Source organism: Aminobacter sp. J41, from assembly GCF_000526635.1.
Classification (GTDB): Bacteria; Pseudomonadota; Alphaproteobacteria; order Rhizobiales; family Rhizobiaceae; genus Aerobium.
Genome location: NZ_JAGL01000003.1, coordinates 112,013 through 168,856, shown reverse-complemented (window position 1 = coordinate 168,856; position 56,844 = coordinate 112,013). Strand labels below are relative to the sequence as shown.

53 protein-coding genes and 1 tRNA gene (2 of these 54 only partly in view) are annotated in these 56,844 nt (G+C 62.5%); 40 read left to right on the top strand and 14 right to left on the bottom strand.

What is annotated here, in order from left to right; all coding sequences use genetic code 11:
• A protein-coding gene (locus L630_RS0103695; protein WP_024846936.1) for an AEC family transporter crosses the window boundary here: on the bottom strand, positions 1–231 show its beginning. Its footprint begins 705 nt before the window's first position; the window shows 231 of its 936 coding nt (coding positions 1–231); its start codon is at positions 229–231; the stop codon falls past the left edge of the window.
• Positions 232–454: 223 nt separating this feature from the next.
• Here L630_RS0103695 and L630_RS0103690 point away from each other — a divergent pair, with 223 nt between their 5' ends.
• On the top strand, positions 455–772 hold the full coding sequence (locus tag L630_RS0103690) for a DUF6105 family protein (protein ID WP_024846935.1): 318 nt from the start codon (positions 455–457) through the stop codon (positions 770–772).
• Here L630_RS0103690 and ruvX read toward each other — a convergent pair.
• On the bottom strand, positions 726–1,196 hold the full coding sequence (gene ruvX / locus L630_RS20960; protein WP_034329267.1) for a Holliday junction resolvase RuvX: 471 nt from the start codon (positions 1,194–1,196) through the stop codon (positions 726–728). The two genes, L630_RS0103690 and ruvX, sit on opposite strands and share 47 nt — an antisense overlap.
• Before the next feature lie 74 nt (positions 1,197–1,270).
• On the opposite strand from ruvX, the gene L630_RS0103680 reads away from it, so the two are divergent.
• From L630_RS0103680 to L630_RS0103665, 4 genes are all read left to right on the top strand, one after another.
• Positions 1,271–1,978 (top strand): metal-dependent hydrolase, encoded by a 708-nt coding sequence (locus L630_RS0103680; RefSeq protein ID WP_024846934.1) that lies wholly within the window; start codon positions 1,271–1,273, stop codon positions 1,976–1,978.
• A 90-nt stretch (positions 1,979–2,068) separates the two neighbouring features.
• On the top strand, positions 2,069–2,356 hold the full coding sequence (gatC, locus tag L630_RS0103675; RefSeq protein ID WP_024846933.1) for an Asp-tRNA(Asn)/Glu-tRNA(Gln) amidotransferase subunit GatC: 288 nt from the start codon (positions 2,069–2,071) through the stop codon (positions 2,354–2,356).
• A gap of 66 nt (positions 2,357–2,422) precedes the next feature.
• Positions 2,423–3,904 (top strand): Asp-tRNA(Asn)/Glu-tRNA(Gln) amidotransferase subunit GatA, encoded by a 1,482-nt coding sequence (gene gatA / locus L630_RS0103670; RefSeq protein ID WP_024846932.1) that lies wholly within the window; start codon positions 2,423–2,425, stop codon positions 3,902–3,904.
• Between the two features lie 134 nt (positions 3,905–4,038).
• Positions 4,039–4,836, top strand: coding sequence for a YdcF family protein (locus tag L630_RS0103665; protein WP_024846931.1), 798 nt, complete (start codon positions 4,039–4,041; stop codon positions 4,834–4,836).
• A gap of 3 nt (positions 4,837–4,839) precedes the next feature.
• Here the strand turns inward: L630_RS0103665 and L630_RS0103660 are convergent, their stop codons facing one another.
• Positions 4,840–5,538, bottom strand: a complete 699-nt coding sequence (locus tag L630_RS0103660) for a DUF599 family protein (protein ID WP_348601505.1) — start codon at positions 5,536–5,538, stop codon at positions 4,840–4,842.
• 275 nt (positions 5,539–5,813) lie between these two features.
• Here L630_RS0103660 and L630_RS23530 point away from each other — a divergent pair, with 275 nt between their 5' ends.
• From L630_RS23530 to L630_RS0103635, 5 genes are all read left to right on the top strand, one after another.
• Positions 5,814–5,942, top strand: coding sequence for a hypothetical protein (locus L630_RS23530; protein ID WP_256366547.1), 129 nt, complete (start codon positions 5,814–5,816; stop codon positions 5,940–5,942).
• 157 nt (positions 5,943–6,099) lie between these two features.
• Positions 6,100–7,506 carry an L-serine ammonia-lyase gene (locus L630_RS0103650; RefSeq protein WP_024846929.1) on the top strand — a complete coding sequence of 469 codons (1,407 nt, stop codon included), beginning with the start codon at positions 6,100–6,102 and terminating at the stop codon, positions 7,504–7,506.
• A gap of 61 nt (positions 7,507–7,567) precedes the next feature.
• Positions 7,568–8,002, top strand: a complete 435-nt coding sequence (locus L630_RS0103645) for a DUF1489 family protein (protein WP_024846928.1) — start codon at positions 7,568–7,570, stop codon at positions 8,000–8,002.
• Positions 8,003–8,045: 43 nt separating this feature from the next.
• The gene (locus L630_RS0103640) at positions 8,046–8,783 is read left to right on the top strand and encodes a hypothetical protein (RefSeq protein WP_024846927.1); all 738 of its coding nucleotides are present in this window, start codon (positions 8,046–8,048) and stop codon (positions 8,781–8,783) included.
• Positions 8,780–9,475 carry a DnaJ domain-containing protein gene (locus L630_RS0103635; RefSeq protein WP_024846926.1) on the top strand — a complete coding sequence of 232 codons (696 nt, stop codon included), beginning with the start codon at positions 8,780–8,782 and terminating at the stop codon, positions 9,473–9,475. The genes L630_RS0103640 and L630_RS0103635 overlap by 4 nt, the downstream gene beginning before the upstream one ends.
• A 53-nt stretch (positions 9,476–9,528) precedes the next feature.
• Here L630_RS0103635 and L630_RS0103630 read toward each other — a convergent pair whose 3' ends face one another.
• A complete protein-coding gene (locus tag L630_RS0103630) occupies positions 9,529–10,794 on the bottom strand; it encodes a D-alanyl-D-alanine carboxypeptidase (RefSeq protein WP_245263648.1) in 1,266 nt (421 codons plus the stop codon).
• A 392-nt stretch (positions 10,795–11,186) separates the two neighbouring features.
• Here L630_RS0103630 and L630_RS0103625 point away from each other — a divergent pair, with 392 nt between their 5' ends.
• From L630_RS0103625 to L630_RS0103610, 4 genes are all read left to right on the top strand, one after another.
• The gene (locus L630_RS0103625) at positions 11,187–11,516 is read left to right on the top strand and encodes a phasin family protein (RefSeq protein ID WP_024846924.1); all 330 of its coding nucleotides are present in this window, start codon (positions 11,187–11,189) and stop codon (positions 11,514–11,516) included.
• Positions 11,517–11,759: 243 nt separating this feature from the next.
• Positions 11,760–12,089 carry an ATP-dependent Clp protease adapter ClpS gene (gene clpS / locus L630_RS0103620; protein WP_024846923.1) on the top strand — a complete coding sequence of 110 codons (330 nt, stop codon included), beginning with the start codon at positions 11,760–11,762 and terminating at the stop codon, positions 12,087–12,089.
• An 8-nt stretch (positions 12,090–12,097) separates the two neighbouring features.
• A complete protein-coding gene (clpA, locus tag L630_RS0103615) occupies positions 12,098–14,542 on the top strand; it encodes an ATP-dependent Clp protease ATP-binding subunit ClpA (RefSeq protein WP_024846922.1) in 2,445 nt (814 codons plus the stop codon).
• Positions 14,543–14,755: 213 nt separating this feature from the next.
• Complete coding sequence (locus L630_RS0103610; RefSeq protein WP_024846921.1) at positions 14,756–15,208, top strand: DUF4168 domain-containing protein; 453 nt, start codon at positions 14,756–14,758, stop codon at positions 15,206–15,208.
• Between the two features lie 54 nt (positions 15,209–15,262).
• Here L630_RS0103610 and L630_RS0103605 read toward each other — a convergent pair whose 3' ends face one another.
• Positions 15,263–15,892, bottom strand: a complete 630-nt coding sequence (locus tag L630_RS0103605) for a MarC family protein (protein WP_024846920.1) — start codon at positions 15,890–15,892, stop codon at positions 15,263–15,265.
• Between the two features lie 282 nt (positions 15,893–16,174).
• Between L630_RS0103605 and gyrA the strand changes: the two genes are divergently transcribed.
• Positions 16,175–18,949 carry a DNA gyrase subunit A gene (gyrA, locus tag L630_RS0103600; protein ID WP_024846919.1) on the top strand — a complete coding sequence of 925 codons (2,775 nt, stop codon included), beginning with the start codon at positions 16,175–16,177 and terminating at the stop codon, positions 18,947–18,949.
• Between the two features lies 1 nt (position 18,950).
• Here the strand turns inward: gyrA and L630_RS23120 are convergent, their stop codons facing one another.
• Positions 18,951–19,088, bottom strand: coding sequence for a hypothetical protein (locus L630_RS23120; protein ID WP_186445265.1), 138 nt, complete (start codon positions 19,086–19,088; stop codon positions 18,951–18,953).
• Between the two features lie 170 nt (positions 19,089–19,258).
• Here L630_RS23120 and coaD point away from each other — a divergent pair, with 170 nt between their 5' ends.
• From coaD to L630_RS0103550, 9 genes are all read left to right on the top strand, one after another.
• The gene (coaD, locus tag L630_RS0103590) at positions 19,259–19,759 is read left to right on the top strand and encodes a pantetheine-phosphate adenylyltransferase (protein ID WP_024846918.1); all 501 of its coding nucleotides are present in this window, start codon (positions 19,259–19,261) and stop codon (positions 19,757–19,759) included.
• Between the two features lie 14 nt (positions 19,760–19,773).
• Positions 19,774–20,355 (top strand): peptidylprolyl isomerase, encoded by a 582-nt coding sequence (locus tag L630_RS0103585; RefSeq protein ID WP_024846917.1) that lies wholly within the window; start codon positions 19,774–19,776, stop codon positions 20,353–20,355.
• A 31-nt stretch (positions 20,356–20,386) separates the two neighbouring features.
• Entirely contained in the window at positions 20,387–20,860 is a 474-nt protein-coding gene (locus tag L630_RS0103580) for a peptidylprolyl isomerase (protein ID WP_024846916.1), read from the top strand.
• Between the two features lie 111 nt (positions 20,861–20,971).
• Complete coding sequence (gene queA, locus L630_RS0103575; RefSeq protein ID WP_024846915.1) at positions 20,972–22,048, top strand: tRNA preQ1(34) S-adenosylmethionine ribosyltransferase-isomerase QueA; 1,077 nt, start codon at positions 20,972–20,974, stop codon at positions 22,046–22,048.
• Entirely contained in the window at positions 22,045–23,175 is a 1,131-nt protein-coding gene (tgt, locus tag L630_RS0103570) for a tRNA guanosine(34) transglycosylase Tgt (protein ID WP_024846914.1), read from the top strand. The genes queA and tgt overlap by 4 nt, the downstream gene beginning before the upstream one ends.
• Before the next feature lie 223 nt (positions 23,176–23,398).
• Positions 23,399–24,811, top strand: a complete 1,413-nt coding sequence (locus tag L630_RS0103565; RefSeq protein ID WP_024846913.1) for a circularly permuted type 2 ATP-grasp protein — start codon at positions 23,399–23,401, stop codon at positions 24,809–24,811.
• A gap of 14 nt (positions 24,812–24,825) precedes the next feature.
• Entirely contained in the window at positions 24,826–25,767 is a 942-nt protein-coding gene (locus L630_RS0103560) for an alpha-E domain-containing protein (protein ID WP_024846912.1), read from the top strand.
• Positions 25,767–26,561 carry a transglutaminase family protein gene (locus tag L630_RS0103555; RefSeq protein WP_024846911.1) on the top strand — a complete coding sequence of 265 codons (795 nt, stop codon included), beginning with the start codon at positions 25,767–25,769 and terminating at the stop codon, positions 26,559–26,561. The genes L630_RS0103560 and L630_RS0103555 overlap by 1 nt, the downstream gene beginning before the upstream one ends.
• Before the next feature lie 29 nt (positions 26,562–26,590).
• Complete coding sequence (locus L630_RS0103550) at positions 26,591–27,325, top strand: proteasome-type protease (protein WP_024846910.1); 735 nt, start codon at positions 26,591–26,593, stop codon at positions 27,323–27,325.
• 63 nt (positions 27,326–27,388) lie between these two features.
• Here the strand turns inward: L630_RS0103550 and L630_RS0103545 are convergent, their stop codons facing one another.
• On the bottom strand, positions 27,389–27,847 hold the full coding sequence (locus tag L630_RS0103545; protein WP_024846909.1) for a BA14K family protein: 459 nt from the start codon (positions 27,845–27,847) through the stop codon (positions 27,389–27,391).
• 172 nt (positions 27,848–28,019) lie between these two features.
• Between L630_RS0103545 and L630_RS0103540 the strand changes: the two genes are divergently transcribed.
• Positions 28,020–28,095: transfer RNA gene (locus L630_RS0103540), tRNA-Lys, on the top strand.
• A gap of 404 nt (positions 28,096–28,499) precedes the next feature.
• Positions 28,500–28,931 (top strand): hypothetical protein, encoded by a 432-nt coding sequence (locus L630_RS0103530; protein WP_024846907.1) that lies wholly within the window; start codon positions 28,500–28,502, stop codon positions 28,929–28,931.
• A 398-nt stretch (positions 28,932–29,329) separates the two neighbouring features.
• Here the strand turns inward: L630_RS0103530 and L630_RS0103520 are convergent, their stop codons facing one another.
• Positions 29,330–30,418, bottom strand: a complete 1,089-nt coding sequence (locus L630_RS0103520; RefSeq protein ID WP_024846906.1) for a helix-turn-helix transcriptional regulator — start codon at positions 30,416–30,418, stop codon at positions 29,330–29,332.
• 149 nt (positions 30,419–30,567) lie between these two features.
• Here L630_RS0103520 and L630_RS0103515 point away from each other — a divergent pair, with 149 nt between their 5' ends.
• The 3 genes from L630_RS0103515 (at position 30,568) to L630_RS0103505 (ending at position 33,534) form a co-directional block, all read left to right on the top strand.
• Positions 30,568–30,873: a hypothetical protein gene (locus tag L630_RS0103515; protein WP_024846905.1), complete on the top strand. Its 306-nt coding sequence runs from the start codon at positions 30,568–30,570 to the stop codon at positions 30,871–30,873.
• Between the two features lie 504 nt (positions 30,874–31,377).
• Positions 31,378–32,640 (top strand): Glu/Leu/Phe/Val dehydrogenase, encoded by a 1,263-nt coding sequence (locus L630_RS0103510; RefSeq protein ID WP_024846904.1) that lies wholly within the window; start codon positions 31,378–31,380, stop codon positions 32,638–32,640.
• A gap of 144 nt (positions 32,641–32,784) precedes the next feature.
• Positions 32,785–33,534 carry a cytochrome c biogenesis CcdA family protein gene (locus L630_RS0103505; RefSeq protein WP_024846903.1) on the top strand — a complete coding sequence of 250 codons (750 nt, stop codon included), beginning with the start codon at positions 32,785–32,787 and terminating at the stop codon, positions 33,532–33,534.
• Positions 33,535–33,537: 3 nt separating this feature from the next.
• On the opposite strand, the gene phaC is transcribed toward L630_RS0103505, so the two are convergent.
• Positions 33,538–35,364: a class I poly(R)-hydroxyalkanoic acid synthase gene (gene phaC / locus L630_RS0103500; RefSeq protein ID WP_024846902.1), complete on the bottom strand. Its 1,827-nt coding sequence runs from the start codon at positions 35,362–35,364 to the stop codon at positions 33,538–33,540.
• A 113-nt stretch (positions 35,365–35,477) separates the two neighbouring features.
• Here phaC and L630_RS0103495 point away from each other — a divergent pair, with 113 nt between their 5' ends.
• The 7 genes from L630_RS0103495 (at position 35,478) to glmS (ending at position 44,783) form a co-directional block, all read left to right on the top strand.
• Entirely contained in the window at positions 35,478–35,831 is a 354-nt protein-coding gene (locus L630_RS0103495) for a hypothetical protein (protein ID WP_144708673.1), read from the top strand.
• 74 nt (positions 35,832–35,905) lie between these two features.
• A complete protein-coding gene (locus L630_RS0103490; protein ID WP_024846900.1) occupies positions 35,906–37,123 on the top strand; it encodes an LL-diaminopimelate aminotransferase in 1,218 nt (405 codons plus the stop codon).
• A gap of 39 nt (positions 37,124–37,162) precedes the next feature.
• Positions 37,163–38,476 (top strand): homoserine dehydrogenase, encoded by a 1,314-nt coding sequence (locus tag L630_RS0103485; protein ID WP_024846899.1) that lies wholly within the window; start codon positions 37,163–37,165, stop codon positions 38,474–38,476.
• 131 nt (positions 38,477–38,607) lie between these two features.
• Positions 38,608–39,588, top strand: a complete 981-nt coding sequence (gene glpX / locus L630_RS0103480; RefSeq protein ID WP_024846898.1) for a class II fructose-bisphosphatase — start codon at positions 38,608–38,610, stop codon at positions 39,586–39,588.
• A 54-nt stretch (positions 39,589–39,642) separates the two neighbouring features.
• A complete protein-coding gene (gene recJ, locus L630_RS0103475) occupies positions 39,643–41,424 on the top strand; it encodes a single-stranded-DNA-specific exonuclease RecJ (protein ID WP_024846897.1) in 1,782 nt (593 codons plus the stop codon).
• A 73-nt stretch (positions 41,425–41,497) separates the two neighbouring features.
• Positions 41,498–42,838: a bifunctional UDP-N-acetylglucosamine diphosphorylase/glucosamine-1-phosphate N-acetyltransferase GlmU gene (glmU, locus tag L630_RS0103470; RefSeq protein WP_024846896.1), complete on the top strand. Its 1,341-nt coding sequence runs from the start codon at positions 41,498–41,500 to the stop codon at positions 42,836–42,838.
• A 121-nt stretch (positions 42,839–42,959) separates the two neighbouring features.
• On the top strand, positions 42,960–44,783 hold the full coding sequence (gene glmS / locus L630_RS0103465; RefSeq protein WP_024846895.1) for a glutamine--fructose-6-phosphate transaminase (isomerizing): 1,824 nt from the start codon (positions 42,960–42,962) through the stop codon (positions 44,781–44,783).
• A gap of 6 nt (positions 44,784–44,789) precedes the next feature.
• Here the strand turns inward: glmS and recG are convergent, their stop codons facing one another.
• Positions 44,790–46,898, bottom strand: a complete 2,109-nt coding sequence (recG, locus tag L630_RS0103460; protein WP_024846894.1) for an ATP-dependent DNA helicase RecG — start codon at positions 46,896–46,898, stop codon at positions 44,790–44,792.
• A 113-nt stretch (positions 46,899–47,011) separates the two neighbouring features.
• Here recG and L630_RS0103455 point away from each other — a divergent pair, with 113 nt between their 5' ends.
• Positions 47,012–47,299 carry a succinate dehydrogenase assembly factor 2 gene (locus L630_RS0103455; protein ID WP_024846893.1) on the top strand — a complete coding sequence of 96 codons (288 nt, stop codon included), beginning with the start codon at positions 47,012–47,014 and terminating at the stop codon, positions 47,297–47,299.
• Positions 47,300–47,308: 9 nt separating this feature from the next.
• On the top strand, positions 47,309–50,791 hold the full coding sequence (gene mfd, locus L630_RS0103450; protein ID WP_024846892.1) for a transcription-repair coupling factor: 3,483 nt from the start codon (positions 47,309–47,311) through the stop codon (positions 50,789–50,791).
• Between the two features lie 54 nt (positions 50,792–50,845).
• Here mfd and L630_RS0103445 read toward each other — a convergent pair whose 3' ends face one another.
• Complete coding sequence (locus L630_RS0103445) at positions 50,846–51,532, bottom strand: DsbA family oxidoreductase (RefSeq protein ID WP_024846891.1); 687 nt, start codon at positions 51,530–51,532, stop codon at positions 50,846–50,848.
• 12 nt (positions 51,533–51,544) lie between these two features.
• Positions 51,545–53,341 (bottom strand): extracellular solute-binding protein, encoded by a 1,797-nt coding sequence (locus L630_RS0103440; RefSeq protein ID WP_024846890.1) that lies wholly within the window; start codon positions 53,339–53,341, stop codon positions 51,545–51,547.
• A gap of 228 nt (positions 53,342–53,569) precedes the next feature.
• Between L630_RS0103440 and L630_RS0103435 the strand changes: the two genes are divergently transcribed.
• Positions 53,570–54,196 (top strand): invasion associated locus B family protein, encoded by a 627-nt coding sequence (locus tag L630_RS0103435; protein WP_024846889.1) that lies wholly within the window; start codon positions 53,570–53,572, stop codon positions 54,194–54,196.
• Between the two features lie 70 nt (positions 54,197–54,266).
• Here the strand turns inward: L630_RS0103435 and hspQ are convergent, their stop codons facing one another.
• On the bottom strand, positions 54,267–54,596 hold the full coding sequence (gene hspQ, locus L630_RS0103430; RefSeq protein ID WP_024846888.1) for a heat shock protein HspQ: 330 nt from the start codon (positions 54,594–54,596) through the stop codon (positions 54,267–54,269).
• A 116-nt stretch (positions 54,597–54,712) separates the two neighbouring features.
• Here hspQ and L630_RS0103425 point away from each other — a divergent pair, with 116 nt between their 5' ends.
• Entirely contained in the window at positions 54,713–55,672 is a 960-nt protein-coding gene (locus tag L630_RS0103425) for an AEC family transporter (RefSeq protein WP_024846887.1), read from the top strand.
• On the opposite strand, the gene L630_RS0103420 is transcribed toward L630_RS0103425, so the two are convergent.
• Positions 55,632–56,844, bottom strand: the 3' portion of a protein-coding gene (locus L630_RS0103420; RefSeq protein WP_024846886.1) for a UbiH/UbiF family hydroxylase. It continues 2 nt past the right edge of the window; only the last 1,213 of its 1,215 coding nucleotides appear in the window; the start codon is cut by the window's right edge — 1 of its three bases falls inside, at position 56,844; it ends in the stop codon at positions 55,632–55,634. The genes L630_RS0103425 and L630_RS0103420 overlap by 41 nt on opposite strands.

Sequence of the window (56,844 nt, the reverse complement as noted above, 5' to 3'; positions counted from 1 at the left end):
GCACATGGCGGCGACAGCGAGAAGCAGCGACAGGAGCAGGGCATCGAGGCGCAGCGGCGAGAAGTCCGCGTCGTAGATCGTGACGAACAGCAGAGCCGGATAAAGGAACCAATAGGTCAGCTGCTCAATCCCCGGCCAGACATCCTTCGAGATGATCGGAAGGCGGCGCAGGACGACGCCAGCTCCGATCAGCAGAAAGACCGGAAGGATGCTCTCGAAGATCGTCAGCATGAGTGGCCGCTGGCTGATGAATACCCCCGGGCTCTAAGGCGGAGGAGGGCGGCCAGTAAAGCAGCTAGCGCTGGGCCAGTGGAGCTCAGTGGTAAAAATTAACCTTAATAAATGGTTTAAATTGCCGTTAAGCTTAACCCGTTCCACAGTGGCGGAGTTGCAATTTCCGAATCCAGACCAATGCGCCCGTCGGATCAGCTGGACGGCGCCGGACCAAAGGCCGATGCGATACATCCTTATCTTCTGGGGACTGCCGATGGCCTTCTTTTGGGGCTGGTATTTCCTCTCCTACAACGACATCAACTTCGGCCTGCTGTTCTTCTCCCGCGTGCTGCACGACTTCGCGTTCGAGTTCTACGGCAATCTGCTCGGAATCGACCCGGCACAGATCGGCCCGATGGTCGCGCGGGCCTGTTTCGTTGATACGCTCGTGATCTTCTCGATCTACGCGTTCCGCCGCCGGCGAGATATTCTGGCGTGGTGGAGGAGGCGTTCTATGAACGCAGCGACCGAACCCGGTCCAGTGCACCCTGCAGAATGAAGGCCGCGGCGGCCGAATCGATGCGGTCTTCGCGCTTGCGGCGCGACACATCCATCTCGATCAGCGTCCGCTCAGCGGCGACCGTCGACAGCCGCTCGTCCCAGTAGACGAAGGGGATCGCCGTCAGCTTCTCCATGTTGCGCACGAAAGCGCGGGTGGCCTGCACGCGCGGACCCTCGCTTCCATCCATGTTGACGGGCAAGCCGATGACGATGGCGACGACGTTTTCCTTCTCGACGACCGAGAGCAACGCCTGGGCGTCGAGCGTGAACTTCTTGCGCAGGATGACGGGGCGCGGGTGCGCGAAGGAAAGACCCGCATCGGAAATTGCAAGGCCAATGGTTTTCGTGCCGAGATCGATCCCGGCCAGCTTGCTGCCGGGTGTTGCCAGTTCGGCCACCTCTGCTATGTCGATCACAGGCACGTTTCGTCCAATCCGCAGGCGTTGATCTGCGCGGGTTCTAACCCGAACATCATGATAAAGCGAGGAGGCTGAAGATGAAGCTCACCTGGTACGGTCATTCCGCGTTTCGCGTCGAAGTCGGTGACGCCGCCATCCTGATCGACCCGTTCCTGTCGGGCAATCCGTCCTGGGGCAGGGGCTGGGAGGAAGTGGCCGAAGGCGTGACGCACGTGCTGCTGACGCACGGCCACAGCGACCACATCGGCGACTCGGTCGCGATCCTGAAGAAGACTGGCGCGATGGTCGTGTCGAACTTCGAAATCTGCCGCTATCTCGTTGGTCAGGGCGTCGACCAGAGCAAGATTAATCCGGGCAACAGCGGCGGCACCGTCGACTGCGGCGGCTTCACTGTCACCTTTACCAAGGCGCTGCATTCGTCGTCGATGCCGGGCGAGGGCGGCAACAACGTTTATCTTGGCAACCCGCACGGCCTTGTCTTGCACTTCCCGAACGGCGAGTCGCTCTATCACATGGGCGATACCGACATTTTCTCGGACATGGCGCTGATCAACGAGCTGCATCAGCCTGCCGTCGGCATCGTGCCGATCGGCGACCGCTTCACCATGGGTGGCGCCGTGGCAGCCCTCGCATGCCGACGTTTCTTCAAGTTCAGCAAGGTGATACCCTGCCACTACGCCACCTTCCCGCTGGTCGACCCGACCGCCGACAAGTTCGTGGAAGGCATGGAGGGATCCGGAACCGAGGTCGTGGTTCCCGAAGTCGGAAAACCTTTCGAGGTGTGACACCACAACAGGCCGTTCAATGTTGCGCCGCGCGAGCGGCGCGGCTATAGCGCCTTCAAAGGTTTTCCCTGCAACTGGCCGGAGCATCGCATGTCCGTCGACATCGACACCGTCAAGCGTGTGGCGCGACTCGCCCGCATCGCCGTGACCGAGGAAGAAGCCAACCGGATGACCGGTGAGCTGAACGCCATCCTGGGTTTCGTGGAACAACTTGGTGAAGTCGATGTCGAGGGCGTCGAGCCCATGACCTCGGTCATCCCTCAGGCGATGCGCAAGCGCCAGGACGAAGTGACCGACGGCAACATCGCCGACATCATCGTCGCAAATGCGCCGGCGTCCGAGGAGAACTTCTTCCTCGTGCCCAAGGTGGTCGAGTAACCGACCGCCCTGGTCCATCCGCGACCGGAACCCGAGCCGCACGCAGGCCTACCCAACGGACGTTTCATGACCGACCTGACGCAACTCACAATCGCCGAAGCCCGCGCCAAGCTGCAGGCCAAGGAGATCACCGCAACAGAACTCACGGAAGCCTATCTGGCTGCCATCGACGCCTACAACGAGACGTTCAACGCCTACGTTGCAGTGACGCACGATCAGGCGCGCGAGATGGCCAAGGCCTCGGACGAACGCCTTGCCGCGGGCAAGGGCGGTGCGCTCGAGGGCATTCCCCTCGGCATCAAGGATCTGTTCGCGACCAAGGGTGTGCACACGCAGGCGGCCAGCCACATCCTCGACGGCTTCCAACCGACGTATGAGTCGACTGTCACGGCAAACCTCTGGGCCGACGGCGCCGTGATGCTCGGCAAGCTCAACATGGACGAGTTCGCGATGGGCTCGTCGAACGAGACCAGCTACTACGGCCCGGTGAAGAACCCGTGGCGCGCCAAGGGCTCGAGCGCCGACCTCGTTCCGGGCGGCTCGTCGGGCGGCTCGGCTGCCGCAGTTGCCGCCCGCCTGTGCGCCGGCGCCACCGCGACCGACACCGGCGGCTCGATCCGCCAGCCGGCGGCGTTCACCGGTACCGTCGGCATCAAGCCGACTTATGGCCGCTGCTCGCGCTGGGGCACCGTTGCCTTCGCCTCGTCGCTGGACCAGGCCGGCCCGATCGCCCGCGATGTCCGTGATGCCGCGATCCTGCTGAAGTCGATGGCTTCGGTCGATCCCAAGGACACGACTTCCGTCGACCTGCCGGTTCCGGACTACGAGGCCGCCATCGGCCAGTCGGTCAAGGGCCTCAAGATCGGCATCCCTGCGGAGTACCGCGTTGACGGCATGCCGGAGGAGATCGAGAAGCTTTGGCAGCAGGGCATTGCCTATCTGCGTGATGCGGGTGCGGAGATCGTCGACATCTCGCTGCCGCACACCAAATATGCGCTGCCGGCATACTACATCGTGGCTCCCGCCGAGGCTTCCTCGAACCTCGCCCGCTATGACGGCGTCCGCTACGGTCTGCGCGTGCCGGGCAAGGACATCATCGAGATGTACGAAAACACCCGCGCTGCCGGCTTCGGCCGCGAGGTAAAGCGCCGCATCATGATCGGCACCTACGTGCTGTCGGCCGGCTACTACGACGCCTATTATGTCCGCGCTCAGAAGGTCCGCACGCTCATCAAGCGCGACTTCGAGCAGGCGTTCGATGCGGGTGTCGACGCGATCCTGACCCCGGCGACCCCATCGGCCGCGTTCGGCATCGCCGACCAGGACCTCGCCAGCGACCCGGTGAAGATGTACCTCAACGACATCTTCACCGTGACCGTGAACATGGCGGGCCTGCCGGGCATCGCCGTGCCTGCGGGCCTCGACAGCAAGGGCCTTCCGCTCGGCCTGCAGCTGATCGGCCAGCCGTTCGGCGAAGAGACGCTGTTCCGCACCGCCCATGTCATCGAGGAAGCCGCAGGCCGCTTCGAGCCGGAGAAGTGGTGGTAAGCACCGCGTTCCGCTGTCGGACGTATCGAATTCAGGGGAGCCTCCGGGCTCCCCTTTTCGTTTTCGGGGGCGCCTTGCTCCGCTGCTGGATTCTTGCGAGGACATAGCGACTGCGACCTGACGCGGGGGCGACGATGTTCTTCACCTTCTCCAAGATTTTCTGGATCCTGGCGACGCCGATCAACCTGATCGGGATTCTCCTGATCGCGGCCATTGCGTCTCGGCTTCTGAAGCTGCGGCGGCTGTCGATGTTCTGCAGCGTAACGGCGCTGGTGGTGCTGGGGCTTGGAGCCTGGACGACGACCGGCGCGCTGCTGCTGCATCCGCTGGAGGATTATTTTGAGCGTCCCACCCCGCCGCCGGACGATGTGACCGGCATCATCGTGCTGGGCGGAGGCTTTGAGGGCGCGGTCAACCTCGCGCGGGGCGGCTACGAACTAAACGCCAGCGGCGACCGCTTTGTCGAGGCCGCGGTCCTGGCGCGGCTCTATCCGGAGGCAAAGATCGTCGTGACCGGGGGCGCCGGCACGCTGCTACTCGACGGGGAAGGCGATGGCGATACCGCGCCGCGCCTCCTGACGGCCCTCGGTGTCGAGCCGGAGCGGCTGGTCCTCGAAAGGGAGTCACGCGACACCTATGAGAACGCAGTCAAGACGCGGGAGTTGCTGCAGCCGCAGCCGGGCGACGTCTGGCTGCTGGTCACCTCTGCCTTCCACATGCCGCGTTCTGTGGGCTTGTTCCGCAAGGCGGGATTTGACGTCGTGCCCTGGCCAGTCGACTACCGGACCGCGGGAACGGAGACATTTGGTCTGGCGGAAGACAATGTCGCGGATTCGATGCAGAACCTCGCGCTCGGAGTGCGCGAATGGATCGGCCTGTTCGCCTACCGGCTCACCGGCCGCATCGACGGCATGTTCCCGCCGAAGCCCTGACGGCTACTCAGCCACCGCGTCGCGTGCGGCTGAGAAGAACTGGCGGCGGATCTCGACGAAGATGATGAAGACGGTCGTGGCGATCAACATCCACGCGCCGATGAACCAGCCGAGATAGGCGAGCGCGAAGAAGATGGCGCGCAGCCCCTCATTGAAGTGGCGGCCGGCAAGCACATTCATGCGGGTTGCCCGCCGTACGGCCACGTCCAGCTCAGGCTGAAGAGCTGGATCGTCGCGATAGGATGGCACGGCACCCATCAGGATCGAGCAGTAGTTGAACAGCCGGTAGGACCAGCCGAACTTGAAGAAGCCGTAGGAGAGAATGCCAATGAGGCCAAACACCTTGGCCTCGAAGGCCCTGCGTGACGCAATCTGCGGCGCAGGTATCTCGCTCAGCACTTCCAGAAACGCATCCGTCGATCCGAACAGGGCAAAGCACCCGCCGATCGCCAGAAGGCAGCTCGAGGCGAAGAACGCCGTGCCCTGCTGCAAGCCGCTCATGATGCCGGTGTCGACCATGCGCAGCTCGCGCCGCGCCATGGTCCGCATCCAGTTCGCCCGCTGCCCGTCCATCATCGACGTCAACGTCGGCCGCGAGATGATGCGCCCGATGACACCGGGAGAGAACACGCCCCAGCACAACAGGAAGAATGCCAGGGCGACGAGATCGAGGCGGGTGAGGAACTGGGAATCGGACAACATGGGCTCAGAGTGCCGCAATTTGCGCACATTCGCCACGCGCACATGGACACAATTTCGCCCTGCGAGGTAACTTCCCATTAAGCATGTGGATTGCGCAAATTATTGAAAAGTTTGAGAGAAATTTTGGCCAGTTAACGTTTAAGCGGTGCACTGACACCGTTTTGCCCTTTTGTGCATTGCGAAGAGATTCGAGACGGGCTATGTAGCGGCCAGACGGAAGGGGCCGTCCCGGCGAACGAGAGCCGAAAAAAGTTCAATCAGCTAACAGGAAGAACATGGACGATAGCGTTCACAAATCCTGCTGGAGCGTCACCGCGAAGGCAGTGATTGGTTTCGCCGGTATTTTCATGCTGGCCTGGCTTCTTGGCGGCCCCGAGGCCGCAACCATGCTTGCGGCAGGCTGAATCCGAAGCCTACTGACCTAGAGAATTCTTTTGGCGCGGCTCGGTCCGCGCCTTTTTCTTTTCGGGGATGTCGCATCGGGGGCAGGTAGCGTCGGTTCGCTGGTTGCAATGCGTATCGCAACAGGGGCAACATCGGCGCAGCATTGGAGTCTTTCGCATGTTCCTTTCCGTATTCGATCTGTTCAAGATCGGAATTGGACCCTCGTCCTCCCACACCATGGGTCCGATGACCGCTGCGTCGCGGTTTCTCGATGAGCTTCTCGGCAAGGACTGGCCACGGCCGGTCGGAGTGAAGGTGAGGCGGCTTGCCGCCAGCCTGCATGGCTCGCTGGCATTTACCGGCGTCGGCCACGGCACCGACCGCGCCGTCATCCTCGGCCTGACCGGCCTCACGCCGACAACCGTCGATCCGGATCAGGTCGATGAGGTGCTTGCCGAGGTGGTGCAGACGAAAAGCATTACGCCACCCGGCCATCCCACTTACGATTTCGATCCGGCAACGGATCTCGTGCTCGACAAGAAGCAGCCGCTGCCGGGGCATGCCAACGGCATGGCCTTCTCGGCATTCGCTGCTGATGGCCGCCTGCTGCTGCGCCGCGTCTACTATTCGATCGGCGGCGGCTTCGTCGTTTCGGAGGAAGAGTTGCAGCGGATGAAGGCTGAGGGTCCGTTGCGCAAGGGCGGCAGCAAAGGTTTCCCTTATCCGTTCGAGAATGCCAAGCAGATGCTGGCGATGGCGGCGAAGAGCGGCCTGTCGATCGCGCAGATGAAGCGCGCGAACGAGGAGCGCCTGATGTCGCGCGAGGAGCTTGATGCGGGGCTCGATGCCATCTGGGGCGCCATGTCCGCTTGCATCGACCGTGGCCTTGCCCAGGAAGGCATCATGCCGGGCGGCTTGAAGGTGCGTCGTCGCGCAAGGCAACTGCATGACAAGCTGCAGGAAGATTGGCGCAGCAACCGTCCGAACCCGCTGCTCGCCAACGACTGGCTCTCCGTCTACGCGATGGCGGTGAACGAGGAGAACGCAGCCGGCGGCCGCGTCGTCACCGCACCGACCAATGGTGCGGCCGGCGTCGTGCCCGCCGTACTTCGCTACTGGCTGCACTTCCATGTTGAAGCCGATCAGGAGTCCATCCGCGACTTTCTGCTCACGGCAGCGGCGATCGGCGGCATCATCAAGCACAACGCCTCGATTTCAGGCGCCGAGGTCGGCTGCCAGGGCGAGGTTGGTTCCGCGTCGGCAATGGCGGCTGCGGGGCTTTGTGCCGTGATGGGCGGCACGCCGGAGCAGGTCGAGAACGCGGCCGAAATTGCGCTCGAGCATCATCTCGGCATGACCTGCGACCCGGTTGGCGGACTGGTGCAGGTGCCCTGCATCGAGCGCAATGCGCTGGGTGCCGTAAAGGCGGTGACGGCGGCGTCGCTCGCGATCAAGGGCGATGGCAAGCATTTCGTGCCGCTCGACGCCGCGGTCGAGACGATGCGCCAGACCGGTCTCGACATGAACGAGCGCTACAAGGAGACTAGCCTCGGCGGTCTTGCCGTGAACGTGGTGGAGTGCTGAGCGCTGTGGACAGCATCGCCATGGCCTTCATCCTGACACCCGCCGCGATTAGATAGGGACCATGGCACTCCACCTCATCAAACTGTGCGTCGGCTGCGAGAGCGTCGAGGACCTCGAAGACTGGATCGCGCTCAAGCTGGACGAAAAGCGCCGTGCGGGCATGCCGGTCGAGCAGTTCCACACGACGCGCATGGTTCCGAAGCGGGTAGAGGAACTGCTGGATGGCGGCTCGCTCTACTGGATCATCAAGGGCGGCGTGCAGTGCCGCCAGCGGCTCATCGACGTCCGCCCGTTCACGGACGCAGAGGGCGTCGGCCGCTGCCGCCTGGTGCTCGATCCGGAGGTAGTGCGCACCGAATGGCAGCCGCGCCGGCCATTCCAGGGCTGGCGCTACCTGGATCCAAAGGACGTGCCGGCCGACCTTTCCGGTGCCGGAACCGACGACGAATTGCCGCTCGAGCTTCGCCGCGAACTCACCGAACTCGGCCTTCTCTGAACGAGGGCTTGCAAGGAGGCTAGGGGCGGCACATCTTCAAGCTATGAGCGAGAAGAAACCGCTGACTCCCACCAGGAAGGATGCGGGCCCGGTCGTCAAACGCTCGGGTCCGTCAGAGATCGACGCGTTTATCCGTCAGGTGCAGACGATGGCTCCGGTCACCTCCGGAACCGGTCGGCTGATCCTCGCGCTCGATGCCACGATGAGCCGTCAGCCGACGTGGGACCTCGCCTGCAAGCTCCAGGCGGAGATGTTCGACGCGGTCGGCAAGGCAGGCAGCCTTGCCGTGCAGCTCGTCTACTTCCGCGGCTTCGACGAATGCCGGGCCTCGCGCTTCGTCGCCGATACGACGTCCCTCAAGGACCTGATGACGAAGATCGACTGCCGCGGTGGGGCGACGCAGATCGGCAAGGTCTTCTCGCATGCGCTGAAGGAAACCGAGAAGGGCAAGGTCAACGCCCTCGTCTATATCGGCGACGCGATGGAGGAGAATGTCGACCTGCTCGCCCAGAAAGCCGGTCAGCTCGGCCTGCGCGGGGTGCCGATTTTCGCTTTCCAGGAAGGTCACGATCCGGCGACCGAGACGGCGTTTCGCGAGTTCGCGCGGCTGTCGAAGGGCGCATGGTTCCGGTTCAATTCAAGTTCGGCGGATACACTCGCAAAGCTGCTCTCGGCCGTGGCGGTTTATGCAACGGGCGGTCTGAAAGCTCTCGAAGCTCGGGGCAGGCCTGAGGACCGGCTGCTGATCGCCCACCTCGGATCTTCGGGTGGAGGAGGATGACGATACTATTCTATGTCACGGCGGTCGTTGCCGTGGTCATTGGCTTGCTGATGCTGTTCCTGAAGGCAGATGCCCGGAAACTATCGCAAGCGCTACGTTTTATAGGACCCGGCCTGTTAGGGGTCCTGGGAGCGGGACTGCTGCTAACGGGACGGGCAGCCGCAGGCGGTATGCTGATGTCGGCCGCTTTTGCCTGGCATCTGCGCGGCCGGCGCCGGGAGGCTGCGAAGCCGTCGCCCGGCATGCGTTCATCGGTCAGGACCGCCGCGCTCGAGATGGAACTCGATCATGACAGCGGCATGCTGGAAGGGCATATCCTTGCCGGGAGCCGGGAAGGGCAAGCCTTGGCCTCCCTTGACCTCGATGACCTCATCGAACTGGGCAAGGAGCTCTCGTCGGATCCGGAAAGTCTCCAGTTACTGGAGGCGTACCTTGACCGCCGATTTCCCGTCTGGCGTGAACACCGCAAGGCGGATGGTGGCGAGCGGAAGAGTAGCGCGCCAGCTTCTGGCTCCATGAGCAAGGAGGAGGCCTACGAGATCCTTGGTCTTGAAGCGGGAGCCAGTGCGGCGGACATTCGGAAGGCCCATCGCCGTCTGATGCAGCGGGTGCATCCCGACCTCGGGGGCAGCTCCTTCCTTGCGGCGAGGATCAATGAAGCCAAGGAAACTCTGCTGTCTTCTCAAAGGTAAGTCTCCCTTCGACACATTACTAACCGGGAAACGCGGGTTCATTTCAGCAACTCTCAGAGCGCCGCCGTGAAGCAGTCGATCTTCTTCTTCTTCAGTGCGTTGCAGGCGTTGACGGCCTGGTTCTTCGAGTTGAAGCCGAAGCGGGCGCGATAGTAGAGCGTGCCCTTGTTCTGGAATTCCTCGATGAAGGCGTTGGCATCGGAGACGATGCCGGAGGCGTCCTTCCCGGCACGCACGAGCGCGGCGAGGGCTTCCTTCTGCGAGGTCGATGAGGCGATCTGAACCGCCCAGCCCGAGTTCTGGATAGACGCGGTGCTCATGGCATCGACCGGGAAACGATCCTCCGGGGCAGGTGCCGCGACCGGAACCGGAACTTCCGCAGGTGGGGTAATACGCTCCGCTGCCGGTGCCTTAGGCATGGCGGCAGCGACGGCCGCGACCGCCGGAGCCGTTTCCGGCTCTGCGTATGCAGCGACCTGCATCTCGCCGGTAATGTCCGGACGGCCGTATGGGGTCGGGATGTCACGCTTCGGCAGCGTCAAGCTGGCGACCGCAGGGGCCTCGCCCTTGCCAGGACGCGGAGCGCTCACAAGGCCGCCACCGCCCTTGCGCGACGCTTTAGGGAAATACTCGCGAACCAGGGCAGCGACGTGCTGGTCGCGGCTTGCGGCGCTCGAGCCGCCCATAACGACCACTACGATCGAACGGCCATCACGCTGCACCGAGGTGGCGATGTTGAAGCCGGAGGCGCGGGTGTAACCGGTCTTGATGCCGTCAGAGCCCTCAAGCTTGCCGAGCAGGCGGTTGTGCGAGTGAATCGACTGCTTTCCGAACTGGAAGGAGCGGACGGAGAAATAGCGATAGTACTGCGGGAAATGCTCGCGCAGCGCGATGCCGAGGATCGCCTGGTCGCGCGCGGTCGACCAGTGGTTCGGGTTGGGGAGGCCGTGGGCATTGCGGTACTGGGTGCCGGTCATGCCAAGCTGGCGCGCCTTGTTGGTCATCATGCGCGCAAAGCCATCCTCGGAGCCACCGAGGTATTCCGCGACTGCCGTGGCAATGTCGTTCGCGCTGCGGGTCACGAGCGACTTGATTGCGGTGTCGACACTGACCGAACCGCCAGCGCGAACGCCGAGCTTGGTCGGCGGCTCTGCAGCGGCACGCGCGCTGACCGGGATCTGCGTCTGCGGCGAAACGCGGCCCGTCTTCATCGCCTCGAACAGGAGGTAGATGGTCATCATCTTGGTCAGGGACGCCGGAAAGCGGCGCTTGTCCGCGTTCTTCGCGAAGAGCACCTGGCCTGTCTTAGCGTCGATCACGTAGGCCGCGTAGCGAGAATCGCTGGCGGCAGCCGAGGCAGCGAGCGAGGAGGCTATGATGAAAAAGGTGGCGAATACGAGGGTTGCAGCTCTGCGGAGATTCGCGAACGAATGGAAAAACTCAGCGGACGCCGTACGCACAAACATAGCAAAAACGCTCTTTGACGGTCTTCTTGGGGGGGCACTGCCTTGGGAGGCGACACTGCTTGACCGACGATAGCGGCGAGAGTCTTACCAGTAGGTTTATGGTAACCGGCATGTTCACCAATTCGCTCAACTTCTAGGTAACCCCTGCGTCAATCCGGCTTCAGGACCACTGAGGTTGAAAAATGCTGCAGCGCAAAATATGTATGTGCACTGCGTCGCGCGGGGCGTTCATAGAAGGAACAGGAATGGATCAGTCGTTTGCAAGCGTCGGCAAGTTTGGCCAGGAGCTGATCGACACTGGCCTGAAAAGCGTCGCTTCCGTTGCGCAGAATGCGCAGGCCATTGCCCTGGAAGTTGCCGAATATTCGAAGCGGGTCTTCGAGACCAACACGGTCGCTGCCGAGAAACTCGTGTCGGCCAAGTCGTTCGACAAGGTGGTTGATCTTCAGGCCGAGTTCGCCAACGAGGCGTACAAGGAGTTCGTCTCCGAGATGACGAAATTCAGCGAGCTTTATGCTGAGTCCGCGAAGAGCGCGTACCTGCCATTTGAATCGCTAATTGCCAGAGCGCGGTAAAGTCTGGCAAAACCGCATTACTGGAATGTTGGGACCCGGCCGCGTTCACGCTGCCGGGTTTTTCGTCTGGGGACCTTCACTTGCGAGTTTTCGCAGACACGTGAGTGCCGCGCATATTGTCAGCGCGCGATTAGGTCTTAAAATTCGTTTATAAGTGCCTACATGTCGTGTCGCTGGGCACGGCTCAAGCAGGGAATTTGAGCGGTGAAGGCAGGGGAAGCAAGGACTGGACTTATGTTCAGGATGCAGGGTGAAGAGGATCGTGGCAACGGGACCGGGCGCGGGACTGCAGTCATAACCCGCACCAAGCCGAAGATTAAGAAGCCGTCGCTCTACAGGGTGCTTATCCTGAATGACGACTATACGCCCATGGAGTTCGTCGTCCACATTTTGGAGCGCTTCTTCCAGAAGGATCGGGAGTCCGCGACCCGTATCATGCTCCACGTGCACAATCATGGGGTGGGGGAATGCGGGGTCTATACATATGAGGTGGCTGAGACCAAAGTGACTCAGGTCATGGACTTCGCCAGACAGCACCAACATCCGCTACAGTGCGTGATGGAAAAGAAATGAGGTTCTGAATGCCGGCTTTCACCCCAGGCCTGGAACAGGCACTGCACAGGGCATTGACACTGGCGAACGAGCGCCATCACGAATATGCCACGCTTGAGCATTTGCTGATGGCGCTCATCGATGACCCTGACGCGGCAGCCGTGATGCGGGCCTGCAACGTCAACCTCGATGAGTTGAGGCAGACCGTCCTCAACTACATCGATACCGAGCTGGACAATCTGATCACCGGGTATGACGAGGATTCGAAGCCCACGGCCGGGTTTCAGCGCGTCATCCAGCGGGCGGTCATTCACGTCCAGTCGTCGGGGCGTGAAGAGGTGTCCGGCGCAAACGTCCTTGTAGCCATCTTTGCTGAGCGCGAGAGCCACGCCGCGTACTTCCTGCAGGAACAGCAGATGACGCGCTACGATGCCGTGAACTACATCAGCCACGGCATTGCCAAGCGTCCCGGCGCTTCCGAGACCCGTACGCCACGCGGCGCCAACGAGGACGAGTCTCCCAACACGCATGGCGAGGGCGACGAAGGCGGCAAGAAGAAGCAGCAAGATGCACTTACTGCATATTGCGTGAACCTCAACCAGAAGGCGCGGGCGGGCAAGATCGACCCGCTGATCGGCCGCGAGAGCGAAATCAACCGCACGATCCAGGTGCTGTGCCGCCGTTCCAAGAACAACCCGCTCTATGTGGGTGATCCTGGCGTCGGCAAGACGGCGATCGCCGAGGGCCTCGCCAAGCGCATCGTCGACGGCGATGTGCCGGAGGTCTTGCGCGACGCGACCATCTTTGCGCTCGACATGGGCACGCTGCTTGCGGGTACCCGTTACCGCGGCGACTTCGAGGAGCGTCTGAAGCAGGTCGTCAAGGAGCTCGAGGAGTATCCCGGCGCGGTCCTGTTCATCGACGAGATCCACACCGTCATCGGTGCGGGCGCTACCTCGGGCGGCGCGATGGATGCGTCTAACCTGCTCAAGCCGGCCCTGTCGTCGGGTGCGATCCGCTGCATCGGCTCCACCACCTACAAGGAGTTTCGGCAGTTCTTCGAGAAGGATCGTGCGCTCGTGCGCCGCTTCCAGAAGATCGACGTCAACGAGCCGACCGTCGAGGATGCCATCGAGATCATGAAGGGCCTCAAGCCCTATTTCGAGGATTTTCACAAGGTCAAGTACACCAACGACGCCATCAAGGCGGCGGTGGAGTTGTCGTCGCGCTACATCAACGACCGCAAGCTGCCTGACAAGGCCATCGACGTGATCGACGAGACCGGCGCGTCGCAAATGCTGCTGCCGGAAAACAAGCGCAAGAAGACGATCACGGTGAAGGAGATCGAGGCGACCGTCGCCACCATGGCACGCATCCCGCCGAAGACCGTGTCCGCTGACGACGAGAAGGTTCTCGCCTCGCTCGAGGACGAGCTCAAGCGCGTCGTCTACGGGCAGGACACGGCAATCACGGCGCTTTCTTCCGCGATCAAGCTGGCACGTGCCGGCCTGCGCGAACCGGACAAGCCGATCGGCTCGTACCTGTTCTCCGGCCCGACCGGCGTCGGCAAGACCGAGGTTGCCAAGCAACTGGCGAAGTCGCTCGGCGTCGAACTCCTCCGCTTCGACATGTCGGAGTACATGGAGCGCCACACCGTGTCGCGCCTGATCGGTGCGCCTCCCGGCTACGTGGGCTTCGACCAGGGCGGCTTGCTGACCGACGGCGTCGACCAGCATCCGCACTGCGTGCTGCTGCTCGACGAGATCGAGAAGGCGCATCCGGACCTGTTCAACATCCTGTTGCAGGTCATGGACCACGGCAAGCTGACCGACCATAACGGCAAGCAGGTCGACTTCCGCAACGTGATCCTGATCATGACCACGAATGCGGGCGCGGCGGACCTTGCCAAGGCTGCTATCGGCTTTGGCTCGTCGAAGCGCGAGGGTGACGACATGGAGGCGATCAACCGCCTGTTCACGCCCGAGTTCCGCAACCGTCTCGACGCGATCATCCCGTTCGGTTCGCTGCCGGTGCCGGTCATCCATCAGGTGGTGCAGAAGTTCGTCATGCAGCTGGAGGCCCAGCTGGCCGAGCGCCGCGTCACCTTCGACCTCACGCCGGAGGCAATCGCGTGGCTGGCCGACAAGGGCTACGACGAGCGCATGGGCGCTCGCCCGCTCGCCCGCGTCATCCAGGAGCACATCAAGAAGCCGCTGGCGGACGAAGTGCTGTTCGGCAAGCTGCGTAACGGTGGCACGGTTCGCGTTTCGGTGGAGAAGGACGATCTCGGCCTCGACATCCTGAAGCTCGATGCGATTGCCGACGAGATGCCGGTGAAGCCGAAGAAGGAAGTGCCGGAAGCTCAGCCGCCCAAGCGCAAGGCAGCGAAGAAGGCTGCTGCTGCGGCGGCGGGCGATGACAAGGACAAGAACACGCCCAAGCGGTCGATTGTTCCGCAGTTGCCACGCAAGTAAGACTTCAGGCAGAGTCACGAATTGAGCGGGCGAGATAAATCTTTATCTCGCCCGTTTCGCATATGTGAGGCAAATTCATCTTTTGGCGCGGGTTGCGCCACATTCAAATCGGCTTCTGGCGGTTTGCTTCGTACACGGCTTTCGCATGCGGGGCAGGGGACTTCTGCGATCGCCTTTTCCGTCCGCTCGCGGACCCAGAAGAGGATTAAGTGCATGAAACTGAACCGTACCCTCCTTGCCGGCGTGACCGCTGTCGCCTTCGGAATCGCCGGATCGCTGGGCGTGGCAACTGCACAGGAGGCCTCGCCTGCGGCGCCCGCGCCCGAAGCGCAGGCACCTGCCGCCACCGCCCCCCAGATCGATGACCAGAAGCTGCAGTCATTCGCCACGGCGTTCCTTGAGGTCAGCGAGGTCACCCAGGAATACCAGCCGCAGATCGCTGCCGCGGGATCCGTTGAGGCCCAGCAGAAGCTGCAGCAGGAAGCGGGGCAGAAGATGGTTGACGCCGTCAACTCAACCGACGGGATCACCGTCGAGGAATACAACATGATCATTCAGGCTGCGCAGGCCGATCCGGAACTGGCGCAGCGGATCAACGGCGAGATCACCAAGGCTGCCGCCGCAGGCGGTGCGCCCGCCGCCCAGCAGCCCGCACAACAGCAGTGAGGCTCGCCTCCCAAGCGAACCGAGCTTGCCTGGGCCGGACAGTCTTTCACCGGCTCAGGCGGCCATCAGTGCCTTTATCCCATCCGCCACGAATTGAACCGCCAGTGCCGCGAGGATCACCCCGAGCAGGCGCGTCAGGATCGAGCGGCCGGTTTCACCCAGGAAGCGCTCGATGCGCTCCGCTGCTGCGAATGTCAGCCAGGTGATGCCGATACAGGCGGCAAGGATCAACACCAGCCAGAAGCCGCCACTCGCGCCCGGAAACCTTCCAGACAGAAGTACCGTCGCCGAAATCGCGCCCGGACCGGCCATCAGCGGGATGGCGAGGGGGAATGCGGCGATGTTATGGATGTGATCCTTCGTTATCGCGGTTTCCGCGCTGCGCTCCTTCCGCTCCTGGCGCCGCTCGAAGATCATTTCGAAAGCGATCCAGAACAGCAGCAGGCCGCCAGCCACGCGAAATGCGGGAAGGGTGATCCCGAACACGTTGAGGATCACCGTTCCGGCGATCGCGAACAGCGTCAGCACCCCGAAACCGATGATGCAAGCGCGTGTCGCCACCTGCATTCTTTGGCCGCGATGCATGCCTGGAGTGAGTGCCAGGAACAGCGGCGCGAGGCCGGGTGGGTCAATCGTCACAAGGATCGTCACGAAGGCGTTGAATATGACGTCGATGCTCGGCATGCGGCAAGTTCCCCCTAATTCTTCCGACGGTCGGCGCAATTTCGGCGGCGGATTTTGCCCAGTCTGGCAGAAAAATCCCGCATAAGCGATTCGCTCTGAGGCCCCCGTTTTGGCGGTTTGCCGGGAGGGTGCGGCGCATTTCATGAACAGCTTTCCCGGGTGCTTTGTAAGCCATTGGCGCGCAACGAAAATTTGACTTTGGAAATCCGCTCTCCGATTTGGAAAAATTGCTCCAATTCCTATATAAGGGGAGGGTGTTTTCCAGCATGATCGTGATCTCCATTGACTGACCAGACCACGCCGCGCGAGCCTCAGGACTTGCCTGAAGGTGTCGAGCCGATCTCCATCATAGAGGAGATGCAGCGAAGCTATCTCGATTACGCCATGAGCGTGATCGTTTCGCGTGCGCTGCCGGATGTGCGAGATGGCCTCAAGCCCGTACATCGCCGCATCCTCTATGCGTCGCATGAGAGCGGCTACCACTGGAACAGAAAATACGTGAAGTCGGCTCGTCCGGTCTCGGACGTGATGGGTAAATATCACCCGCATGGCGACGCCTCAATTTATGACGCCTTGGTCCGCATGGCGCAGGACTGGTCGATGCGAGTGCCGCTCATCGACGGGCAGGGCAATTTCGGCTCGATCGACGGCGACCCTCCGGCGGCGATGCGTTACACCGAAGCGCGCCTGACCAAGGTCGCCCACGAGATCCTCGAGGACATCGACAAGGACACTGTCGACTTCCAGGACAACTATGACGGTTCGCAGGTCGAGCCGAAGGTGCTGCCTGCGCGCTTCCCGAACCTGCTCGCCAACGGCTCGGGCGGTATTGCCGTCGGCATGGCGACCAACATTCCGCCGCACAATCTGGGCGAGCTGGTCAACGGCTGCATTGCGCTCATCGACAATCCAGAGATCGAGCTGCCGGAGCTGATGGAGCACATCCCGGGTCCGGACTTCCCTACCGGCGGCATCATCCTTGGCCGTGCCGGCATCTATTCGTCGTACCAGACGGGCCGCGGCTCGATCATCATGCGCGGCAAGGTGCATATCGAGGAGATGCGCAACGACCGCGAGGCGATCATCATCACTGAGGTTCCCTATCAGGTGAACAAGGCGACGATGATCGAGAAGATGGCCGAGCTGGTGCGCGACAAGCGCATCGAGGGCATCTCCGACATTCGCGACGAAAGCGACCGTCAGGGTTATCGCGTCGTCGTCGAGCTGAAGCGCGACGCAAACGCCGAGGTGATCCTCAACCAGCTTTATCGCTACACGCCGCTACAGACGTCGTTCGGCGCCAACATGGTCGCGCTGAACGGCGGCAAGCCCGAGCAGATGTCGCTGCTCGACATGCTGAGGGCCTTCGTCAGCTTCCGCGAGGAAGTTGTCAGCCGCCGCACGAAGTACCTGCTGCGCAAGGCGCGTGAACGCGCCCACGTCCTCGTCGGCCTGGCGATTGCCGTGGCCAACATCGACGAGGTCATCAAGCTGATCCGCCAGGCGCCTGATCCGCAGACCGCGCGCGACCAGCTGATGACGCGCCGCTGGCCGGCCGCTGACGTTGAGTCGCTGATCCGCCTGATCGACGACCCGCGCCACAAGATCAACGAGGACGGCACCTACAACCTCTCGGAAGAGCAGGCCCGCGCCATCCTCGATTTGCGCCTGCAGCGCCTCACGGCTCTTGGCCGCGACGAAATCGCGGACGAGTTGAACACGATCGGCGCCGAGATTTCCGACTATCTCGACATCCTCTCCTCACGCCCGCGCATCCTGCAGATCGTCAAGGACGAGCTCATCGCCGTGCGCGACGAGTTCGGCACCCCGCGCCGCACGGAAATCGCCGAAGGCGGTGCGGACATGGATGACGAAGACCTCATCCAGCGCGAGGACATGGTCGTTACGGTCACGCACGAAGGCTACATCAAGCGCGTGCCGCTCTCGATCTACCGGGCGCAGGCTCGCGGCGGCAAAGGTCGCTCCGGCATGTCAACGAAGGACACGGACTACGTCACGCGTCTGTTCGTCGCCAGCACCCACACGCCGGTCCTGTTCTTCACCTCACGCGGCATTGTCTTCAAGGAGAAGGTCTGGCGCCTGCCAATTGGCACGCCGCAGTCCCGTGGCAAGGCGCTCGTCAACCTGCTCAACATCGAGGCAGGCGATCGCATCACGGCGATCCTGCCGCTGCCCGAGGACGAGAGCAGCTGGTCGAACCTCGACGTGATGTTTGCGACGACGCGCGGTACCGTGCGCCGGAACAAGCTGAGCGACTTCGTCCAGGTGAACCGGAACGGCAAGATCGCGATGAAGTTCGACGAGGAAGGCGATGCCATCCTTGCGGTCGAAACCTGCACCGAGCATGACGACGTGCTGCTGATCGCCAACTCGGGCCAGTGCATCCGCTTCCCGGTCACGGAAGTCCGTGTCTTTAAGGGCCGCGACTCCCAGGGCGTGCGCGGCATCGCACTCGGCGAGAACGAGCAGGCGATCTCCATGACGATCCTGCATGGCGTCGACGCAAGCCCGGCAGAGCGTGCGGCATATCTGCGGCAAGCAGCTGCGGAGCGTCGCCTGGCGAATGGAGAGACCGAGGGTGAGGAGATCAGCCTCACCAACGAGGATGTTGGCGAGGAGACCGCGCTGTCGCCGGAGCGCTTCGACGAGCTTAGGGCGCGTGAGCAGTTCGTGCTCACCGTCACCGAGTACGGCTATGGCAAGCGCTCGTCGTCCTACGACTTCCGCGTCACCGGACGCGGCGGCAAGGGCATCCGCGCCACCGATGTTTCTAAGGTCGCCGAAATTGGTCGTCTTGTTGCGGGCTTCCCGGTCGAGAACGAAGACCAGATCATGCTGGTCTCCGATGGCGGCCAGGTGATCCGTGTGCCGGTCAACGGCATACGTCTCGCCAGCCGCGCAACCAAGGGCGTGACCATCTTCGATCTGGCTGAGGGTGAGAAGGTTGTCTCCGTGGAGCGCATCTCCGAACCGGAAGACAATGAAGAAAGTGCGGATGGCGCGCAGGATGCACCACCCGCACCACTGGAGGACTAAGTTAGCCGAAGGTGATGTGGCGACGAGCAGCCTTACGCTGCGCTTCCAGCTTGACGCTCTGGGCTTCGTTGTGGAGACCCAGGGCAGTTGCAATCAGCATGGCCAGGGTCATGGTGGCAGCAAGCAGGTAGATCATCATCGCGCATCTCCTTCGTGCTCAGCTAACGGTTGAAGCGGCCTTTCGTTTCATGCTGAATGCGTTTTGAAGGATTCAGCTTGAACCGTTACTGAGGGAGCCGTTCATCCGGCATTCATCTGCTGCCGGATGCCCGGTTGCCTTGGGCTGTTCGTCCAGATAGAAGCCAGACCATGAAAAGCCGCATCGCATTCTATGCCGGGTCGTTCGACCCGCTGACCAACGGCCACCTCGATGTGCTCAAGGGCGCGATGGTTTTCGCCGACGAGGTGATTGTCGGGATTGGTATCCAGGCGTCCAAGCAGCCGCTGTTCACCTTCGAGGAGCGCGTGGAACTCATCGAGGGGTGGGCGAAGCAGGAACCGGGCGTGGACGCTGCAAAATTGAAGATCGTCTCGTTCAAGGGTCTGCTCGTTGATGCCGCGCGCGAGCACGGCGCGTCCATGCTGATCCGCGGCCTGCGTGACGGCACCGACCTCGACTATGAGATGCAGATGGCGGGCATGAACGGGATCATGGCGCCGGAACTGCAGACGGTATTCCTGCCGGCAAGCCCGTCGGTGCGCACGATTACTGCCACACTCGTCCGGCAGATTGCAGCGATGGGCGGCAACATCCGCCCTTTCGTCCCGTCCAATGTTGTCGAGGCGCTTGAACGCAAGTTCAAGGCCTGAACACGGAGCCACTCATGCAGTTTCTGAAATTCGTCTCGTCGGCCCTTGTCGCGGCCAGCCTGTTCGCTGGCTCTGCAGCACTCGCGGCAGATCCCGAGAATACGATGATCATCAAGCTCAAGGACGGCGAGGTGGTGATCGCGCTGCGTGAGGATCTGGCGCCGAAGCATGTTGCACAGATCAAGAAGTTGGTTCGCGACGGTGAATACGACAATGTGGCCTTCCACCGCGTGATCGAGGGCTTCATGGCCCAGACCGGCGACGTGCAGTTTGGCGACCTCGAGAACGGCTACAACAGCCAGCGGGTCGGCATGGGCGGCTCGTCGCTTCCGAACATCGAGGCCGAGTTCTCCAACGAGACGTTTGCTCGCGGCACGGTCGGTATGGCCCGTTCGCAGGATCCGAACTCAGCCAACTCGCAGTTCTTCATCATGTTCGCTCCGGGCTCGTTCCTCGATGGCTCCTACACCATCGTCGGCAACGTCGAGAGCGGCATGGAATTCGTCGACAACATCAAGCGCGGACAGGGCCCCAACGGCGAAGTCACTGATCCGGACCGCATGATCTCCGTCCGCATTGCCGCGGACGCCAAGTAAAACAGAAACTCCAGATCAGGAAGGACGCCACATGGCCGAGATCAAGGACCCCGAAAACACGATCATCATGGAAACGACCAAGGGCAAGGTCGTCATCCAGCTGCTGCCGGATGTGGCTCCGAACCATGTCGCCCGTATCAAGGAACTCGCCCGCGAGAACTTCTACGACGGCATCGTCTTCCACCGCGTGATCGACGGCTTCATGGCCCAGACCGGCGACCCGACCGGCACCGGCATGGGCGGCTCGGACAAGCCGGACCTCAAGGCCGAGTTCTCGAACATGGCGCACGTGCGCGGCACGTGCTCGATGGCGCGTTCGCAGAACCCGAATTCGGCCAACTCGCAGTTCTTCATCTGCTTCGAGGACGCTCCGTGGCTGAACCGCCAGTATTCGGTTTGGGGCCAGGTCATCGAGGGTATGGAAAACGTCGACAAGATCAAGCGCGGCGAGCCTGTGCGCGATCCCGACAGCATCGTCTCGATGCGCGTTGCCGCCGACCTGTAATTGCCTTTCGGGACGTGGCCGGCTGAACGCGTCCGCGTCCTTCTCTCCAGTTTTCTTCAAGCGCGTTGCCGGCATTCATTGGGGTGACGTCACCTTGTATGGTCGTGCCTGATGCGAGTGGACCTTTTCGACTTCGACCTGCCCGATGAACGGATCGCGCTGCGGCCCGCGGATCCGAAGGATTCGGCGCGTATGCTGGTCGTGCGCCAAGGTGAGCCGTTCGAGGACCGGATCGTGCGCGACCTGCCGTCGCTGCTGCGCAAGGGCGATGCGCTCGTCTTCAACGACACCCGTGTCATTCCTGCCCAGCTGACCGGCCTGCGCCGCCGCGACGGTTCGGTTGCGCAGATCGACGCCACGCTGCACATGCGCGTGGCGGCCGACCGCTGGAAGGCGTTCGCGCGTCCGGCCAAGCGGCTGATCGTCGGCGACCGCATCAATTTCGGCCACGGCGGTAACACCTGCCTGATCGGCTCGCTCGACGCCACAGTCGTCGAGAAGGGCGAGGCGGGAGAGGTCACACTAGCCTTCGACCTTTCGGGCCCCGCGCTCGACGAAGCACTGCATGCGGTCGGACATATTCCGTTGCCGCCCTATATCGCCACGCGCCGCATGGACGATGAGCGCGACCGGATCGACTACCAGACGATCTATGCCCGTGAGGAGGGTGCCGTTGCCGCGCCGACCGCCGGGCTTCACTTCACACCGCAACTGTTCGAGGCGCTGGATGCCGCCGGCATCGAGCGGCACTTCGTGACGCTGCATGTCGGCGCTGGCACCTTCCTGCCGGTGAAGGCCGACGATACCGCCGACCACAAGATGCATTCCGAGATCGGCCACGTCTCCGCACGTACGGCTGAGGCGCTCAATGCCGTGAAGGCGCGCGGCGGGCGCATCATTTCGGTTGGGACTACCTCGCTGCGGCTGATGGAAAGCGCCGTCGGCTCCGATGGTCTTCTGAAGGAATGGTCGGGCGCTACCGACATCTTCATTACGCCTGGCTACAGGTTCCGCACCGCGGATGTCCTGATGACCAATTTCCACCTGCCGCGTTCGACGCTGTTCATGTTGGTGTCGGCATTCTGCGGCCTTGAGACGATGCAGGCGGCCTACGCCCACGCGATCGCCAGCGGCTACCGCTTCTATTCCTACGGCGACTCCAGCCTGCTTTTCCGGAGTGACACGTGACCGAACAGTTCTCGTTCAAGGTTCTCGCTACTGACGGCAAGGCGCGGCGGGGCGAGATCACGATGCCGCGCGGCACCATCCGAACGCCGGCCTTCATGCCTGTCGGGACCGGCGGCACCGTCAAGGCCATGTACATGGATCAGGTGCGCGATCTGGGCGCCGACATCATCCTCGGCAACACCTACCACCTGATGCTGCGTCCGGGCGCAGAGCGTGTTGCGAGGCTCGGCGGCCTGCACGAGTTCGCCCGCTGGCCGTACCCGATCCTGACCGATTCCGGCGGCTTCCAGGTGATGTCGCTAGCGCAGCTGCGCAAGCTGAACGAGCAGGGCGTGACCTTCCAGTCGCACATCGACGGCCGCCGCTACGAGATGTCGCCGGAGCGGTCGATCGAGATCCAGGGCCTCCTCGACTCCGACATCCAGATGCAGCTCGACGAGTGTGTCGCGCTGCCTGCCTCGGAGAAGGAAATCGAGCGGGCGATGGAGCTTTCGCTGCGCTGGGCGGAGCGCTGCAAGGTCGCCTTCGGCGACCAGCCCGGCAAGGCGATGTTCGGCATTGTTCAGGGCGGCGATGTTCCGCGCTTGCGCGAGCGGTCGGCGGAAGCCCTGAAGGCCATGGACCTGAAAGGCTACGCGGTTGGCGGCCTTGCCGTCGGCGAGCCGCAGGAAGTGATGCTCGACATGCTGGACATCACCTGTCCGGTCCTGCCGGCCGACAAGCCCCGCTACCTGATGGGCGTGGGAACGCCCGACGACATTCTCAAGTCCGTCGCGCGCGGTATCGATATGTTCGACTGCGTGATGCCGACGCGGGCAGGGCGCCATGGCCTCGCCTTCACCCGCCGCGGTAAGGTGAACCTGCGCAACGCGCGCCACGCCGACGATCCGCGTCCTCTCGATGAGGAAAGCCCTTGCCCGGCCGCGCGTGACTATTCGCGTGCCTACCTGCACCACCTGGTGAAGTCGGGCGAGGCTCTGGGCGCGATGCTGCTGACCTGGAACAACCTCTCTTACTACCAGCAGCTCATGGCTGACATCCGCGCGGCGATCGAGTCCGGGCGCTTCGTCGAGCGCGCTGCCGAAATTACCGCTGGCTGGGCTGCGGGCGACATCGCCCCACTCTAGGAAAAGATTCGCAGGGCTTGCTTGCTTCTACAGCTGCGGGTCATGAAGTTCTGTTCGTTTAACTTCATGGCTTAAGCTGCTCATTCGCTAGACGTAATTCGTCGCGCCGCTGCCTCAGCCTTAATCATCGTGCCCAGCTGAAAGGCTTTGCTGCGAGGCCTGCGAAAAGTTCTTGCTTTCATTCAAGATGCCCATTGATATGGGTGCGAATGGAGGTGTCCGTTTGGCAGCGTTCGATGAAATGCGTCCAGGTGACGCCGGAGTAAGGCAGCCATATGCAGGCTATGACGCCTGGCTGCAGTCGCAGGATCCTTCCCGCCTCAAAGAAAAGATGCTCGATGCGGAAACCGTCTTTCGCCGAACGGGCATCACCTTCGCGGTCTACGGTGAACAGGAAGCCGCGGAGCGCATCATCCCGTTCGACATCATCCCGCGAATTCTTTCGGGAAGCGAGTGGCGGCGGCTCACCCAGGGAATCGAGCAGCGCGTCCAGGCGCTGAATGCATTCCTGGACGACATCTACCACCGCCAGGAAATCCTGCGCTCGGGCCGCATCCCGAGGCACCTGATTGCCGGCAACGATGCCTTCCTGCCGGAAATGATCGGCGTTCGCCCACCCGCCGGCGTCTACACCCACATCATCGGCGTCGACATCGTCCGCACCGGCGAGAACGAGTTTTTCGTCCTCGAAGACAATGCCCGCACACCCTCCGGCGTTTCCTACATGCTGGAGAACCGAGAGACGATGATGCAGCTCTTTCCGGAGCTGTTTCAGAAGGTGAAGGTGCGGCCCGTCGAGGACTATCCGCAGCTGTTGCGCCAGTCATTGTCTGCGGTCGCGCCGAAAGGCGTGAACGGACGTCCGACCGTCGCGGTGCTCACACCCGGCATGTACAACTCGGCCTATTTCGAGCACGCCTTCCTTGCCGACCAGATGGGCGTCGAACTCGTCGAGGGGCATGATCTGCGCGTCATTGACGGCCATGTCGCGATGCGCACGACGCAGGGCTACAAGCAGATCGATGTGCTCTACCGCCGTGTGGATGATGCCTACCTTGACCCGCTGACCTTCCGCCCGGATTCGACCCTGGGCGTGCCCGGCATCATGGACGTCTACCGCGCAGGCAACATCACGATTGCCAATGCCCCCGGCACCGGCATCGCTGACGATAAGGCGATCTATTCGTACATGCCGGAGATCGTCGAGTTCTACACCGGTCGCAAGCCCCTGCTCGGCAACATCCCGACGTGGCGCTGCTCGGAGCCGGATAGCCTGAAATACGTGCTCGAGCATCTCGAAGAGCTGGTGGTCAAGGAAGTGCACGGCTCCGGCGGCTACGGCATGCTTGTTGGCCCGACAGCTTCGAAAAAGGAGCGCGAGGCATTCGCCGCCAAGCTCAGGGCCAAGCCTGGCAACTACATCGCCCAGCCGACGCTTGCGCTCTCAACCTGTCCGATCCTCACCGAGGCGGGGCTTGCACCGCGCCATGTCGACCTTCGCCCCTTCGTCCTGGTGTCCGACCGTATCCGCATTGTTCCGGGCGGGCTCACCCGCGTCGCGCTCAAGGAAGGTTCGCTGGTGGTGAACTCTTCGCAGGGTGGCGGAACCAAGGACACATGGGTGCTCGATGACTAGCGGGGCCAACTGACATGCTGCTTGGACGCACGGCAAACGGCCTCTACTGGATGGGCCGCTACATTGAGCGAGCCGAGAACATGGCGCGTCTCGTCGACGCCGGCCTTCGCCTCGCTTTGACCCGCACCGAAGCCGCCTCGGACGAATGGGCGTCGGTGGTCCTCAGCGCCGGCGCGAAATATGCGTTCGACGCGCGCCACCCCGAATACACAGCCGAGACGGTCGGCGATTTTCTCCTGCGCGATCCCGGCAACCCGTCGAGCGTGCTTTCATGCATTGAAATGGGCCGCGCCAACGCGCGCATGGTTCGCACTGCTCTGACACGCGACACGTGGGAAAGCATCAACGAGACTTGGATGCTTCTGAAGAAGCTGCTGGCCCCGGAAATCGACCAGCGCGAGCTTCCGTCGATCCTCGACAAGATCAAGCGTCAAACCGCGCTCATCCGCGGCGCCTTCCACGGTACGATGCTTCGTAACGAGATTTTCGATTTCGCCCAGCTCGGCATCTATGTCGAGCGTGCCGACAACACGGCCCGCATCCTCGACGTTAAGTACTACGTGCTGCTGCCGTCGATTTCCTGGGTGGGCTCGTCACTCGACAACTATCAGTGGGAATCGATCCTGCGTTCGGTTTCGGCTCATCGCTCCTACAGCTGGGTCTATGAGGGCGATTACAAGCCGCGCAACATCGCGGACTTCCTGATCCTCAACCGCCGCATGCCGCGCTCACTGGCGTTCTGCTACCGCATGATTGCCGAAAGCCTCGAACTTCTGGCCGACGATTATGGCGAGCGCCACACCTGCCACGACACGCTGGACGAGATCCGCGCCAAGCTGCAGCCCAACACGATCGATCGTATCTTCGAGGACGGTCTGCACGAATATCTGACGGAATTCATTCGTTGCAACAACAGGTTGGGCGACGAAGTTGCAGCAGATTACAGGTTCTTCTGATGCGGCTGAAGATTTCTCATTCCACGCAGTACTCCTATGATGCTCCGGTGCCTTACGCGTTGCAGCGGATCAGGCTTTGCCCGCCGCCGGCTCAGACGCAGGAGATCATTTCGTGGCAGCTAGACGTGTTGGGTGCCGACGAAGAGGTCCGGTTCTTCGACCAGTTCGGCAATGACACGCGGCTTTACAGCGTTCCGTCGGGCTCAACCCTTATCTCCATCACCGCGCGTGGCGAAATCGAGGTCCGGGACACGGCTGGCGTCACTGGCCCGCATTCGGGCTACGCGCCGCTGTGGCTGTTCAAGCAAGCGACCCCACTGACCCAGCCCGGCGCACTGACGGCGGAAATTGCTGCACCGTTCACCTCGGGCAATGACATCGAGCGGCTGCACGGCCTGTCCAACGCCATCCGCGATCGCGTTGCCTACCGCGTCGGCACGACAGACGCGGCCACAACGGCGGAAGAAGCGCTGGAGCGGGGCGAGGGGGTCTGTCAGGACCATTCGCACATCTTCATTGCCAGTGCGCGCGAACTAGGCTTCCCCGCCCGCTATGTCAGCGGCTACCTGATGCTGAACGAGACCACCGAGCAAGCCGCGACTCACGCTTGGGCGGAGGCACATATTGCCGGTCTCGGTTGGGTCGGCTTCGACGTGTCGAACGGAATTTCGCCCGACGGGCGCTATGTCAGGCTGGCAACGGGCCGCGATTACCGCGATGCGATGCCGATTTCCGGCATTCGCCTGGGGCAGGCGCAGGAACTGCTTGAAGTTCACATTACGGTCGAGCAGTAATCCGTGATCGGTACCAGGGCAGCACTGAGATGACCTACTGCGTCGGCTTGAAGTTCAATCGCGGCATCGCCTTCATGTCGGACACGCGCACCAATGCCGGCGTGGATTCGATCTCGGTCTTCCGCAAGATGTACACGTGGGAAGTGCCCGGGGAGCGCATCTTCGTGCTGCTGTCGGCCGGCAATCTGGCAACCACGCAGTCGGTTGTGAGCCTGCTGGACGAGCGGTCAAAGGCTGTGGCGGAGCGTTCTCCATCGCTCCTGAAGACGCCATCAATGTTCCAGGCCGCCCGCATGATCGGCGATACAGTGAAAGAGGTGATCGCCACCTCCGCTTCGGGCGGCCAAAACGCCGACGCCTTCAGTGCCTCCTTCATTTTCGGCGGCCAGATCAAGGGCGGCGAGCCGCGCCTGTTCCTGATCTATCCCGAGGGCAATTTCATCGAGAGCGGCGACGACACTCCGTTCTTCCAGATTGGAGAGACCAAGTACGGCAAGCCGATCCTGATCCGTGCCTACGATCCTGAGATGAGCTTTTCTCAGGCAGCAAAGCTGCTGGCGATCTCGTTCGATTCGACCATCCGCGCGAATCTTTCGGTCGGCATGCCGCTCGACCTGCTGTTCTATGAGCGCGATTCTTTCGAGATCACCTACAAGTCCCGGCTCGAACAGGACGATCCGTATTACCGCGAGGTGTCGGAAGGCTGGTCCGACGCGTTGCGCGCGGCTTTCAACCAGCTGCCGGATTTTCCCTTCAACCCCTGAAATCCGGTCAAAGAAAAAGGAGGAAGCGGATGCTCCCTCCCTCGCTTGCCTTGATTTGGGCGATCAGCCGTAGGGCGACGTGCACTGACGGCGCGGGCCGTTGTACGGCTGGAAGGTGTTGTCGGCCGGGCGGTAGGACCGGTAGCGGTTCAGACACCATTCGACGTGCGCATTGTTACCGCGATAGACGCGCGTCGGCGGTGCGACGTAGCGCGGCTGCCGGTTGGCGATCGCGCCGCTGACGATGGCGCCGGCTATGAAAGCTGCTGCCGGGAACCAGAATTCGCCATGGCGGCGGTAGCCCGGGCGGTATTCGCGGGAGCCGCGATGACCGCGCCAATAGACGTCACGACCGCGACGCTCAAACCGGTCGTTATGCCGGTGGTCACGGTACTGAATTTGCGTTACATTCGATGTCTGATCGACAACAGGCGAGCCAAGTGGCATCGCCACGGCCGGGGCCGCCATAGGCACGGATACTGCCATCGCGGCCGCACACAGGGTAGACACTATCTTCAACATGCCATTTCCTCGCTAGCGTTTCGGGGCGGGAACGTTCGCGTCCCTTGATGGCAAAACGGCTCGTCTGTTGAAACGTTCCCCAAAAGAGGATGCACCAACGAGATTGGTGTTGACCAGTGTGCTTCTGCTACCTATGTTCCGGCCCACTTCCGGGCGCCGTTTCGACGCTGTTGATCGCGTAGCTCAGCCGGTAGAGCAACTGACTTTTAATCAGTAGGTCCTGGGTTCGAGCCCCAGCGCGATCACCAAAATCAATGACTTAGCACCCGTCGGCAAAAAAGCCGTTTTACGATCCGACAGCATTTTACATTTTTACCCCCGCTTTCGTTCCGGCGCGCATGGCTTCAATGTCGCCTGCACCGGCAAGGTAGGGCTTTCTGGTTGTGGCCTCGCACACACTCTCTGAGTGCTCCAAGATTTCGGCGATTCGCTCATGTCGACGCCCGCGGTAAGCGTAGGTGATGGCCGGCCCACGCAACTCGTGCCTCGCGGTCACGCGCCACCTCACCTGATGGTGGTAAGACTACGGGGCAGACAGAGGGGAAGTTTCTGCTACCATGGGTGGTCTTGCGGACCTGTTCCGCAATCGCCCCGCAATTTCGAGCGACAGATCAAAGTCATCTGGAAGAAGTCGAAAGAAGGAGGACCCCCCATGATTAAAGTTCGTGCGATCATCGCCGCGGCTACACTGGCAGCGTCCATTGCAGTACCCCTGCAGGCGTTCGCGCAGCAGGGACTACTGACGCGAGCCGAGAGACTTGAGCCTTCGCTCAAACTTTCGGCGAGCGCTCCTCTTGCGGAGAAGCCGTATGAACTGGAATCGGGCAAGCACTACCGCCTGACGATCGAGGCGGACGGAACGGCGGAACTTGCGATCTCCGGCGCCGAATTCTTCCGCAATGTTTGGATCAACGAGGTCGTCATCAACGACATCGAAGTGCGCCCCCTAGGCCTCGACTCACTGGAATTTGACGCAGCCGGCGAAGCAGAAATCACCTTCGTCACCATCCGGCCGGGAACCTTCACAGTACGCATTCCAGGCTCGAGCGGCGAAGGCCAGGCCGCGACTTTCGTGGTCAAATAGGAGTTGGTGTGGCCGAAAATGCGCTGCGCCTCGGCCGGTATTTCTCCCGAGAGGGTTAGGTAGTACTCAACTGGTCCCGTGACATTCGGTTGCGGGGCCCGCGATTCTCGCCCTCTCAGGGAGCACCGTTCTGCCTGCTGCAGAGGCTTGATCGCCACTACACCTTCATGAACCATCTATGCTGGGCCTGGGCGATTGCCCTCGGCTATGCGGCGAGCATCCTGCCCCCCCTTGTGGATCAATGCGGAGTTCATGTGAGCGCAGGGCAGGGGGCGAGGTCCGTGCCGCGAAGTTCTATGCCGCTCAGCGTGCTAAGATGCGATGACTGCGTCTGTAACAACGTGTCCATCATTCCTTCCTCGGCCTTCATTGCGTGGTTCTGCGGCTGACCGGAACGTCTAGCGCTCAATCGTGCGGATGCTGGCAATGGCGGCGACGAAATCGGCCTGGCGGCTCATGCCCGACTTGGCCAGGATTGCCTTGACGTGCGACCGGACAGTCTCGCGACTGATCGTGAGTTGCGCCGCGACGGCGTCGATCGTGCTGCCGGCAACAAGCTGGCGCGCGACCTTGGCTTCGCCGGGGGTAAGGTCAAACAGGCCCTGGATCGTCTCGGTCGCCGGTATGCGCTGACGCTCAATTGGCGTAACAATCAGAAACGCGGCGACGTTGCTGAATATGTCGCGTGCAGTGCCCTCGATCGGCACGAAGTGGACGATCGCGGCCGGGTTATCTTCATACATCGGCAGCGGGAACGACTTGCTCGCCTGGCTGCCGAGCACGCGAAGCTGCTCGAGCGTCTCGGCAAGAAGCGTGTTCGCCTTTGCATGCCGGAAGCGGATGCGCCCGTGCGCGGCGGTCGTCACTTGCGGCGCCATGCGCTCGAGCAGCGGGTTGACGGCAAGCACCCGCCCGTCGCTGCGCAGGACCGCCGAGGGCAGGCCGCTGATCTGCAGCGCCTCGATCGCCGCGTTGACCCGTTCGAAGGCGAGCCGGCTCGACATCATTGCCGCCCGGGCGAGATGTGGCCTCAGCTGGTTGAGATAGGAAATCGCGTCCGGCGTTACGGGTCCTCTCGCCTTCTTCTTCTCGACAGCAAAGATGATCTGGTCTTCGCTTGGCGTGCAGATGCGGGTCGAAGTGCCAAAGCCGTAGCCTAACGGCTTCATTACCTCGATGAAGATCGGCATCGTCTCATAGTCTTCTTCCGAAAAATATTCCGACTCGTCGATGAAGCCGTCATGTTCAATCGTCATCAGGCGCGCGGCGCGGGTGTTGCGGGCAATCCCGCCCTCGCCGATCATCTTTTGCGCAAGATCCTCCAGTGAAGTGGACGCGAGTGCCCGCGTCGCAGTCGCGGTTGCGTTGAACAGCGCGGTACCGTGCGCATCCGCGCCCCGCGCCATCACATCCAGAACTTCAAGCCAGCGCTCCGGTACGAACGCCGCCTCATAGATCAGGTCCAGGACCTTGATCGTGTCGGCCATGTTGCCCCCACTGATACTTCCCCGGCGGCAGGATGGCACAGGTACTCAAGAGTCGGCCGGATTTCTCCCCAAATCGGGGGATGTATGCGCACAGAATTCAGTCAGTATCGGGAAGAGTTTGCTGCGTAACCTGGCGGAGGATTGTCCTGATGAAACAGATTTTTGTCGCCGCAACTGCGGGGTTCTTACTGGCCGCGGCGTCGGGCTCTGCTTCCGCTGTGACGTTGCCGGACGGCGTCTGCGCCGGGGCGGGGATGCAGGTCACGGTGAAGGGTGGCAAGATCGTCGCCTACAGCTATCAGGGCACGCCCTATCCCGTACGGTCGATTAGTGCCTCGGCCTACGAGATCGGCACCGCCGGGGCCTTGCGGGTGAAGAACCCCAAGCCAAAGAGTTTTCAGGGAACGTTCGCCATGCATGGTCGCGAAACACCTGCGACCTTCAAGTGCAACTAGCACCGCAAGGCGAACAGCGGCACGCAAGGGTCCGGCTCATGTGGGCGCGGACGGGATGAGCCGGCTTTTGCGTGCCGATTTTCTTTTCGTCGAGGGGCTGCACAGGGATGCGGCCCGCTTCCTTTGCGCGCGGCAGGATAGCTGCGGTTCTTAGCTACACGGTAGCCAACTGCTGAGTCGCGGGGCTGCGCCGTTCAGGCGTTCTTCCGCGATCTCCTTGCGCTTTTTCATACGGCAGTCGACCCCGTAGGGCGGCGTCAAAGCGTTCCCCTATGCCAAGAACGTTCCTGCCTTCAAAATAATCACCGTGATGAGGATGCAGGCGCGGCCTTCGCAAGAATTTCCCGCATCGGAAGGCGCGTGCGTCATAATTGCGCGGCGCGAATAAAAAATGAGCAAAAATTACAAAAATTAGGTCAGCATCGCTGACAGAGCTTGCGTGCGACATGCCCATCGCGTAAGCAGCAGCTACCAATTTTTGTGCACTGGCCCATAGGAAGAATGATGTCGGAAGAAAGCCTTCTCGATCACGCCCTCGTTCGTCTCGACGCAGCGGCGGCCCACCTGACCTTGGATCCGGATGTCATCGAGAAGCTGAAATATGCTCGCGAAACCACCCAGGTTCGCTTGATGATCCGCATGGATGATGGCTCGCGCAAGTCGTTCCTCGCATGGCGCTGCCGCTATGATGACACCCGCGGCCCGACCAAAGGCGGCATCCGCTACCACCCGGATTCCAACGCCGACGAAGTCCAGACGCTCGCCTTCTGGATGACCTTCAAGTGCGCCGTGATGAACCTGCCGTATGGTGGCGGAAAGGGGGCGGTGCAGGTTGACCCGCGCAAGCTGTCGAAGGCTGAGCTCGAGCGCCTGTCGCGCGCCTACATCCAGGCTTTCGCGCGCACCATCGGTCCGGATCGTGATATTCCGGCTCCGGACGTCTACACCAACTCTATGGTGATGGGCTGGATGGCAGACGAGTATGCGCAGATCGTTGGCCGTTCCGAGCCGGCGGTCATCACCGGCAAGCCAATCGCCCTCGGTGGTTCGCTCGGCCGTGGCGACGCGACCGCACGCGGGGGCTATTACCTCGTCCGTCACCTTGCTGGCGACCTCGGCCTGCAGCAGCTGCGTATCGCGGTGCAGGGCTTCGGCAATGCTGGCCAGCACATCGCCCGCCTGTTCGCAGCTGACGGCCACAAGATCGTCGCTGTTTCGGACTCCCAGGGCGCGGTCAAGTGCGAGGGCGGCCTGAACATCGAGGCATTGCTCGCCGCGAAGGACAATGGCGGCTCGGTCGTCTCGACCGTTGGCCAGCATGGACACGAGCTGATGAGCGCGGATGAGCTGGTCGGCGCAGACTGCGATATCCTCGTCCCATCGGCTCTCGAGAACATGATCCACAAGGACAACGTCGAGTCCGTCAAGGCGAAGGTGATCCTCGAGCTGGCCAACGGCCCGGTCACCACCGATGCCGACGAGATCCTCGAGAAGAAGGGCGTCGTCGTCCTTCCCGACATTCTTGCCAACGCGGGCGGCGTGACCGTCTCGTACTTCGAGTGGGTCCAGAACAAGCAGGGCTACTACTGGACCGTGGAAGAGATCCACGACCGCCTGCGCACCATCATGGAACGCGAGGGCCGCGCGATCTGGAACCTTGCGCGCGAGAAGCGGATCACCGTCCGCACCGCGGCCTACGTCCACGCGCTTTCCCGCATCGCTGAGGCGATCGAAGCGCACGGCACTCAGAACTACTTCGCAAACTGATCATTCGTCATTTTGCCCCAACTCCCGCCGGTCTCCCGGCGGGAATTTTTTTCTGTTTAGCGACCCTTTGCCACGTCTTGGTGATTGGTGCGCGCGCGACCGAGCGGCTATATCGGTTGCCCGATCAGACGGGTGAGCTTGGATATGGCCATTGATGTCGGATATGTGAGCGCAGTCGGGGCAGGGGCTCTCTCTTTCCTCTCTCCCTGCGTCCTGCCGCTGGTTCCGCCCTACCTCTGCTACATGGCGGGTGTTTCCATCGACGATTTTCGTGCGGGTGACGGGAAGGCCACCGCGACCACCCCTGCGCGCAAGGCACTCGTAGGCGCCTCCGTGGCGTTCGTTCTTGGCTTCTCGACCGTCTTCGTCGCGCTCGGCGCGGGCGCTTCCTCGATCGGCAGCTTCCTGCGCGCCTGGCAGCAGGAGCTGGCGATTGCCGCAGGCCTACTCATCATCGCGATGGGTCTCAATTTCCTCGGTATCATCCGCATTCCGCTGCTATCGCGGGAAATCCGCTTCCAGGGTGGCGGCAAGCCGGCGAGCGCCCTAGGCGCCTATGTGATGGGCCTGGCCTTCGCATTTGGCTGGACGCCCTGCATCGGCCCGGTGCTTGGGCCGATCCTGACGCTTGCGGGCGGTCGCGAAACCGTCAGCGAAGGCGCCTTGCTGCTCTTCGCCTATTCGTTGGGGCTCGGAATTCCTTTCCTTGTCGCCGCGCTGTTCTCCGGCGCGTTCATGCGATTCCTTGGCCGGTTCCGTGTGCATCTCGGCCGGGTCGAAAAGGTGATGGGCGGGCTGCTGGTAGTCGCCGGCGTGCTGTTCCTCACCGGCGGCATCCAGACCGCGTCGTTCTGGCTGCTCGAGACTTTCCCCATCCTCGGAACGCTGGGCTAGAGCTTAGACGCGCACCCGCACATATTCTCCGGGGGCATCGCCAAGCGAAGGCCGGCCGCTTGCGAGCGGCACGCGCGCGGCAACGCGCTCGCTGTCCTGCTGCTCGATCCACGCGTGCCAGTGCGGCCACCAAGAGCCTACTGTTTCCTTGGCATTTGCGACCCATGTTTCGAAATCGTCGAGCGCGCCGCCGTCGCTCCAGTACTGGTACTTGCCTGAAGATGGCGGGTTGACCACGCCGGCGATGTGGCCGGAGCCAGCCAGGACATAGGTAACGTCGCTGCCGAAGAAGCTGCAGCCAAGAAACACCGAGCGGGCAGGGGCGATGTGGTCCTCGCGCGTGGCGAGGTTGTAGACCGGGACGGTGACGTCCTTGAGCGAGATGGTGCGGTTGGCCAGCACCATCCGGCCCTGCGACAGGTTGTTGTCTAGATAGCAGTTGCGCAGGTAGTAGGAGTGGTTGGCCGCGCTCATGCGGGTCGAATCCGAGTTCCAGTAGAGCAGGTCGAACGGAACCGGCGCCGTGCCGCGCATGTAGTTGTTGACGACGTAGGGCCAGATGAGGTCGCCGGCCCGCAGCATGTTGAAGGCCATCGCCATGCGTGTGCCCTCAAGATAGCCCTTGCCGGACATGGCGCGCTCGAGGGCCGCCACCTGGTCCTCGTCGACGAATACCTTCAGGTCGCCCGCATGGGTGAAGTCGACCTGCGTCGTGAAGAACGTGGCCGACTTGATGCGGTCTTCGCCTTCCTGTGCGAAGAGGGCGAGTGCTGCGGCAAGCAGCGTTCCGCCAACGCAATAACCGATTGCGTTGACTTCTCGCTCGCCGGTCTCTTCCTCGATCGTGTCGAGTGCGAACTGCAGACCCTCGCGGATATAGGCTTCCCAGTCCTTGTTGCCATGTCGCTCGTCCGGGTTCACCCAGGAGATGACGAACACCGAATGACCCTGCTCGACCGCCCAGCGGATGAAGGATTTCTGCGGGTTGAGATCGAGAATGTAGAACTTGTTGATCCAGGGCGGGCAAATGAGCAGCGGCCGCTTCAGCACGGTGTCGGTTGTCGGTTCGTACTGGATGATCTCCGCGAGTTCGCTGCGCGCCACCACCTTTCCGGGCGTCAATGCAAGGTGCTTGCCGATCTGAAAGTGGTCCGGTTCGGCCTGCCGCAGCTTGAGCTCGCCGTGCCCGGCGTTGATATCCTGGGCCAGCATCTCCATGCCGCGGACGAGGTTCTCGCCATTCGTCGCCATCGTTTCGCGGAACAGCTCGGGATTGGTGAGCAGGAAATTCGACGGCGAGATCGCATGGCTGATCTGGTTGACGTAGAACTGCGCCTTGTGGCGCGTGCGCTCATCGAGATCCTCTGCGTGTTCGACCAGTTCGGTCGCCCAGCGCGTGGTAACGAGATAGACCTGCTTCAGGAAGTCGAAGAACGCGTTCTCCGCCCATTCGGGGTCCTGGAAGCGCTTGTCTCCCTTCTCCGGTTCGACGACCGCCTGCAGTTCGGGATGAGACATGCGCTGGATGGAGTTCGACCACACGTCGAGATAGGATGCGAACAGGCGTGTCTGTGCCTCGAGGGCACGCGAAGGGTCCTTCAGCCAGTATTCTGTGAGCCGGGAGAACGTCTTGACCATGTCGGTGACTGGTTCGGCAGCCGCGTCATGTATTTCACCGGTTTCGCGCGCAGCCGCCCACGCCGCCGCCGCCTTGCCGGCCTGCTCGACCGCGCGTGCGATGTTCAGCGCAAAGCGCTCCGGATCCTTGACCAGATATTTTTCGACATTTGGGGGCAGGGGATGGTCACCGCGATCCTCGCGTATGGTCATGCTAAATCGCGTCCTCCGTTGCTTCCTTTTCAGAAAGCGTGTGTTGGCATATTACCATGTGACGTGAAGTCCGGTCCAACAGCGATCATCTATTTGTGATAGGCGGTGAAACAATGACAATGCGGCGCATCGCCCTCCTGATGGCAATTCTGTTCCCGGCGCTTCAGGGCTGCGGAACCGCGACAATCGAAGACGCCGTGCCGGCGGGCGCAGTGCAGACCTCTGCGCAGGAGCCTTCCTCCGTCGCATTTGCTAGCCCGGGCCAGTATCCGAATCTCAACATCGTTCCTACGCCCGCCACCGAGCACCTGACGCCGGAGGAAGTGGCCGCGAAGTCCGAAGAGCTGCGCCAGAGGCGCGATACTCTGTCTGCCGGAGGGGGAGGTGTCGCCGATGAAACGGCAACCTTGCGCCGGCTTGGAAACAGCCATGCAGACGAGGCTTTGAAGGCAATAGAAGGCCGCTGAACTATCGACCACCAGAAGGTTTAGGTGTATAGCGCGCGTCAATTGCCCCAATCCCCTCGCGATCGGATTCTCCAATGGAAGAGTTTCACAAGGTCCGCCGGCTTCCGCCATACGTTTTCGAACAGGTCAACAAGCTGAAGGCCGCGGCGCGAGCGGGTGGTGCAGACATCATTGACCTCGGCATGGGCAACCCTGACCTGCCGACTCCGCAGAACATCGTCGAAAAGCTGGTAGAGGTCGTTCGCGACCCGCGCACCCACCGCTATTCCTCGTCGAAGGGCATCCCGGGCCTGCGCAAGGCGCAGGCGAACTACTATGCCCGCCGGTTCGGCGTGAAGCTTAATCCCGATACCCAGATCGTCGCGACTTTGGGGTCGAAGGAAGGTTTCGCCAACATGGCGCAGGCAATCACCGCGCCGGGCGACGTGATCCTGTGCCCCAATCCGACCTATCCAATTCATGCCTTCGGCTTCCTGATGGCCGGCGGCGTTATCCGCTCGATGCAGTCCGAGCCGGATGACAAGTTCATCCCGGCGCTGGAGCGCGCGATACGCCACTCGACGCCGAAGCCGCTCGCGCTGATCCTCAACTACCCGTCGAATCCGACGGCGCTGGTCGCCTCGCTCGACTTCTACCGCGACGTTGTCGCGTTCGCGAAAAAGAACGAGCTTATCATCCTCTCCGACCTCGCCTACGCCGAGATCTACTTCGACGGCAATCCGCCTCCGTCGGTGCTGCAGGTGCCGGGAGCGATCGACTGTACGGTCGAGTTCACCTCGATGTCGAAGACGTTTTCGATGCCGGGCTGGCGCATGGGCTTTGCGGTTGGCAACGAGCGTCTGATCGCCGCGCTGACCCGCGTGAAGTCCTACCTCGACTACGGCGCGTTCACGCCGATCCAGGTTGCGGCCACGGCTGCGCTGAACGGCGACGGCTCCGACATTGCTGAAGTGCGCGAAGTCTACCACCGCCGTCGCGAGGTTATGGTCGACTCCTTCTTGCGCGCTGGCTGGGAGATTCCCGCTCCCGCAGCGACCATGTTCGCGTGGGCGCCCATCCCCGAACAGTTCCGCCACCTCGGCTCGCTGGAGTTCTCGAAGCTCCTCGTCGAGAAGGCCGATGTTGCGGTGGCGCCGGGCGTCGGCTTCGGCGAACACGGTGACGATTATGTCCGTCTCGCTCTCGTCGAGAACGAGCACCGCATCCGGCAGGCAGCGCGCAACATCAAGCGCTTCCTGAGCTCCGTGGGCTCGACTCCGGACAATGTCGTTGCGCTGAACGCCCGCAGATAGTTCCTCAATTAAAGACTGACAGAAAAGGATGCCCGCGGCATGAGCGAAGCATTGCGTGTTGGAATTGCCGGTCTGGGCACCGTTGGTGCCTCGGTGGCGCGCGTTCTGGCTGAGAAGGCGGATGAACTAACCCGCCAGTGCGGCCGGGCGATCACCGTCACCGCGGTCTCCGCACGCGACCGCACTCGTGACCGCGGCGTCGACCTTTCCGGCGTCCAATGGTTCGATGATCCCGTCGCGCTTGCACGTGAGGCCGACATCGACGTCTTCGTCGAGCTGATGGGTGGCGAGGACGGTCCGGCAAAGGCGAGTGTCCAGGCAGCCCTCGAGCGCGGCAAGCATGTCGTCACCGCGAACAAGGCCCTGCTGTCGCGCTCTGGCGTCTCACTCGCAGCGATCGCGGAAAAGAACGGCGTGCTGCTCAACTACGAAGCGGCAGTCGCCGGCGGCATTCCGGTCATCAAGACCATGCGCGAGTCGCTCGCCGGCAACTCGGTTTCGCGCGTGTTCGGCATCCTCAACGGCACCTGCAACTACATCCTGACCCGGATGGAAGCGGAAGGTATCTCGTTCGAAGAGTGCCTCGCTGACGCGCAGCGTCTCGGCTACGCCGAGGCCGATCCGACCTTCGACATCGAGGGCAACGATACCGCGCACAAGCTGTCGATCCTGACGAGCCTTGCCTTCGGCACGAAGATCTCGCCGGACGACATCTACCTCGAAGGCATCTCCAACATCACCCAGGCCGACATCAAGGCCGCGGCTGAGCTCGGCTACCGCATCAAGCTCCTGGGCGTTGCCCAGCGCAGTGAAAGCGGCATCGAACAGCGCGTCCACCCGACGATGGTGCCCACGTCGTCGGTTATTGCGCAGGTCCACGGCGTCACCAACGCAGTTGCCATCGAAACGGACATTCTAGGTGAGTTGCTGCTGTCCGGTCCGGGCGCCGGCGGCAACGCGACCGCTTCGGCCGTCATCGGCGACATCGCCGACATTGCCAAGAGCCGTCCCGGCTTCCAGCACGGCCCGGTCTTCGGCCGTCCGGCGAAGGAGCTCGCGCCCTACAAGAAGGCAGCGATGCGCAAGCACGAGGGCGGCTATTTCATCCGCCTGACCGTCCATGACCGGACGGGAGTGTTTGCAGCGATTGCAAAGCGCATGGCCGAAAACGATATCTCGCTGGAGTCGATCGTCCAGCGCGCCGCCGACCCGCAGATCGGCGACCACAAGACCGTCATTCTCGTCACCCATTCGACCAGCGAGGCGTCCATCCGCAAGGCCGTCGAGGCCATCACCAAGGATGGTCATCTGGTCGACAAGCCGCAGGTCATCCGGATTGAACGTCCGGCCTGAAAAAAGCCGGATCAATTCAATCGATTGATGTCGGGACGGACCGTGAATCGCTCTTGCTAGGGGTGGGTCTCTTTGACAAAAGAGGCCAACCCTATCCGGCAAATGCCTGATCTCACAGAAGGTTCGTCATGATGGCCAAGCCTGCCACATCCGGTCTCGACCGCATTCTCACCCTTGAACTGGTTCGTGTCACGGAGCGCGCAGCGGTTGCCGCCGCACGTCTTCGCGGCAGGGGCGACGAGAAGGCCGCCGACCAGGTGGCAGTCGACGCCATGCGCGCCGAACTGAACCGCCTGCCGATCAAAGGCACCGTCGTCATCGGCGAAGGTGAGCGCGACGAGGCTCCGATGCTCTACATCGGCGAGGAAGTGGGCACGGGCGAGGGCCCGGGAGTCGACATCGCGCTCGATCCGCTGGAAGGCACCACGATCTGCGCCAAGAACCTGCCGAACTCGCTGGCCGTCATCGCGATTGCCGAGAAGGGCAGCCTGCTCTACGCGCCGGACGTCTACATGGACAAGATCGCGGTCGGTCCGGGCTACCCGGCCGGTATCGTCAATCTTGACGCCTCGCCGCAGGAGAACATTGAAAACCTCGCCAAGGCGAAGGGCGTTCCGGTTCAGGAGATCACGGCCTGCATTCTCGACCGTCCTCGCCATGCCCGGCTGATCGAGGCTGTCCGTGCGACGGGCGCCGCAATCCGCCTGATCGGCGACGGCGACGTGGCTGGCGTGATTCACACGACCAATCCGGACGAGACTGGCATCGACATCTACATGGGCACCGGCGGCGCTCCTGAGGGTGTCCTGGCCGCCGCAGCACTTCGCTGCATCGGTGGCCAGATGCAGGGTCGCCTGCAGCTCAACACCGAGGAGAAGATCGAGCGCGCCGCCAAGATGGGAATCTCCGATCCCAACAAGGTGTACTCGATGGAAGAGATGGCTCGCGGCGACGTGCTCTTCGCTGCAACCGGCGTGACCGACGGCAATCTCCTGTCCGGCGTCAAGTTCGGCCGCGACTCGATCCAGACGCATACGATCGTCATGCGATCGTCCTCGCGCACCGTTCGCGAGATCAAGGCGCACCATCAGGATATGGAAAAGTTCGGCTGAGCTTTGGCAAAACAGCGCCGAGCCTCTATGTTCGCGGCCTGATTGGGGTCGGATATGGCGGATCGGCGCTACTTTCTTGATGTACATAAGTCGGTGAACGGCCTTGCGTGGGTTCACCGGCTGGGTCTTCGCGAGGAAAACACGGCACTTGCCATGGCACAGGCGCATGGCGTGCCGGACATCGTGGCCAGGGTGCTAGCGGGCCGCGGCGTGTCGCAGGAGGACGCGCTGCGCTTTCTCGATCCGACGGTTCGGGATCTCCTGCCCAATCCTCGCTCATTCACCGACATGGATGCTGCCGCCGGGCGCATTGCCGATGCGATCGCGCGACAGGAGAAGGTGGCGATCTTCGGCGACTATGATGTCGACGGCGCGGCTTCCTCCGCGCTGCTGAAGCGCTTTCTCGCTCACTACGGCATCGACGCCGAGATTTACATTCCTGACCGGATTTTTGAAGGGTATGGCCCCAATCCGGATGCGATGCGCGAACTGGTGGCACGCGGCGCGAGGCTGATCATCACCGTCGACTGCGGTACCAACAGCGCCCTTGCGATCGATGCGGCCAACGAAGCCGGTGCGCAGGTGGTCGTGCTCGACCACCATCAGGTCGGTGGTCCGCTGCCAAATGCCATCGCGGTCGTCAATCCGAACCGCGAGGACGACATTTCGGGGCAGGGACATCTCTGCGCTGCCGGCGTCGTCTTCGTCACGCTGGTGCGAACGGTGGCGATGTTGCGCGAGCGGGGCAGCCGCACCTCTCCGCCCGATCTTCTTTCCTTCCTAGACCTTGTCGCACTCGCGACCGTATGCGACGTCGTTCCGCTCATCGGCGTCAACCGTGCTTTCGTGGTGAAGGGGCTGATCGCGATGCGCCGGCTGGGCAATGCCGGCCTAACGGCGCTTGCGCGTGTTTCCCGCATCGGTGAGCCGCTCAACACCTTCCATCTCGGCTTCCTGCTGGGTCCCCGCATCAATGCAGGCGGACGCATCGGCGATGCGGCACTAGGCAGCCGCTTGCTCGCCACCGATGATCCGACTGATGCCCGCACCATTTCCGAGACGCTCGACCGCCTCAACAGTGAGCGGCAGGCGATGGAGCAGGTCATGCTAGCCGAGGCAAAGAACGAGGCAGATGCGGAGCTGGCAGCCGGTAACGGCCCCGCTGTCCTGGTGACCGCGAGCGATCGCTGGCATGCCGGTATCGTTGGCCTGATCGCCGCGCGCCTGAAGGAACACGCCAAGCGTCCGGCCTTCGCGATCAATTTCAACCCGAATGGCATCGGTACCGGGTCTGGCCGTTCGATTCCCGGCTTCGATCTGGGCCGTATGGTCCGCGAGGCAGTCGAGCGCGGCCTGCTCGTCAAGGGCGGCGGACATGCGATGGCAGCCGGCATTACCGTAGAGCGCGAAAAACTGGGGGCGCTGCGGGCCTTCTTCGAGGAATGGGCCGCTGACGACGTGATCCGCCTGCGCGATGCGGCAGTGCTGGAGATCGACGCGGCGCTTTCAGCCGACGGTGCGAACTTCGACCTGGTCGACCGTTTGGAAAGCGCGGGGCCGTACGGATCAGGCCATCCGCAGCCGCTGCTGGCCATGCCGCGGCACACGATCGCGGATGCACGTGTCGTTGGCGAGAATCATCTGCGGGTCGACCTGCGCTCCCAGACCGGTGCGCGGCTGCAGGCCATGGCGTTCCGCACGATAGGAACGGACCTCGGCAACTTCCTGCTCGCGAACCGGGGGAGTGCCGTCCACGTGGCAGGGACGATCTCATCCAATTGGTGGAATGGTCAGCGTTCAGTCCAATTTCGGATAGAGGACGCCGTCGTGGCATGACGTTTTGCAGGGATTGGAGCAATTCGATCCCGATGCTACACAAGCCGCGAGTCAGACATCATTGGATTCCCGCATGAGCCAGAGAAGCTGCCTTTCGATCATTCTCGCTGCCGGGGAGGGTACGCGCATGAAGAGTGCGCTGCCCAAGGTGCTGCATCCGGTAGCGGACCTACCGATGGTGGCGCATGTGGTAAACGCGGCGCGCGGTGCCGACATCGCCGTCGTTGTCGGGCGGGAAGCCGAGTTGGTGCGCCAGGCAGTTGCCCCGTTTGCTCCGGAGGCGGAGGTGTTCCTGCAGAGCGAGCGGCTGGGCACAGCGCATGCGGTTCTTGCGGCCCGCGAAAAGATCGGCCGCGGCTACGATGATATCCTGGTCCTGTTCGGCGACACACCGCTCGTCGAGGCTGACGCCTTGTCAGCGCTCCGTGCGGAACTTGCGAAGGGCGCTGCTGTGGTCGCCATGGGATTCCGGACCCCCAATCCGCATGGATATGGGCGGCTGATCGAGAAGGACGGCGCGCTGGTTGCCATTCGCGAGGAACGCGACGCCAACGATGAGGAGCGCCGCATCACCTTCTGCAACGGTGGCCTGATGGCAATTGCGGGCGAGCACGCACTTAGCCTGCTCGATGCCGTCCGCAACGAGAATGCCAAGGGCGAGTATTACCTCACCGATATCGTCGAGATTGCGACCTCACGCGGGCTCAGGGTCGTTGCGACCGAGGCCGCCTACGAGAATGTTCTCGGCATCAACACGCGCGCGGAGCTTGCTGAGGCGGAAGCCGTCTGGCAACAGCGCCGCCGCCGGCATTTCATGCTCGCAGGCGTAACAATGCTGGCACCGGAGACCGTGCGGCTGTCGCATGACACCGAACTCGAAGCCGATGTGATGCTGGAGCCGAACGTGTTTTTCGGCCCGGGAGTGAAGGTCGCCGCCGGGGCACGCATCCGTGCCTTCTCCCACCTTGAGGGTGCAATTGTGGAGGCCAATGCCGAGATTGGCCCGTTCGCGCGTCTTCGCCCCGGCACGCGCGTCTCCCCGACCGCCAAGGTCGGCAACTTCTGCGAGGTCAAGAACGCAGTCCTCGACGAAGGCGCGAAGGTCAACCACCTGACCTACATTGGCGATGCGCATGTTGGCTCAAAGGCCAACATTGGTGCGGGCACGATTACCTGCAACTATGATGGCTTCGGCAAGCATCGCACCGAGATCGGCGCAGGGGCTTTCATTGGCTCGAATTCGTCGCTCGTCGCACCGGTACGCGTCGGCGAAGGAGGCTATGTGGCTTCGGGCAGCGTGATTACGCAGGACGTTCCGACAGACGCGCTGGCGTTCGGCCGGGCTCGGCAAGAGAATAAGCCGGACCTTGGCCGGCAGTTGCGTGAAAGACTGAAGGCAAAAGCCGGAAAATAGACGAGAATCTCCGGAGGCGGCCTGCCTTCGGCTGCAATACTTTCTGAAAACTATTGTGATTTTTCCCGTAGCAGTTGGCCTCCTATGACGGTTGCAACGCGGGCAGGAAAGGGTCTTCGGCATGTGCGGTATCGTGGGGATTTTGGGGCGCACGGACGTGGCTCCCCTCATTGTCGATGCATTGAAGCGGCTCGAATACCGCGGCTATGACTCGGCCGGCGTCGCGACCATTTCGAACGGCCAGCTCGGCCGCCGCCGCGCCGAGGGCAAGCTCGTCAATCTCGAGCGCCGGCTGAAAGAAGAGCCGCTCGCCGGCACGATCGGCATTGGTCACACCCGCTGGGCCACGCACGGCGTGCCGAACGAGACCAATGCGCATCCTCATTTCTCGGGTGATGTCGCAGTCGTACATAACGGAATTATCGAGAATTTTGCCGAGTTGCGCGCCTCGCTGATGGCCGACGGCTACAACTTCGTCTCGCAGACGGACACAGAGGTGGTCGCGCACCTGGTCACTCGTGAACTAAAATCCGGGAAGGAACCGGTCGCCGCCGCCCACGCTGCACTGAAGCAGCTGCGCGGCGCCTTCGCGCTCGCGATCATGTTCCGCGGCGACGAAAACCTCATCGTTGGTGCGCGCAACGGCCCGCCGCTTGCGGTCGGCCATGGCGATGGCGAGATGTATCTCGGGTCCGACGCGATCGCGCTCGCGCCCTTCACCAATTCGGTGACCTACCTTGAGGATGGCGACTGGGCGGTCGTTCGCCGGAGCGGTGTTGAGGTATTCGACATTGATGGCGCGCCGGTTACGCGCCGCAAGCAGCAGTCGCTTGGCTCCGCCTATATGGTGGACAAGGGCAACTACCGGCACTTCATGGAGAAGGAGATCTATGAGCAGCCGGAAGTCGTCTCGCACACGCTTGCGAACTACCTCGACTTCGCCAACGGTAAGGTCAAGGACTTCCAGCTGCCATTCGACTTCGCAAAACTCGACCGGCTTTACATTTCGGCCTGCGGCACGGCGTATCTCGCCGGCCTGATCGGCAAATACTGGATCGAGCGCTACGCGCGCCTGCCGGTCGACATCGATATCGCGTCCGAGTTCCGCTACCGCGAACTACCGATCACGAAGAACAGCGCCGCGCTGTTTATCTCGCAGTCGGGCGAGACGGCCGATACGCTCGCATCGCTGCGCTACTGCCGCAGTGAAGGCTTGCCGATCGGCGCGATCGTCAACGTGCGCGAATCAACGATCGCCCGAGAATCCGACATCGTCTTCCCGACCCTGGCAGGCCCCGAGGTGGGCGTCGCATCGACCAAGGCGTTTACCTGCCAGCTGTCGGTCCTCGCATCGCTCGCACTGCGGGCCGCGGTTGCGAGGGGCACTATTGACGCCGCCCAGGAGGCGCAGCTTGTGCGGCAGCTGTCCGAAGCGCCTGGAATGGCGCATCAGGTGCTGAAGCTGGCGAGCCAGATCGAGCGGCTGTCGCGCGATCTCTCGCACTACAAGCACGTCCTCTATCTCGGGCGCGACACCAATTTCCCGCTGGCGATGGAAGGCGCGCTGAAGCTCAAGGAAATTTCCTACATCCACGCTGAAGGCTATGCCGCTGGAGAGCTGAAGCACGGGCCGATCGCGCTGATCGACGAGAAAATGCCGGTCATCGTCATCGCGCCGCATGACCGCATCTTCGAGAAGACCGTCTCGAACATGCAGGAAGTGGCGGCACGCGGCGGCAAGATCATCCTGATCACCGACGCCAAGGGCGCTGCCGAGGCGACCGTCGAGACGCTTTCCACCATCGTGGTGCCGGACGTTCCCGAGATCATTTCGCCGATCGTCTACGCGCTGCCGATCCAGCTGCTGGCTTACTACACGGCGGTGTTCATTGGCACGGATGTCGACCAGCCGCGCAACCTCGCCAAGTCCGTGACGGTGGAGTAGGGCGGCTTACCCCGCCCGTAGCAGCCGCACCGCATCGTCGCGGCCGTAGAGGTAGAGAAGCACTTTCAGCGCTTCACCCCGGGGCGAGACCAGTTCCGGGTCTCGCTCCAGGATGAGGCGTGCGTCGTTGCGGGCGATTTCAAGCAGGTCCGAGTGGCGCTCGATCCGCGCAACGCGGAAACCCGGGGTGCCTGATTGCTTGGTGCCCAGCAATTCGCCTTCGCCGCGCAGCTTGAGGTCCTCCTCGGAAATGCGGAAGCCGTCTTCCGTCTCCCGCATGACCGACAGGCGCTGCTTGGCGATCAGCCCGAGAGGTTCTTTGTAAAGCAGCACGCAGCTTGACGGCCGGTCGCCACGCCCAACGCGGCCGCGCAGCTGGTGCAGCTGGGCAAGGCCGAAGCGCTCGGCATGTTCAATGACGATGATGGTCGCGTCGGGCACGTCGACGCCGACCTCGATGACCGTGGTGCCGACCAGAATGCGCGTCTCGCCGTTCTTGAAGGCGAGCATTGCTGCATCCTTTTCCGCACCGCTCATGCGGCCGTGGATCAGGCCTATCTGGTTGCCGAAGACGGGCTTGAGCGCCGCGAAGCGGTCTTCGGCCGACATCAGCTTGATTTCCTCCGACTCCTCGACCAGCGGGCAGATCCAGTAGACCTTCTGGCCCTCGGCAATCGCCGACTGCATGCGGCGGATGAGATCGGGAAGGCGCTCGAGCGGCAGGGTGACGGTCTGGATCGGTTTGCGACCCGCCGGCTTTTCGGTCAGGCGCGAGACATCCATGTCGCCGAAGGCGGTGAGCACCAGTGTGCGCGGAATCGGGGTTGCCGTCATCACCAGCATGTCGACGGCCTCTCCCTTGGCAGAGATCGCGAGGCGCTGGTGGACGCCGAAGCGGTGCTGCTCGTCGATGACGGCGAGCACGAGGTTCTTGAACTCCACCGTATCCTGGAAGATGGCATGGGTGCCGATGACGATGTCTACCTCGCCGGAAGCGATCGCCTTCAGCGTCTCGGTGCGTTCCCGGCCCTTTTCGCGGCCGGTCAGAATTGCTGTCCGCAGTCCAGCCTTGGCGGCAAGATTGCTGATGGTGGTAAAGTGCTGCCGCGCGAGGATTTCGGTCGGTGCCATCAGCGCAGACTGGCCGCCGGCTTCCGCCGCGCGTGCCATAGACATCAGCGCCACAACCGTCTTGCCCGAGCCGACGTCGCCCTGCAGCAGGCGCAGCATCCGCTCGGATGAGGCAAGGTCGGCATGAATGTCCTCGATGGCCTTTTCCTGCGCTCCTGTGAGCGAATAGGGCAGTGCCGCCCTGATCTTCTGCTCGATAGAGCCGTCGCCGATGAGCGGCCGTCCGCTCGCCTTGCGCAGGCGCTTGCGCACCAGAGCCAGCGCAAGCTGGCCAGCCAGGAACTCGTCAAAGGCGAGCCGGCGCCATGGCGGGCTATCCGGGTTTGTGTCGAGCGGGTCGGACGGCTGGTGCAGACGGTGCAGGGCCATGCGCAGGCTCGGGAAGCTTTGGCGCTTTGCCAGCTCAGGATCCAGCCATTCCGGAAGGTCCGGCAGCCGGTCGAGGCTGGCGAGGATTGCGCGGCGCAGCACCTTCCCCGAAAGTCCGGCGGTCAGCGGATAGACGTTTTCGAGCAGGGGCAGCTCTTCTGCCCGCGAAACCGGCACCATGTGGTCGGGATGCACCATTGCGGCGCGGCCGTTGAAGCGCTCGATTTTGCCGGAGACAATTACATCCATGCCTTCCGGCAAAGCCTTGAGCAGCCACTCGCCCTTGGCATGGAAGAAAGTCAGCGCGATGTCGTCGGATGAGTCGTGGCCGAAGACGCGGTACGGCAACTTGCCCTTTCCGGATGGCGGCGGCTGGTGATGATCGATGGTGATCCTGATCGTGACCACCACGCCTTCCGGCGCCTCGCTGATCCGAAACGTCTTGCGCCTGTCGATGATCGAGTACGGCAGCACGAAGAGTAGATCACCGACGCGGACCTCGCGGCCACTCGTGTCGTGCGGCACGACATTCGCGAGCAGGCCCGCAAGCCTAGGCCCAATTCCATCGAGGGTAGTGGCCGGCGCAAAGATCGGATCAAGCAGGGTAGGTCGCATGCGCGAACCTTATGACGGTCATGTGTGACCGCAAAGGCTGACATTGGCAATTTCAGACGCTATATCCGCCCATCATCCATGGCTTTCCACAGCCCAGAGGAATTTCGTCCGACATGACCGGAACAACGCGCACAAGCGCCGACCTTGATACACGCCGCCGCAGGATCCTGTATCGCTCATGGCATCGCGGAATGCGCGAGGTCGACCTCATCCTGGGCTCCTTCGCCGATGGCGAGATCGACAAGCTGACGGAGGAGGAGCTGAATATCTACGAACGTCTCATGTCCGAGGACGACGGAGACATCCTGAAGTGGGTGCTCGGCGAAAAGCCCGTGCCGGCGGAGCACGACACGCCCGTCTTCGCCAAGATCCTCAGCTATCGCGACTCCGCTCTGGTCTAGTATTTGCCGATGAGCATTCTTCCCGCTATCCACCTGCCCGAGCGCGGGGCAACCATCGTCGACGGCATTGCTGACGGCTACGAGGCGTTTGCACTCGCCTCGATCGCCGGCCAGTTGGGGGAGAAGCCGCTCATCTTCGTCGCGCGCGACGGCCAGCGCATTCCGGCGCTTGCCGAAGTGCTTGCATTCGCGGCGCCCGGCATTCCCCTCCTCGAACTCCCGGCGTGGGACTGCCTTCCCTATGACCGCGTCTCGCCCGGTGCGGACGCAGCCGCGCGGCGCCTCGACGCCATGACGGCAATGGCCGCGCTGCGGGAAAAGCCGCACCGCGCCATCATCCTCGTCAGCGCCAACGCACTCCTGCAACGGATGCCTGCGGCCGCGGCGATTGCTGCCCAGTCTTTCGCAGCACGACCCGGCAACCAGGTCGACATGAAGCAGCTGCTGGCGCATCTGGAGACCAGCGGCTTCGAGCGCGTGCCCACCGTGCGCGATGTCGGCGAATATGCGGTGCGCGGCGGCATTCTCGATCTTTATGCGCCCGGGGGCGAGCCGGTACGCCTCGACTTCTTTGGCGATACGCTGGAGTCGATCCGCGCGTTTGACCCCGCCACCCAACGCACGACCGGCCAGAAGCAGTCGTTCTCGCTCAAGCCGATGAGCGAGGTGTCGCTAACGCCCGATACGATCAGCCGTTTTCGCCGCGCCTATATCGAGGCATTCGGCGCGCCGTCCCGAGACGACGCCCTCTATGCGGCGGTGAGCGAAGGACGCCGCTTCGCCGGCATGGAACATTGGCTGCCGCTCTTTTACGAGGAGATGGAGACGGTCTTCGACTACCTGCCCGACGCACCGGTGATCTTTGATCATCTCGCGCATGAAGCGATTGCCGAGCGCCATGCGCTGATCGTTGATCACTACGAGGCGCGGTCGAAGCAGAGCGAAGGCCTTGTCGACGCTGTTCCCTACAAGCCGGTGCGCCCGCCGCTCCTGTACCTGACGCCGGAAGAGGTGAAGGCGAGGGCGGAGGAACGGCAATCGGTCGACTTCACGCCGTTCGATACGCCGCCGACGCTCGGCCGCGCGCTGCGCCACGCTGGGGCCCGCCAGGGCCGCAACTTTGCGGAAGAGCGCGCTGACCCGAACGTCAACGTCTTCGACCATGCCGTAAAGCACATTGCAGACACCCGCGCCGGCAAGAAGCGCGTGTTGATCGCGGGCTACAGCGAAGGCTCGCTTGATCGGCTGACGCAGGTTCTCACCGAGCATGGGCTCGAAAACCTGCAGAAGATCGGCAGCATTGACGAGGTCGAGAAGCTGGCGAAGGGGCAGGCCGGGCTTGTCGTCCTGCCGCTCGAGGCCGGTTTTGAGACGGACAGCCTCGCCGTTCTCGCCGAGCAGGACATCCTCGGCGACCGCCTGATCCGCCGCGCCAAGAAGCGCAAGAAGGCGTCTGACTTTATCGCCGAGGTAGCTGCACTCTCCGAAGGCGACATCGTCGTCCACGCGGACCACGGCATTGGCCGCTTTGTCGGCCTCAAGACGATTGAGGCGGCAGGTGCGCCGCACGACTGCCTTGAAATCCACTATGCCGGCGATGATCGCCTGTTCCTCCCGGTTGAGAACATCGAGCTTCTGTCGCGCTATGGCTCGGAGTCGTCGGAGACGGTACTCGACAAGCTCGGCGGCGTTGCCTGGCAATCGCGCAAGGCAAAGCTCAAGCGGCGCCTGCTGGAAATGGCGGGCCAGCTCATCAAGATCGCCGCCGAGCGCCAGCTGCGCCCGGCGCCGGTGATGATGCCGCCGGAAGGCGTTTATGCGGAGTTCGCGGCGCGCTTCCCCTACGAGGAAACTGACGACCAGCAGACGGCAATCGACGCCGTCATGGAGGATCTTGCCGCTGGCAGGCCGATGGACCGCCTGATCTGCGGCGACGTCGGTTTCGGCAAGACGGAAGTTGCCCTGCGCGCGGCGTTCCTTGCGGCGATGGAAGGCTTTCAGGTTGCTGTCGTCGTGCCGACGACGCTGCTTGCGCGCCAGCACTTCCGCACCTTCAGCCAGCGTTTTGCCGGTCTCCCGGTCAACGTCCGGCAAGCCTCCCGCCTCGTTACCTCCAAGGAACTCTCCGAAACCAAGAAGGGGCTTGAGGAGGGCACCGTCGACATCGTCGTCGGCACGCATGCGCTGCTTGGCTCGGGCGTCACCTTCAAGAACCTCGGCCTTCTCATCATCGACGAGGAGCAGCACTTCGGCGTCAAGCACAAGGAACGTCTGAAGGAACTGAAGACGGACGTCCACGTGCTTACACTCTCAGCGACGCCGATACCGCGCACGCTCCAGCTGGCGCTCACCGGCGTTCGCGAGCTGTCGCTGATAACGACGCCGCCAGTCGACCGCATGGCGGTGCGCACCTTCATCTCGCCGTTTGATCCGCTGGTGATCCGGGAAACTCTGCTGCGCGAGCGCTATCGCGGCGGCCAGAGCTTTTATGTCGTCCCGCGCATCGCCGACCTCGACGAGATCAGGACCTTCCTCTCAGAGCACGTGCCCGAACTGAAGGTTGCGACAGCGCACGGACAGATGGCAGCCGGCGAGCTCGACGACATCATGAACGCCTTCTACGATGGCCAGTATGACGTGCTGCTGTCGACGACCATCGTCGAGTCCGGCCTCGACATTCCGACGGCCAACACGATGATCGTGCACCGCGCCGACATGTTCGGTCTCGGCCAGCTTTATCAGCTACGCGGCCGCGTTGGCCGTTCCAAGCTGCGGGCCTATGCGCTGTTCACGCTGCCCGCACGCAAGGCGCTAACGCCGCTGGCCGAACGCCGGCTCAAGGTGCTGCAGTCGCTCGATACGCTCGGCGCTGGCTTCCAGCTTGCCAGCCACGACCTCGACATCCGTGGTGCGGGCAACCTGCTGGGCGACCAGCAGAGCGGCCACATCAAGGAAGTCGGCTTCGAGCTTTACCAGCAGATGCTGGAAGAGGCCGTGGCAGAGCTGCGCGGCACCGGCGAGACATTTGATGAAAGCTGGTCGCCGCAGATCACCGTCGGCACGGCAGTCATGATCCCGGAAAGCTACGTTCCGGACCTGCAGCTGCGGCTTGCTCTCTACCGTCGCCTCGCCGACCTCGAGACGCCGGCAGAGATCGACGGCTTTGGCGCCGAACTGATCGACCGCTTCGGGCCGATGCCGGAGGAAGTCGAGCACCTGCTTAAGATCGTCTACATCAAGGCGCTGTGCCGCAAGGCGAACGTCGAAAAGCTCGATGCCGGACCCAAGGGCGTCGTCATACAGTTCCGCAACAAGACGTTCCCGGAACCGGCAGGACTGGTGCGCTACATCGCGGAGCAGGGCTCGCTGGCAAAGATCCGGCCCGACCAGAGCATCGTACTGATGCGCGACTGGCCGACGCCGAAGAAGCGGCTGGCCGGCTCCGCGGTCATAATGACCCAGCTGGCAAAGCTGGTCGACAAGGCGGCCTGAAACGAAAACGCCCCGGTAACGGCCGGGGCGTTGTTTCATTAAAACAAGCTGTCTTCAGAAGTCCTTGGCGAGTTCGCCGCGCGCCTTGGCGGCGCCGATCTGGCGGATCGCATCCGCAAGCATTTCCGACTCCTGCGCCCCCACGACGACATATTTGCTCTCGAAGACGAAGCTTGGAACACCGGTAATTCCCATTGCACCCGCCGAGGCGATTTCCGCGCGAAGCGATTCTTCGTCAGCCGGCGAGGGAAGAAGAGCTGTAACGAGGGCGGCGTCCAGGCCGCATTCGTCGGCAGCCTCTATGAGCACGTTGTGGTCGCCGATGTCGCGGCCTTCCTCGAAATAAAGCTCGAACAGGCGCTTGACCATCAGCCGCTGCGCACCCGCAGACGCCTTGGGCGAGCCCGCCCAGCGGATCAGGCGGTGGGCATCGAGCGTGTTCGGCGACACCTGGATGGCGTCGAAGTTGAAGCGGATGCCCTCGACTTCGCCAAGCTGCGAAATCCGCTCGTGCATCTGGTTGATGCGGTCCTCGCTGCCGAACTTGTCGAGCATGTACTTCTTGCGGGGCAGGCCACCCTTTGGAATGTTCCCGTCGAGCTGGTAGGGCCGCCAGCGCGGCTTGATTTCGACGTCTTCGACAAGGTTGGCGGCGTGCTCCAGCCGCTTCATGCCGATGAAGCACCATGGGCAGACCACATCCGAGATGACGTCGATGACAAGTTCCGTGCGTTCAAGCATCAGCGTTTCCAATCATTTGCCGGCATGCCACCACGTCGTCAGCTGCGGGCCGAGAAGCGGCGTAACCTCGGGGCGCTGGATCTGTTCCCAGCGGGCGATCCAGCGCACGGGCTGGTGATAGAGCGGCACCACATAGGCGCCGGAAAGCAGCACGCGGTCATAGGCGCGGACCGCGGTGACGAATTCTTCCTTCGTCCGCGCCGACAGCAGTTGATCGATCATCGCATCGATCGCCGGTTCCGCAACCCCGGCGAAATTGTAGGTGCCGTCGCGGTCGCGGTTGGCCGAGCCCCAGCGGAAAACCTGCTCGACGCCCGGCGAAAGCGACGAGGTGTAGTTGAACAGCATGACGTCGAAGTCATAGACGCGTTGGCGCTGCAGGTACTGCGCGGCGTCGACCACGCGGATCTGCGCCGAAATTCCGAGGCGTTCGAGCGTGCGACTCCATGCGGTCGCTACCGGCACGGCAGACGGGCCGTTCAGCATGATCTCGAACGAGAGCGGCTTTCCTTCCGCATCGACCAGCCTGGAGCCTTCCAGCCGGTAGCCGGCAGCCTTGAGCGCATCCATGCCCTTGCGCAGGAAGTTGCGATCGCGGCCCGAGCCGTCGGAGACCGGCAGCTGCCAGGTGCCTTCCATTATTTCAGGGAGCACCGCGTCCGGGAAGTCGGCAAGTAGGGCCTTTTCCTCTTGGCTTGCATGACGTTCGAACGAGGAAAGCTCCGAGCCATCATAAAAACTGCGGATGCGCGCGTAGGCGCCATTGAAGAGGTTGCGGTTCGCCCATTCGAAATCAAACAGGCCGCTCAGTGCATGGCGAACATCGCGGTTGCCGAACACCGGCCGACGGGTGTTCATGACGAAGCCGTACATGCCGGACGGCGAGCGCTTCGGGAACTCGTCCTTAATCACCCGGCCCTGGCGCGCCGCCGGAAAATCATAGCCCGTCGTCCAGCGGCCGGTATCCGTCTCGATATTGATCGATGTCGAGCCCTTCTTGAAGGCCTCGAAAATCGTGTTGTCGTCGCGGATGTAGTTGATCCGGATCTCGTCGTAATTGTCGTGGCCGACCTTGGTCGGAATGTCCTTCGCCCAGTAGTCGGGGTTCCGCTTCAGGGTAATCGACTCGCCCGGACGGATGTTGGCGATCAGGTAGGGGCCCGAGCCGACCATGGGCTTCAGCGTCGAACGGTCAAAGTTTTCGGCGTCTGTTGCATGCTTGGGCAGCACCGGCATCAGGCCGAGGATCAGCGGCAGCTCGCGGTCGGGTTCCGCGAACTCGAAGCGCACGCCACGCTCGCCAACTTTTTTTATGCTGGCGACCTTGTTGGCGGTGGTCGCGTAGCGGGGAAAACCTTTGTCGCGCAGCAGTTCGATCGTGAAGATCACGTCCTCCGGCTTGATGGGCTCGCCATCGGAGAAGCGCGCGCGTTCGTCCAGCGTGAACTCGACGAAGGTGCGCTGGTCGTCCGTCTCCACGGTCTTCGCGATCAGCGGATAGAGCGTGAACGGCTCGTCGGCCGAACGATGCATCAGCGTCTCGAAGACGTTGTTGCCCAGCTCGAGGTCGGCAAGGCCGCGCGCTGCGTCGCCCTGGACGATGAACGGATTGACGCTGTCGAACGAGCCCTGCCAGGCATAGTCGACCCTGCCGCCCTTGGGTGCGTCTGGATTGACATAGGGAAAATGTTGGAAGTCGGCGGGGAGGGCGGGTTCGCCATGCATGGCAAGGGCATGGCTCGGTCCTGCGGCGAGTGCCGGACTGGCGAGCGCAGAGAAAACGGCAAAGGTAGCGGCCAGAAGGCGCATCAATCAGGCTCCGGAACGGATATGCACGACGAATCAACTGACCCTAGCATGACAGGGAAAGTGCCGGAATCGCGGTAGTCGCCTGGCAATTTTGATGGCGGCACTGGATTCGTTCGACATGGCGGTGTAACAGGCGCTAGAAGTCATGCTGTCGCCGTATTTGCTGATCACCTGTGCAGCACAGACGGCTGCCAAGCAGCTCATATGTCTTGAGAGGAACACGACCCTATGAACAGCCGGAAGACCGACGTGTCCCGCCTTTCACTCCTGGCTGGCGGTGCCTTTGCCGTCGCGGCCATGACGATGACCCCTGCAGCCGCTCAGCAGCCGGAAATGCCGAAGGGCTGGTTCAAGGCCTGCAGCAAGCAGGAAGACGTCGACATCTGCAATGTGCAGAACATCAGCGTTGCCGACACCGGCCAGCTGCTGACGGGCGTGAGCCTGATCGAGGTGAAGGGCAAGGTGAACCGCAAGATCTTCCAGGTAACGGTCCCGACCGGCCGCCTCGTGCCTCCGGGCATTGGCATGCAGATCGACGGCGGCCAGACCCAGAAGATCGACTACATGATCTGCCTGCCGGATCGCTGCATCGCGGAAGCTCCGCTGACCGACCAGCTTGTAGCGCAGTTCAAGAAGGGGTCGAACGTGACGTTCACCTCGGTGAACTTCCAGAACCAGCCGAACCCGATCAAGGTTTCGCTCGCCGGCTTCACCGGGGCGTTCGATGGTGAGCCGCTGCAGCAGCAGGACATCGAGAACCGCCAGCGCCAGCTGCAGGAATTCGTCAACCGCAACACGGAAGACTTTGCCGCCAAACTCAAGGAAGAGCAGGAAAAGGCGAAGAAGGGCAATTGATCCCTTCGATCAATGCGAAACGAGAAAAGGCGGGTTCGGCCCGCCTTTTTTATTGCCTTCTGTCTTCCGGCTAGTGCCGGATCTTCTGCTTCAGGACGTAGCCTTCGCCGGTGACGTCAAAGATGTCCTTCAACGCCGGATGACGCACCGGGACCCCCGAGTCGTCGATGACCAGGTTCTGCTCCGAGACGTAGGCGACGTACTCGGTATCATCGTTCTCGGCCAGCAGATGGTAGAACGGCTGGTTGCGCGCGGGGCGTACCTCGGCCGGAATGGCCTCGTACCATTCCTCGGTGTTTGCAAATTCCGGATCAACGTCGAAGATGACGCCCCTGAAGGGGAACAGCCGGTGGCGGACGACCTGGCCGATCTTGAATTTCGCAGTCTTGAACTCAGGCATGTGCATGAACCTTTGCGCGTAATCTTGCGCATGACAGTCGGCTTTTCAACTGTCTCGGCTTGACCGACGTATGTAGGCGAAGTAGCCGCACAACAAGGTTGGTAACTGAGGGAACTATGGCTGAAATTGTCGGGTTGGTCCTTCCCTTCTTCGGGATGATTTTCATAGGCGCCATCGCAGCCCGTCTCAGCCGCCAGCCTCTGGAAGCCCTCGGATGGATGAATACCTTCATCATCTACGTGGCCTTGCCTCCACTGTTCTTCCAGCTCATCTCGCGCACTCCCGTACATCAGCTGACCGAGTGGCGCTTCATCGCCGGTTCGGCTTTGGCAACTTACATCGTCTTCACGTTGATGTTCGCCGGATCACTGATCTTCTCACGCAATCTGGCTGAAAGTACGATCAAGGGCCTGGCGGCTGCCTACGGTAACATCGGCTACATGGGGCCAGGCTTGGCACTGCTCGCATTCGGTCCTGAAGCGGCCGTGCCGGTGGCGCTGATCTTCAGCTGCGAGAACGCGCTGCACTTTGCCCTCGCGCCGCTGATGATGGCGCTTGCGAGCGACGAGAAGCCGCCAGCCTCTCAGCTGGTCTTCGACGTCGTTCGCAAGATCCTGACCCACCCCTTCATCGTCGCGACGATGATCGGCGTGGTGGCGGCGGTGTACGAATACCAGCCGCCGGAAGCCATTTCGAAGCTGATCCAGTATCTTGCGCAGGCTGCCGCGCCTTGCGCGCTGTTTGCAATGGGCGTAACGCTGGCGCTGCGACCGCTGAAGCGCGTGCCGCGCGAGCTCGGCCTCATCACGGCGCTCAAGCTCATCGTGCACCCGGCGCTCTGCTACCTGGTGCTGAGCCTGGTCGGCAATTTCGAGCCCGCTTGGATGTACTCGGCAGTGATACTCGCAGCGCTGCCGACGGCGACGAACGTGTTCGTCATCGCACAACAGTACAATGTCTGGGTCCAGCGGGCCTCGGCGAGCATCCTGATCACGACCGTACTGTCGATCGCGACCATCACGGCTCTGCTCTACCTCATTCGGAGCGGAACCTTGCCACCGGACCTCTTTCCCTGAAGAGGCTCATGATGCCGGCGCCGGTGCGCAGGCCCTCGCGCATGAAGAAATTGCGCAGGGGCGGGACAGCGCCGAGGAGGTTCAGCCCTGCGGTGCGTACGAACTGGACGGGCAGGGCGTCCGCCATCAGCGAGCGGTTTAGCAGGTCGACAGCCGAGGAGCGCGCGATGATGTCCGGACGGCGCAGGCGGTCGTAGTAGGACAGTGCTGTCGGAGCGCCCGGATCGGCGGGATAGCGGCGGGCCATCTTCACCAGTCCCTCGACGTCGCGGATGCCGAGATTGAGGCCCTGAGCGCCAATCGGCGGGAAGACGTGCGCAGCTTCACCGACCAGCGCAATGCGGTTGGCAGCAAAGCGCGCGGGGAGGGTGACGTTGAGCGGATAGACCTGACGCCCGGGCGAAACCTCGACGCGGCCGAGCATCGACTGCATGCGCTCTTCGATCAGGCGCGACAGTTCAGCGTCAGGCAGGGCCTTGAGTTCTTCCGCGCGATGCGGGCGCGAGACCCAGACGAGGCTCGAACGCATTCCGGGCAGCGGCACCACCGTGAACGGGCCATGCTCGGTGTGGAACTCGGTCGACGTGTCGTCGTGCGGACGCGTATGCGCGAAATCCAAGACGAGGGCGGACTGGCCGGTGGAGGCAGTACGCACGCTAATCCCCGCGGCTTCTCGCGCCGGCGACAGGCGGCCGTCAGCTGCGACCGCTAGTTTTGCCGTGATGATCTTGCCGTTCTCGAGCTCGGCCTGAATGCCGTCTTCAAGCGGCTGCCAGTGCGCGACGATCGATGTCTCGATGCGGATACCGTCGTTAGCCTTTACCGCTGCATCGAGGGCCGGCAGCATGTTCCGGTTCGGAATGTTGAGCCCAAAGTACTCTTCGCCGATCTCGGCGGCCCGGAAGCTCACGACGGGGCTGCGCAGCAGGCGGCTGGTGGCGTCGGCGATGCGCATGACGCGCAGCGGAGCCGAACCTTCCTTGACCGCGTCAAGGACGCCCAGCCCATCGAGGAAGTCGAGCGACGGTTTCATCAGCGCCGTCGTGCGCCGGTCGCCAGTGTTGACCCGAGGTCCGACCAGGATTGCAGACAGGCCGGCCTGAGCCAGCGCCAGGGCTGCCAGAAGACCAGCGGGGCCGGTGCCGGCAATGACGATATCAGCATCGAACTTC

Coding starts and splice junctions, on each gene's coding strand:
- L630_RS0103520 (WP_024846906.1), bottom strand. CDS start 30,418: ATGGCCGACACGATCAAGGTCCTGGACCTGATCTATGAGGCGGCGTTC.
- recG (WP_024846894.1), bottom strand. CDS start 46,898: ATGCGACCTACCCTGCTTGATCCGATCTTTGCGCCGGCCACTACCCTC.
- L630_RS0103680 (WP_024846934.1), top strand. CDS start 1,271: ATGAAGCTCACCTGGTACGGTCATTCCGCGTTTCGCGTCGAAGTCGGT.
- L630_RS0103650 (WP_024846929.1), top strand. CDS start 6,100: ATGTTCCTTTCCGTATTCGATCTGTTCAAGATCGGAATTGGACCCTCG.
- gatA (WP_024846932.1), top strand. CDS start 2,423: ATGACCGACCTGACGCAACTCACAATCGCCGAAGCCCGCGCCAAGCTG.
- L630_RS0103625 (WP_024846924.1), top strand. CDS start 11,187: ATGGATCAGTCGTTTGCAAGCGTCGGCAAGTTTGGCCAGGAGCTGATC.
- L630_RS23530 (WP_256366547.1), top strand. CDS start 5,814: ATGGACGATAGCGTTCACAAATCCTGCTGGAGCGTCACCGCGAAGGCA.
- L630_RS0103485 (WP_024846899.1), top strand. CDS start 37,163: ATGAGCGAAGCATTGCGTGTTGGAATTGCCGGTCTGGGCACCGTTGGT.
- L630_RS0103425 (WP_024846887.1), top strand. CDS start 54,713: ATGGCTGAAATTGTCGGGTTGGTCCTTCCCTTCTTCGGGATGATTTTC.
- L630_RS0103610 (WP_024846921.1), top strand. CDS start 14,756: ATGAAACTGAACCGTACCCTCCTTGCCGGCGTGACCGCTGTCGCCTTC.
- L630_RS0103445 (WP_024846891.1), bottom strand. CDS start 51,532: ATGCTTGAACGCACGGAACTTGTCATCGACGTCATCTCGGATGTGGTC.
- L630_RS0103560 (WP_024846912.1), top strand. CDS start 24,826: ATGCTGCTTGGACGCACGGCAAACGGCCTCTACTGGATGGGCCGCTAC.
- L630_RS0103585 (WP_024846917.1), top strand. CDS start 19,774: ATGCAGTTTCTGAAATTCGTCTCGTCGGCCCTTGTCGCGGCCAGCCTG.
- clpA (WP_024846922.1), top strand. CDS start 12,098: ATGCCGGCTTTCACCCCAGGCCTGGAACAGGCACTGCACAGGGCATTG.
- L630_RS0103510 (WP_024846904.1), top strand. CDS start 31,378: ATGTCGGAAGAAAGCCTTCTCGATCACGCCCTCGTTCGTCTCGACGCA.
- L630_RS0103605 (WP_024846920.1), bottom strand. CDS start 15,892: ATGCCGAGCATCGACGTCATATTCAACGCCTTCGTGACGATCCTTGTG.
- L630_RS0103555 (WP_024846911.1), top strand. CDS start 25,767: ATGCGGCTGAAGATTTCTCATTCCACGCAGTACTCCTATGATGCTCCG.
- L630_RS0103490 (WP_024846900.1), top strand. CDS start 35,906: ATGGAAGAGTTTCACAAGGTCCGCCGGCTTCCGCCATACGTTTTCGAA.
- L630_RS0103635 (WP_024846926.1), top strand. CDS start 8,780: ATGACGATACTATTCTATGTCACGGCGGTCGTTGCCGTGGTCATTGGC.
- phaC (WP_024846902.1), bottom strand. CDS start 35,364: ATGACCATACGCGAGGATCGCGGTGACCATCCCCTGCCCCCAAATGTC.
- glpX (WP_024846898.1), top strand. CDS start 38,608: ATGGCCAAGCCTGCCACATCCGGTCTCGACCGCATTCTCACCCTTGAA.
- L630_RS0103550 (WP_024846910.1), top strand. CDS start 26,591: ATGACCTACTGCGTCGGCTTGAAGTTCAATCGCGGCATCGCCTTCATG.
- glmS (WP_024846895.1), top strand. CDS start 42,960: ATGTGCGGTATCGTGGGGATTTTGGGGCGCACGGACGTGGCTCCCCTC.
- L630_RS0103455 (WP_024846893.1), top strand. CDS start 47,012: ATGACCGGAACAACGCGCACAAGCGCCGACCTTGATACACGCCGCCGC.
- clpS (WP_024846923.1), top strand. CDS start 11,760: ATGCAGGGTGAAGAGGATCGTGGCAACGGGACCGGGCGCGGGACTGCA.
- L630_RS0103495 (WP_144708673.1), top strand. CDS start 35,478: ATGACAATGCGGCGCATCGCCCTCCTGATGGCAATTCTGTTCCCGGCG.
- L630_RS23120 (WP_186445265.1), bottom strand. CDS start 19,088: ATGATGATCTACCTGCTTGCTGCCACCATGACCCTGGCCATGCTGATT.
- L630_RS0103645 (WP_024846928.1), top strand. CDS start 7,568: ATGGCACTCCACCTCATCAAACTGTGCGTCGGCTGCGAGAGCGTCGAG.
- L630_RS0103580 (WP_024846916.1), top strand. CDS start 20,387: ATGGCCGAGATCAAGGACCCCGAAAACACGATCATCATGGAAACGACC.
- L630_RS0103435 (WP_024846889.1), top strand. CDS start 53,570: ATGAACAGCCGGAAGACCGACGTGTCCCGCCTTTCACTCCTGGCTGGC.
- gatC (WP_024846933.1), top strand. CDS start 2,069: ATGTCCGTCGACATCGACACCGTCAAGCGTGTGGCGCGACTCGCCCGC.
- L630_RS0103545 (WP_024846909.1), bottom strand. CDS start 27,847: ATGTTGAAGATAGTGTCTACCCTGTGTGCGGCCGCGATGGCAGTATCC.
- queA (WP_024846915.1), top strand. CDS start 20,972: ATGCGAGTGGACCTTTTCGACTTCGACCTGCCCGATGAACGGATCGCG.
- glmU (WP_024846896.1), top strand. CDS start 41,498: ATGAGCCAGAGAAGCTGCCTTTCGATCATTCTCGCTGCCGGGGAGGGT.
- recJ (WP_024846897.1), top strand. CDS start 39,643: ATGGCGGATCGGCGCTACTTTCTTGATGTACATAAGTCGGTGAACGGC.
- coaD (WP_024846918.1), top strand. CDS start 19,259: ATGAAAAGCCGCATCGCATTCTATGCCGGGTCGTTCGACCCGCTGACC.
- L630_RS0103440 (WP_024846890.1), bottom strand. CDS start 53,341: ATGCGCCTTCTGGCCGCTACCTTTGCCGTTTTCTCTGCGCTCGCCAGT.
- L630_RS0103640 (WP_024846927.1), top strand. CDS start 8,046: ATGAGCGAGAAGAAACCGCTGACTCCCACCAGGAAGGATGCGGGCCCG.
- L630_RS0103530 (WP_024846907.1), top strand. CDS start 28,500: ATGATTAAAGTTCGTGCGATCATCGCCGCGGCTACACTGGCAGCGTCC.
- L630_RS0103665 (WP_024846931.1), top strand. CDS start 4,039: ATGTTCTTCACCTTCTCCAAGATTTTCTGGATCCTGGCGACGCCGATC.
- L630_RS0103660 (WP_348601505.1), bottom strand. CDS start 5,538: ATGTTGTCCGATTCCCAGTTCCTCACCCGCCTCGATCTCGTCGCCCTG.
- hspQ (WP_024846888.1), bottom strand. CDS start 54,596: ATGCCTGAGTTCAAGACTGCGAAATTCAAGATCGGCCAGGTCGTCCGC.
- L630_RS0103515 (WP_024846905.1), top strand. CDS start 30,568: ATGAAACAGATTTTTGTCGCCGCAACTGCGGGGTTCTTACTGGCCGCG.
- L630_RS0103690 (WP_024846935.1), top strand. CDS start 455: ATGCGATACATCCTTATCTTCTGGGGACTGCCGATGGCCTTCTTTTGG.
- L630_RS0103505 (WP_024846903.1), top strand. CDS start 32,785: ATGGCCATTGATGTCGGATATGTGAGCGCAGTCGGGGCAGGGGCTCTC.
- mfd (WP_024846892.1), top strand. CDS start 47,309: ATGAGCATTCTTCCCGCTATCCACCTGCCCGAGCGCGGGGCAACCATC.